At 67.2% G+C, this 57,671-nt stretch carries 50 protein-coding genes (1 of these 50 running past the window's edge); 35 read left to right on the forward strand and 15 right to left on the reverse strand.

The window, feature by feature from the left end; all coding sequences use genetic code 11:
* Nucleotides 1-470: 470 nt before the first annotated feature.
* From ACFWUP_RS09040 to ACFWUP_RS09060, 5 genes are all read left to right on the forward strand, one after another.
* A complete protein-coding gene (locus tag ACFWUP_RS09040; RefSeq protein WP_379232349.1) occupies nt 471-1,706 on the forward strand; it encodes an AI-2E family transporter in 1,236 nt (411 codons plus the stop codon).
* Nucleotides 1,687-2,865: a MacS family sensor histidine kinase gene (macS, locus tag ACFWUP_RS09045; protein ID WP_379232351.1), complete on the forward strand. Its 1,179-nt coding sequence runs from the start codon at nt 1,687-1,689 to the stop codon at nt 2,863-2,865. The genes ACFWUP_RS09040 and macS overlap by 20 nt, the downstream gene beginning before the upstream one ends.
* A gap of 16 nt (nt 2,866-2,881) precedes the next feature.
* Complete coding sequence (locus ACFWUP_RS09050; RefSeq protein ID WP_379232353.1) at nt 2,882-3,532, forward strand: response regulator; 651 nt, start codon at nt 2,882-2,884, stop codon at nt 3,530-3,532.
* 167 nt (nt 3,533-3,699) lie between these two features.
* Complete coding sequence (locus tag ACFWUP_RS09055; RefSeq protein WP_379232355.1) at nt 3,700-4,368, forward strand: DUF1707 domain-containing protein; 669 nt, start codon at nt 3,700-3,702, stop codon at nt 4,366-4,368.
* A gap of 1,055 nt (nt 4,369-5,423) precedes the next feature.
* A complete protein-coding gene (locus ACFWUP_RS09060; protein WP_379232866.1) occupies nt 5,424-7,346 on the forward strand; it encodes a DUF2339 domain-containing protein in 1,923 nt (640 codons plus the stop codon).
* 56 nt (nt 7,347-7,402) lie between these two features.
* Here the strand turns inward: ACFWUP_RS09060 and ACFWUP_RS09065 are convergent, their stop codons facing one another.
* From ACFWUP_RS09065 to trmB, 3 genes are read right to left on the reverse strand one after another with little or no spacing between them, the layout of a single operon-like run.
* Entirely contained in the window at nt 7,403-11,512 is a 4,110-nt protein-coding gene (locus ACFWUP_RS09065; protein ID WP_379232356.1) for an MMPL family transporter, read from the reverse strand.
* Entirely contained in the window at nt 11,513-12,229 is a 717-nt protein-coding gene (locus tag ACFWUP_RS09070; RefSeq protein ID WP_379232358.1) for an NYN domain-containing protein, read from the reverse strand.
* On the reverse strand, nt 12,226-13,029 hold the full coding sequence (gene trmB, locus ACFWUP_RS09075; RefSeq protein ID WP_379232360.1) for a tRNA (guanosine(46)-N7)-methyltransferase TrmB: 804 nt from the start codon (nt 13,027-13,029) through the stop codon (nt 12,226-12,228). Before trmB ends, ACFWUP_RS09070 begins: the two co-directional genes overlap by 4 nt.
* Nucleotides 13,030-13,163: 134 nt before the next feature.
* Here trmB and ACFWUP_RS09080 point away from each other — a divergent pair, with 134 nt between their 5' ends.
* The 4 genes from ACFWUP_RS09080 to ACFWUP_RS09095 all read left to right on the forward strand — a co-directional run bounded on the left by ACFWUP_RS09080 (nt 13,164) and on the right by ACFWUP_RS09095 (nt 18,307).
* Complete coding sequence (locus ACFWUP_RS09080) at nt 13,164-14,273, forward strand: hypothetical protein (RefSeq protein ID WP_379232362.1); 1,110 nt, start codon at nt 13,164-13,166, stop codon at nt 14,271-14,273.
* Between the two features lie 94 nt (nt 14,274-14,367).
* Nucleotides 14,368-15,807 (forward strand): hypothetical protein, encoded by a 1,440-nt coding sequence (locus ACFWUP_RS09085; RefSeq protein ID WP_379232364.1) that lies wholly within the window; start codon nt 14,368-14,370, stop codon nt 15,805-15,807.
* Nucleotides 15,808-16,046: 239 nt separating this feature from the next.
* The gene (locus ACFWUP_RS09090; RefSeq protein ID WP_379232366.1) at nt 16,047-17,876 is read left to right on the forward strand and encodes a phosphoenolpyruvate carboxykinase (GTP); all 1,830 of its coding nucleotides are present in this window, start codon (nt 16,047-16,049) and stop codon (nt 17,874-17,876) included.
* Nucleotides 17,877-18,133: 257 nt separating this feature from the next.
* Nucleotides 18,134-18,307, forward strand: coding sequence for a hypothetical protein (locus ACFWUP_RS09095; protein ID WP_379232368.1), 174 nt, complete (start codon nt 18,134-18,136; stop codon nt 18,305-18,307).
* A gap of 110 nt (nt 18,308-18,417) precedes the next feature.
* Here ACFWUP_RS09095 and ACFWUP_RS09100 read toward each other — a convergent pair whose 3' ends face one another.
* A complete protein-coding gene (locus ACFWUP_RS09100; RefSeq protein WP_379232370.1) occupies nt 18,418-19,863 on the reverse strand; it encodes an aldehyde dehydrogenase in 1,446 nt (481 codons plus the stop codon).
* Between the two features lie 241 nt (nt 19,864-20,104).
* Between ACFWUP_RS09100 and ACFWUP_RS09105 the strand changes: the two genes are divergently transcribed.
* Nucleotides 20,105-20,371, forward strand: coding sequence for a hypothetical protein (locus ACFWUP_RS09105; RefSeq protein ID WP_379232372.1), 267 nt, complete (start codon nt 20,105-20,107; stop codon nt 20,369-20,371).
* Here the strand turns inward: ACFWUP_RS09105 and ACFWUP_RS09110 are convergent, their stop codons facing one another.
* Nucleotides 20,372-21,172: a class I SAM-dependent methyltransferase gene (locus tag ACFWUP_RS09110; RefSeq protein WP_379232373.1), complete on the reverse strand. Its 801-nt coding sequence runs from the start codon at nt 21,170-21,172 to the stop codon at nt 20,372-20,374.
* 173 nt (nt 21,173-21,345) lie between these two features.
* Here ACFWUP_RS09110 and ACFWUP_RS09115 point away from each other — a divergent pair, with 173 nt between their 5' ends.
* Nucleotides 21,346-22,512 carry a glycosyltransferase family 4 protein gene (locus ACFWUP_RS09115; RefSeq protein WP_379232375.1) on the forward strand — a complete coding sequence of 389 codons (1,167 nt, stop codon included), beginning with the start codon at nt 21,346-21,348 and terminating at the stop codon, nt 22,510-22,512.
* A gap of 165 nt (nt 22,513-22,677) precedes the next feature.
* On the opposite strand, the gene ACFWUP_RS09120 is transcribed toward ACFWUP_RS09115, so the two are convergent.
* Both ACFWUP_RS09120 and ACFWUP_RS09125 read right to left on the reverse strand, forming a co-directional pair.
* The gene (locus ACFWUP_RS09120; RefSeq protein ID WP_379232376.1) at nt 22,678-23,559 is read right to left on the reverse strand and encodes a hypothetical protein; all 882 of its coding nucleotides are present in this window, start codon (nt 23,557-23,559) and stop codon (nt 22,678-22,680) included.
* A 51-nt stretch (nt 23,560-23,610) separates the two neighbouring features.
* Nucleotides 23,611-25,491 (reverse strand): hypothetical protein, encoded by a 1,881-nt coding sequence (locus ACFWUP_RS09125; protein ID WP_379232378.1) that lies wholly within the window; start codon nt 25,489-25,491, stop codon nt 23,611-23,613.
* 291 nt (nt 25,492-25,782) lie between these two features.
* Between ACFWUP_RS09125 and ACFWUP_RS09130 the strand changes: the two genes are divergently transcribed.
* Nucleotides 25,783-27,090, forward strand: coding sequence for a polysaccharide biosynthesis protein (locus ACFWUP_RS09130; protein ID WP_379232380.1), 1,308 nt, complete (start codon nt 25,783-25,785; stop codon nt 27,088-27,090).
* A 74-nt stretch (nt 27,091-27,164) separates the two neighbouring features.
* Here the strand turns inward: ACFWUP_RS09130 and ACFWUP_RS09135 are convergent, their stop codons facing one another.
* Nucleotides 27,165-28,355, reverse strand: a complete 1,191-nt coding sequence (locus ACFWUP_RS09135; protein WP_379232382.1) for a DUF3068 domain-containing protein — start codon at nt 28,353-28,355, stop codon at nt 27,165-27,167.
* A 118-nt stretch (nt 28,356-28,473) separates the two neighbouring features.
* Between ACFWUP_RS09135 and ACFWUP_RS09140 the strand changes: the two genes are divergently transcribed.
* Nucleotides 28,474-29,664, forward strand: coding sequence for an acyltransferase family protein (locus ACFWUP_RS09140; RefSeq protein ID WP_379232384.1), 1,191 nt, complete (start codon nt 28,474-28,476; stop codon nt 29,662-29,664).
* A gap of 129 nt (nt 29,665-29,793) precedes the next feature.
* Here the strand turns inward: ACFWUP_RS09140 and ACFWUP_RS09145 are convergent, their stop codons facing one another.
* From ACFWUP_RS09145 to ACFWUP_RS09160, 4 genes are all read right to left on the reverse strand, one after another.
* The gene (locus tag ACFWUP_RS09145) at nt 29,794-34,182 is read right to left on the reverse strand and encodes an alpha-(1->3)-arabinofuranosyltransferase family protein (RefSeq protein WP_379232868.1); all 4,389 of its coding nucleotides are present in this window, start codon (nt 34,180-34,182) and stop codon (nt 29,794-29,796) included.
* The gene (locus ACFWUP_RS09150) at nt 34,163-34,333 is read right to left on the reverse strand and encodes a DUF2613 domain-containing protein (protein WP_022566695.1); all 171 of its coding nucleotides are present in this window, start codon (nt 34,331-34,333) and stop codon (nt 34,163-34,165) included. Before ACFWUP_RS09150 ends, ACFWUP_RS09145 begins: the two co-directional genes overlap by 20 nt.
* A 66-nt stretch (nt 34,334-34,399) precedes the next feature.
* Entirely contained in the window at nt 34,400-35,662 is a 1,263-nt protein-coding gene (locus ACFWUP_RS09155) for an isochorismate synthase MenF (protein ID WP_379232385.1), read from the reverse strand.
* 64 nt (nt 35,663-35,726) lie between these two features.
* On the reverse strand, nt 35,727-36,194 hold the full coding sequence (locus ACFWUP_RS09160; RefSeq protein ID WP_379232387.1) for a universal stress protein: 468 nt from the start codon (nt 36,192-36,194) through the stop codon (nt 35,727-35,729).
* 115 nt (nt 36,195-36,309) lie between these two features.
* Here ACFWUP_RS09160 and ACFWUP_RS09165 point away from each other — a divergent pair, with 115 nt between their 5' ends.
* The 3 genes from ACFWUP_RS09165 to ACFWUP_RS09175 all read left to right on the forward strand — a co-directional run bounded on the left by ACFWUP_RS09165 (nt 36,310) and on the right by ACFWUP_RS09175 (nt 39,575).
* Nucleotides 36,310-37,488, forward strand: coding sequence for a glycoside hydrolase family 3 N-terminal domain-containing protein (locus ACFWUP_RS09165; protein WP_379232389.1), 1,179 nt, complete (start codon nt 36,310-36,312; stop codon nt 37,486-37,488).
* Between the two features lie 86 nt (nt 37,489-37,574).
* On the forward strand, nt 37,575-38,174 hold the full coding sequence (locus ACFWUP_RS09170; protein ID WP_379232391.1) for a TetR/AcrR family transcriptional regulator: 600 nt from the start codon (nt 37,575-37,577) through the stop codon (nt 38,172-38,174).
* 117 nt (nt 38,175-38,291) lie between these two features.
* Nucleotides 38,292-39,575, forward strand: a complete 1,284-nt coding sequence (locus ACFWUP_RS09175; protein WP_379232393.1) for a DUF5685 family protein — start codon at nt 38,292-38,294, stop codon at nt 39,573-39,575.
* Nucleotides 39,576-39,636: 61 nt separating this feature from the next.
* Here the strand turns inward: ACFWUP_RS09175 and ACFWUP_RS09180 are convergent, their stop codons facing one another.
* Complete coding sequence (locus ACFWUP_RS09180) at nt 39,637-41,493, reverse strand: VanW family protein (protein WP_379232395.1); 1,857 nt, start codon at nt 41,491-41,493, stop codon at nt 39,637-39,639.
* 302 nt (nt 41,494-41,795) lie between these two features.
* Between ACFWUP_RS09180 and gnd the strand changes: the two genes are divergently transcribed.
* Nucleotides 41,796-42,827: a phosphogluconate dehydrogenase (NAD(+)-dependent, decarboxylating) gene (gene gnd / locus ACFWUP_RS09185; protein WP_379232397.1), complete on the forward strand. Its 1,032-nt coding sequence runs from the start codon at nt 41,796-41,798 to the stop codon at nt 42,825-42,827.
* 134 nt (nt 42,828-42,961) lie between these two features.
* Here the strand turns inward: gnd and ACFWUP_RS09190 are convergent, their stop codons facing one another.
* Nucleotides 42,962-44,284: an acetyl-CoA C-acetyltransferase gene (locus ACFWUP_RS09190; protein WP_379232399.1), complete on the reverse strand. Its 1,323-nt coding sequence runs from the start codon at nt 44,282-44,284 to the stop codon at nt 42,962-42,964.
* A gap of 206 nt (nt 44,285-44,490) precedes the next feature.
* Between ACFWUP_RS09190 and ACFWUP_RS09195 the strand changes: the two genes are divergently transcribed.
* The 4 genes from ACFWUP_RS09195 to ACFWUP_RS09210 all read left to right on the forward strand — a co-directional run bounded on the left by ACFWUP_RS09195 (nt 44,491) and on the right by ACFWUP_RS09210 (nt 49,173).
* Entirely contained in the window at nt 44,491-45,846 is a 1,356-nt protein-coding gene (locus tag ACFWUP_RS09195; RefSeq protein WP_379232401.1) for a 3-oxoacyl-ACP reductase, read from the forward strand.
* A complete protein-coding gene (locus ACFWUP_RS09200; RefSeq protein WP_379232403.1) occupies nt 45,846-46,715 on the forward strand; it encodes a MaoC family dehydratase in 870 nt (289 codons plus the stop codon). Before ACFWUP_RS09195 ends, ACFWUP_RS09200 begins: the two co-directional genes overlap by 1 nt.
* Nucleotides 46,716-46,824: 109 nt before the next feature.
* Nucleotides 46,825-48,360: a hypothetical protein gene (locus ACFWUP_RS09205; protein WP_379232405.1), complete on the forward strand. Its 1,536-nt coding sequence runs from the start codon at nt 46,825-46,827 to the stop codon at nt 48,358-48,360.
* Between the two features lie 438 nt (nt 48,361-48,798).
* Nucleotides 48,799-49,173, forward strand: coding sequence for a hypothetical protein (locus tag ACFWUP_RS09210; protein ID WP_379232407.1), 375 nt, complete (start codon nt 48,799-48,801; stop codon nt 49,171-49,173).
* 139 nt (nt 49,174-49,312) lie between these two features.
* Here ACFWUP_RS09210 and ACFWUP_RS09215 read toward each other — a convergent pair whose 3' ends face one another.
* Nucleotides 49,313-49,723: a helix-turn-helix domain-containing protein gene (locus ACFWUP_RS09215; protein ID WP_379232408.1), complete on the reverse strand. Its 411-nt coding sequence runs from the start codon at nt 49,721-49,723 to the stop codon at nt 49,313-49,315.
* A 294-nt stretch (nt 49,724-50,017) separates the two neighbouring features.
* Here ACFWUP_RS09215 and ACFWUP_RS09220 point away from each other — a divergent pair, with 294 nt between their 5' ends.
* From ACFWUP_RS09220 to ACFWUP_RS09285, 14 genes are all read left to right on the forward strand, one after another.
* Nucleotides 50,018-50,767 (forward strand): hypothetical protein, encoded by a 750-nt coding sequence (locus tag ACFWUP_RS09220; RefSeq protein WP_379232410.1) that lies wholly within the window; start codon nt 50,018-50,020, stop codon nt 50,765-50,767.
* A gap of 369 nt (nt 50,768-51,136) precedes the next feature.
* Nucleotides 51,137-51,352, forward strand: coding sequence for a hypothetical protein (locus ACFWUP_RS09225; RefSeq protein ID WP_379232412.1), 216 nt, complete (start codon nt 51,137-51,139; stop codon nt 51,350-51,352).
* A gap of 8 nt (nt 51,353-51,360) precedes the next feature.
* Nucleotides 51,361-51,927: a hypothetical protein gene (locus ACFWUP_RS09230; RefSeq protein ID WP_379232413.1), complete on the forward strand. Its 567-nt coding sequence runs from the start codon at nt 51,361-51,363 to the stop codon at nt 51,925-51,927.
* 261 nt (nt 51,928-52,188) lie between these two features.
* Entirely contained in the window at nt 52,189-52,956 is a 768-nt protein-coding gene (locus ACFWUP_RS09235; protein ID WP_379232415.1) for an alpha/beta fold hydrolase, read from the forward strand.
* Nucleotides 52,957-52,988: 32 nt separating this feature from the next.
* Nucleotides 52,989-53,219, forward strand: a complete 231-nt coding sequence (locus ACFWUP_RS09240) for a hypothetical protein (protein WP_379232417.1) — start codon at nt 52,989-52,991, stop codon at nt 53,217-53,219.
* Nucleotides 53,197-53,493 carry a hypothetical protein gene (locus ACFWUP_RS09245; RefSeq protein WP_379232419.1) on the forward strand — a complete coding sequence of 99 codons (297 nt, stop codon included), beginning with the start codon at nt 53,197-53,199 and terminating at the stop codon, nt 53,491-53,493. The genes ACFWUP_RS09240 and ACFWUP_RS09245 overlap by 23 nt, the downstream gene beginning before the upstream one ends.
* A 222-nt stretch (nt 53,494-53,715) precedes the next feature.
* Nucleotides 53,716-54,486: an N-acetylmuramoyl-L-alanine amidase gene (locus tag ACFWUP_RS09250; RefSeq protein WP_379232421.1), complete on the forward strand. Its 771-nt coding sequence runs from the start codon at nt 53,716-53,718 to the stop codon at nt 54,484-54,486.
* Nucleotides 54,487-54,620: 134 nt separating this feature from the next.
* Complete coding sequence (locus ACFWUP_RS09255) at nt 54,621-54,749, forward strand: hypothetical protein (RefSeq protein ID WP_379232423.1); 129 nt, start codon at nt 54,621-54,623, stop codon at nt 54,747-54,749.
* Nucleotides 54,746-55,186, forward strand: a complete 441-nt coding sequence (locus ACFWUP_RS09260) for a hypothetical protein (protein ID WP_379232424.1) — start codon at nt 54,746-54,748, stop codon at nt 55,184-55,186. Before ACFWUP_RS09255 ends, ACFWUP_RS09260 begins: the two co-directional genes overlap by 4 nt.
* A gap of 35 nt (nt 55,187-55,221) precedes the next feature.
* Nucleotides 55,222-56,163, forward strand: coding sequence for a hypothetical protein (locus ACFWUP_RS09265; RefSeq protein ID WP_379232426.1), 942 nt, complete (start codon nt 55,222-55,224; stop codon nt 56,161-56,163).
* A gap of 95 nt (nt 56,164-56,258) precedes the next feature.
* Complete coding sequence (locus ACFWUP_RS09270) at nt 56,259-56,417, forward strand: hypothetical protein (protein ID WP_379232427.1); 159 nt, start codon at nt 56,259-56,261, stop codon at nt 56,415-56,417.
* Nucleotides 56,418-56,452: 35 nt separating this feature from the next.
* A complete protein-coding gene (locus tag ACFWUP_RS09275) occupies nt 56,453-56,797 on the forward strand; it encodes a hypothetical protein (protein ID WP_379232429.1) in 345 nt (114 codons plus the stop codon).
* A gap of 161 nt (nt 56,798-56,958) precedes the next feature.
* Nucleotides 56,959-57,255 (forward strand): hypothetical protein, encoded by a 297-nt coding sequence (locus ACFWUP_RS09280; RefSeq protein WP_379232431.1) that lies wholly within the window; start codon nt 56,959-56,961, stop codon nt 57,253-57,255.
* A gap of 33 nt (nt 57,256-57,288) precedes the next feature.
* On the forward strand, nt 57,289-57,671 hold the 5' portion of the coding sequence (locus tag ACFWUP_RS09285) for a DUF6301 family protein (protein ID WP_379232433.1). The gene runs 544 nt beyond the window's last position; the window shows 383 of its 927 coding nt (coding positions 1-383); it begins with the start codon at nt 57,289-57,291; the stop codon falls past the right edge of the window.

The following is a 57,671-nucleotide window of genomic DNA, read 5'->3' on the forward strand; positions in this document are numbered from 1 at the left end:
AGGAACTTATCGGCGAAGGCCGCTGGCATATTCGCCCGGTAACCGACTGGGCGATGATCGTTGTGGACGCAGAGGGCCCGATCGAGTTGGCTCGAGACTGGGTGTCGGTGCTGCCCCATGGTTGGGGCACGGATCGTTGGACAGCAACCGGGTTCCCCGGCTCTGCGTCCAACGGCCGGGCTCTGTCCAGTAACCCAGTCCCGAGGACCAGCCGAGGAATACCCGGCGTCCTGTGCATCGCCTTCCAACGAAGGCGGAAATTCCATACCTCATACTGAGCTGGCCGTACCGGGGTTCGTCCCCAGTTCGTCAAGGTGCACCCGTGCCCATCGCGGTACGGGGTACGCTCCGCCCTCGCCACCGCGACCACCCGGGATTCAAACCCGCTGTGTAGGTACTCCGGTTGTCATCGCTTCCAGAGGCGCCGACACGACAACCAATCTAGCGTTCGGACCGATAGGCTCCTTCGAGTGACCGACCAGAAGGTAGATTCTCCGACCGCATCGACGCTGTGGCGTTCGGATGCCGAGGCAGTCCATCCGCTGGTCCGCAAAGCCGCGGCGTGGAGTTGGCGGCTGCTGATCATCTTCGGCGCGCTGCTCGCGGTGGGGATGCTCGTCCAGAAATTCGCGACAGTGGTGATCCCCCTCGCCATCGCGTTGCTCGCCGCCGCGTTGCTCGCGCCGCTGGTCGATTGGATGCAGCGGGTGGGTATTCCGCGCTCGCTCGGGGTGTTCGTGGCGCTGCTCGGTTCGATCGGACTGCTCGCGGGGGTGTTGACCTTCGTCGTCGAACAGTTCGTCGACGGTGTGCCGGGGCTGTCCAACGAGGTCACCAACAGCGTGCACAAGGTGCAGGACTGGTTGATCAACGGTCCGCCGCACCTGAGCGACCAGCAGATCCGCAGCGCGGGCGACACCATCGTGCGCACCATCCAGGACAACCGTGAGAGCCTGACCAGCGGCGCGCTCACCACCGCCACCGCCATCGGCCACATTCTCACCGGCGCGTTCCTGATCCTGTTCATTCTCATCTTCTTCCTCTACGGCGGGGATCAGATCTGGAACTTCGTCACCCGGATCATCCCCACCGCGCACCGCGAAAAGGTCCGCACCGCTGGTGAATTGGGCTTCGGGACGCTGGTCGGGTTCGTGCGCGCGACCGTGGTGGTGGCCGCGGTCGACGCGATCGGCATAGGGGCCGGGCTGGCGATTCTGCATGTGCCACTTGCCTTGCCGTTGGCTTCGCTGGTGTTCATCAGCGCGTTCATCCCGATCATCGGCGCGTTCTTCGCCGGGTTCGTGGCGGTGTTCATCGCTCTGGTCACCAAGGGTTTGGTGACGGCGCTGATCGTGCTCGGCATCATCGTCGCGGTGATGCAGCTGGAAGGTCATGTGCTGCAACCACTTCTGCTCGGCCGGGCCGTGAGCATCCATCCGCTTGCCGTGGTGCTGGCCATCACCGCCGGGTTGGTCGTCGGCGGGATCGCGGGGGCGCTGCTCGCGGTGCCGTTGATCGCGGTGGGCAACACCGCGATTCGGTATCTGCTCTCTGACAGTCCGGCGGAAGCCTTCGGTGAGCTGGTCGGTGCCGACGAACGAAAACTCTTCACCGCCGAGCCCGACAAACCCGAGCCGCCCGGCCGCTTCGACGTGGCGAAGCGGCTGCGCAAGGAAGAGTCCGGCGATGCGGACCCACACAGCTGAGTTGAGCTCGACCGACGCCGCCACCGCGCCGCTGTGGCGGGCGGCGCAGGCGTTTCGGCTGGTCACGTTGCTGTATGCGATCGGGCAGCAGATCGCATCGGTGCAGTATTACGAGCATCCACGACTGAGCTGGATGCTGATCGCGGTGATGGCGATCTGGTCGGGTAGTTCGGCGCTGTTGTTGTCGCAGTGGTACTTCCCCGAGGCGACCGGCAAGATTCGCGGCTGGGTGGTGTTCGGCGACCAGGTGGTGACGATCGCGCTGATCGCCTCGACTCGCCTTGTCGCGGACTACGATTGGTATCACGGGCATCAGACGTTGCCGACGACGCTGTGGATCGCGAACTCGGTGATCTCGATGGCGGTTCTGCGCGGGCCGGTCGCGGGAGTTGTCGCTGGACTGGTCATGGCGGCCGTTGTGGTGACGGTGCGGGATCAGTGGGGGCAGGACGTATGGGGCGATGCGACTGCGCCCGTGCTTGTTTCGGTGGGGTTGGCGCTCGGATTGGCGGCCAATACCGCTCGGCGGGCGCAGGGGCAGCTGGAACGGGCCTTGCGGATCACGGCGGCCGCGCAGGAGCGGGAGCGGCTGGCGCGCGAAGTGCACGACGGGGTGCTGCAGGTGCTCGCCTTCATCAAGCGGCGCGGGGGTGAGATCGGTGGGCCCGCAACCGAACTGGCGCAGCGGGCGGGGGAACAGGAGGTGGCGTTGCGGGTGCTGTTGTCCGAGCAGGCGGAACTGCCCGACTCCGGGTCGGGGGAAGTGGATCTGCGGCCGCTACTGACCGCACAGGCGACGACGACGGTGTCGGTGGCTACACCGGGCGATCCGGTGCTGGTCGGGCAGGTGTCGGCGCACGAGATCGCCGCTGCGGTGACCACCGCGCTGTCCAACGTTTCGTTGCACGCCGGACCCGCCGCGAAAGCGTATGTGCTGCTGGAAGATACCGATGGCGGGCTCGTGGTGAGTGTGCGCGACGACGGGGTCGGTATCGCCGCGGGACGACTGGAAGCAGCCGAAGCCGAAGGGCGGATGGGGGTTTCGCGGTCGATCGTCGGGCGGATCGAAGCGCTCGGGGGCACCGCTGAATTGCTGACCGAGGGCGAGGACCTCGGGACCGAATGGGAATTCCGGATTCCGCGCCGGTCGGCGCACTGAGAAGAGGAGCAGGGCGATGCCGGACATTACGGTGATGGTGGTCGACGACCATCCGATGTGGCGCGAAGGTGTTTCCCGCGATCTGGCCGAAGCCGGGTTCGAGGTGCTCGCCACCGCCGACGGCGTCGGGACAGCCGCCCGTCGGGCCGCGGCCGTGCAGCCGGCGGTGGTGTTGATGGACATGCAGCTCACCGATGGCAACGGGGCCGCGGCCACCGCCGAAGTGCTACGGGTTTCGCCGCACAGCCGGGTGCTGGTGCTGTCGGCGTCGGCCGAGCGTGACGATGTGCTCGATGCGATCAAGGCCGGGGCCAGCGGGTATCTGGTGAAGAGTGCTTCGGCGGCGGAGTTGATCGACGCGGTGCGGGCCACCGCCGCAGGTCAGCCGGTGTTCACGCCCGGGTTGGCCGGGCTGGTGCTCGGGGAGTACCGGCGGATGGCGACTGCGCCGGTGGCCGCCGACCAGCCGCATCGGCCCTCGCTGACCGAGCGGGAGACCGAGGTCTTGCGGATGGTGGCCAAGGGGCTGTCGGCCAAGCAGATCGCCACGCGGTTGAGTCTTTCGCATCGGACCGTGGAGAACCATGTGCAGGCGACGCTGCGTAAGTTGCAGCTGGCGAATCGGGTCGAACTCACGCGGTATGCCATCGAGCAAGGGCTCGAGTAGTGGTTCTCGGCGCGCCTCCGCCGATGGACTGACCGGAGGGCGCGACGAAGGAGTGCCCGGAGGGAGGGAAGAGGTGGAGTCAAGCGCCGAGAACCCGCGGCGCCAGCCGCAAAAGATACGGGTTTGCCCTGATGTGTTTCGGGGTGGGCGTGGTTACCCTCGATTGCATGGGCGGTCCTGATTCCCTTTTCGTACCCGGTGCCGCGGCGGCTGGTCCCGTCGGTGACCGTGAGCTGCGTGTGTCCGATGCCGAGCGTGAGCATGTCGGGCAATTGCTGCAACGGGCCGTTGGGCTCGGGATGTTGTCGCTCGGGGAGTTCACCGAGCGGATGGATACGGCGCTGGCGGCCAAGACCCGGGGTGAGTTGAACGCGGTGCTCGTCGACCTGCCCGGAATGCGGGTGGCGGGGACGCCGCAACCTGCGGCTATGCCGCGGCCTCGGCATGTTCCGGTGCCTGGTGGGTCGAATCCGAGTGCTATTCGTAGTCGGTTGTCCGGGGTGCATCGGCGGGGGCCATGGCGGGTGCCTCCGGTGTTGCATCTCAACAACCTGATGTCCGGGGTGACTTTGGACTTCACCGAGGCGGTGATGCAGACGCAGATCGTGGAGATTCAGGTCGATGATTACTGCACGAGTTTGACGTTGCTGGTTCCGGCGGCTGCGACTGTTGATTTGAACGGGCTGGATTTGGTGGGGTCTTCGGCTGATAACAAGGTTCGGACTGGGCCGCCGATCGGGCCGTTGCACCTTGTGGTGCACGGGCGGGTTCGGTTCGGGTCGGTGACGGCTAAGTATCCGTTGATGGTTCAGTGGAAGCGGTTTTTGGGGTCTTAGGGGTCGGGGTTTACTGGGTTTCTTGCGGTTTACCGGGCCCGGGGCAGGTGTACCTTTTGCTGTATTTTTGGAGCGCTGGCGCGCTCGAGCGGGGCCCTCCGGTGCCCCGATCTTCCCTCCCTGCGGGTACTCCTTCGTCGCACCCTCCGGTCAGTCCAGATCGGGGCGGGCCCCTTTGGTAGAGACTTCCTGGGGATTACCCGGCCCAGGTTGTGGACACATCGGTCTTTACACATCCACGCCTACCCGACCCAGGATGTAGACATCGATGGTCGCTACGCATCCACCCGACCCAGGATGTGGACATCGGTGGTGAGGGTCGGCCAGCTCAGGATGTGCGCATCGGTGGTGAGCTGGCAGGGTCGCCCGGCTCAGGGTGTGCGCATCGGTCGTGAGCTGGCAGGATTGCCTGGCCCAGGATGACTGCCCGGACCAGGTTGTGGACGTGGCGTGATCGGGTTCCGGGTTGGGTTTGCGTAGGAACGGGGTGGGGGCGGGGGGTTTCTACTCATGTATGTCGGGGCGTGGGGGGCGACTATGGAGTTATGAGTACTGCCATTGATCCCGCGCTCGTTGCGCGGCTCTCCGGAGAGTTCACCGCGCTCGGTGCGCACATGGGTCAGTTGGGGGGTGATCTGGATGTGCTGGCCGGGCAGTTGCGGGCGGAAGCGGCGTTGAGGAACGAGGGCGCGGTGGCTGCGCCGCCGGGGTCGGCTGGTGATCGGACCGGCTCGGAATCGCTCGAAGAGCCGTCGGTGCCGGGGCAGGGTGCTGGTGCGGTGGAGCAGTCCCCACTTCGCGGCGGGGAGGTTGGCGACCACACGCACGCGGGGCCTGGTGTCGGGCCGTCCGGTCCTGGCGTTCCAGGGGGTGGGGAATGGCCTATGCGTGCAGGGCGTCCTGGTCCGGGTTTCGGGCCCGCCTATTCCGGTCCGGCCGGGGGCGGTCCTTCTTATGGCGCCGTGCCGGCTGCGGGTGGCGCTCCCTATGGGCAGGCTGGGTGGCAGGTTGGTGCTGGGCTCGGCGCGCAGCCTGGTGCTGCGGGGTACGGGCCGATGGGGAGGCCCGGGCAGGTAGGGCCGGGGCAGGGTCGACCGGGTGGGCCGGGGTGGGGATACGGGCCTCCTCCTGGCGGGCGGCCGCCGATGCCGATGCCGGTGCCGCCGCCGATGCGTGGGCCGGGGCGGGTTGCTCGGACTCCGTGGTGGCAGCGGGAAGGGGTGATTTCTCGGGTGTTGGCGGTGGCCGGCGTGGGGGTGACTCTGGTCGGGGTGTTGATGCTTTTGGTGTTGGCCGCGCAGGCTGGGTTCTTCGGGCCGGTGGCCAGAGTTGTTGCCGGGGGCGCGCTTTCGGTGGTTCTGGTCGGGCTCGGGTGGCGGGTGTTCGGGCGGCCCGGTGGTCGTGTCGGTGGAATTGCGTTGGTGGCCACGGGTATTGCTGGGCTTTACCTGGATGTTGTTGCGGTGACCGGGTATTACAAGTGGGTGCCTGGTGGGGTGGGGCTTGCGGTGGCGCTCGTGGTGGCGTTGGTGGGGGTGGGGATCGCGATGCGGTGGCAGTCGCAGCCGTTGGCGGTGGGTGTGGTGTTGGGGGCCGCGGTGTTGTCGCCCGCGTTGACCACCGAGTTGATGTTGCTCGGGTTCCTGGTGGTCTTGCAGGCGGCGGGGGTGCCGGTGCAGATGCGCAGGGACTGGCCGGTGCTGCATATGGCGCGCACCTTGCCCGTGGTGCTCGCGGTGTTGGGAATGGCGGCGTTCAGCGGGCTCGAAGGGGCGATCTCCGGAGCGGAAGTGGCGCAGCGGCGAGGACTGCTGGTCGCTGCGATCGCGTGCGCGGTGGTCGGGCTGGTCGGTGCGTTGCTCGCGGTGCGGCGCAGGCCCTCTGACATCACCGCCAGTATCACCATCGCGCTCACCGCCCTCCCGGTGCTCGGCACCGCAGTCCTGTTCGACCAGGCTGTGAGTGCGTCGGTCACGGTGTTGCTCGCCGTAATCCTCCTCGGCCTCGCGACCACCGCTCTGATCCCCGCCCGCGCCACGGCCGGTCCGCCGGACGCTTCTGGCTCGGCGAACGCTGTGGCTCCTAGCGCTGTGGCTTCGCAGTCCGCTGGTTCGGTTCCCGGCCCTCCGAACGCGGAGTCGGCCAGCTGGGTGAATCCTGCGGCGGTGCGCGCGGTACCTCCCGGCCCCGTGGATGCGAGTGCCGGGCTCGTCGGACCATTGCGGATTGCGCGGCACACGGCGTTGGTGGCTGGGTTGACCGGTGCGGTGGCGTTGTTGCAGACGTGCACCGTGGCGACCGGCGGTCACCCGCGGCTGCTGCCGACCACACTGTTCGCGGTCGGCCTCGCGTTCCTCGCCGTCGCTGCCGCCAGTCGCGTTCGGGTGGTCGGTGGGCTCGGCATCGCGTTCGCGCTGCTGGGCGGGCTGGTGATGCTGGCGATCGCGACACCGGAAACACTTGCCCTGCAACGACTCGCGGAGCGCGAACTCGACATCGCGACAGCAGTGGCGGCGATCGTCGGGTTGGGTGCGGCGGCGATGGTGGCGTGGACGGTGCCACGGTTGCCGAAATGCGACGACCCGGCGCTCGTCACCGGAGTGTGGATCGCGGTGAGCATCGCCGGGCTCTACTACGTACTGGTCGCGGCGGTATCGCTAGGCGTATCCCTCGGCGGCGCAGACGGTTTCATCGTCGGCCACAGCCTGGCGACCATCGTCTGGATGGTGGCCGCGACCGCCTCACTGTTCTACGGCCTGCGCCGACTCGCCAGCTCCCCCGCGGTCGCGAAAGTCTGCCTGGTCTCCGGCCTACTGGTAGCCGCAGCGGCCCTGGCGAAACTGTTCTTGTTCGACCTGGCCACCCTCTCCGGCTTGATCCGCGTCACAGCCTTCCTCGCAGTAGGAATCCTGTTGCTGCTCACCGGAACCCGCTACGCCCGCGCCTTCGCCGAAGCCGCACCGCGCCAGGGCTCCTGAACGAACTCGGGGCTGGACCTGTTACAGGTCCCGCCCCGAGTGTTCCGAGATTGAAGTCAGTCGTCCTCGCGCCGACGCAGCAGTTCGTTCACGCTGACAGTCCGACCCTCGCCACCATGATGACGCCCCTCGTCGGCGGGCGTACCGCGACGAGACGACCGCAGCTGAGCCATCCAGTTCTCGATCTCGTTGCGGGTATCCGCCTGCGGTTCACCGGATTCCGGCGCGGTGGAACCGGATTCCGGAGTGGAACCGGACTCTGCCGGTTCGGCGGGCGGCGCGGCAGGGCTCGGGACGGCGGTGAAGCCGGACGGAGCCTGCCACTGGCCGGGGGAGTCGTCGGGCTGGTCGACTGTCTCCTCGACCTCGTCGGCACTGTCCTCCGAGGAGGGGGTGACCGGCGAGAACCGTGGCCCGTTGCCCTGGTCAGGCGTACTGAACCCACGCGGCGTGCCGGGGCTCGTCATGCCGTTGTTCCACGGCGTGCTCGGCTGCGGCTCGACGGGTACAGAGGTGCCGAAAACGCCCTGCGCCGGGATCCGCGTATCGGGCTCCGTCGCCGCGCGCGCCGCGGTGCTCGGGTACGACTCCGCCGCGCGATCTGTGTAGGTCGAGTGGGATTCGGTCACGCGGTCCGGCGTGGCCGAATGGGGCTCAGTCGCACGATCCGGCTCGACCGAGCGCGACTCGGCGCGGTGCGCGCCCGGCGTGACCGAGAGGTCGGGATCCGGTGACTCGGAGCCTTGCGAGCTCGAATCCGGTTCGCGCACTGCGGGATCAGCCTGGTCCGGCGCATGACTCGGTTCGGGCCGTTGGCTCGAATCGGGAGCGGGGGTGCCGGGCCGGATGGGCCGGAGGTTCGAGGCGGTCACGGGGCTGAATCCGCTGAAGGTTCCGCCCGGCGGGGTCTCGGTAGGTGCCGACGGCATCTCACGAGGTGCCAGTGGAGTCTCGCGCGGTGTCGGCGGGGTGTTGACGATCCGCGGCGGTTGCGGCGGGACGACCCCGCGCGGCGGCGGAGTAGCCGTGCTCGGCCTCGGCGGCGGGACGATGCTCGGCCGCGAATCCGCAGTGGGCGTGGCGAATCCGGTGTCGTTGCCGGTCTCGGTCGGCGTCGACACCCGAGGAACCGACGGAGTCTCGCCGATCACGCCGGGGGTGTACCCCGACGGCGGCTGCACGCGCGCGGAGCCACGTACCGGACCGCCGGTGACGATGCCGGGCAGATCGAGGCTCGGTCCGCTGTCGACCGGATCGGGATGGGAAATCGAAGGGGCGCTGGGAGTTTCGGCGTCGCCGACATCGGGGCCGGTGGTACCGACGCGGGGATCGTGACCGAAGCTCGGTCCCGTGACACCGGTATCGCCCGGCACCTGGAAGTCGGCGCTGCCGAACGGTGAGCTGCTGCTCGGCGAATCGACCGCGTCGTTCGTGTGTCCGGGCCCGTTGGTGGGGCGAGCCGCGCCACCGGGTCCGGTTTCGGGATCGCCGAGGTCGGCCAGGGGAACGGGCGGGGTGCCGAAACTCGGACCCGAATAGCCACGGTTCTCGTCGGAGGTCGAATCACCTTGTCCCTGATCGGGATTCGGGGTGTACGGCTTCACGATCGGGAGAACCTGGGTCGGTTCGCCGGACACGAACTTCGGCAGGTCGAGATCGGCGTCCGCTTGCTTCGCGGCATCCTCGGCCGCGGGCTCGGCGGGCGTACCCAGCTTCACCACCGGCAATTCCCGGGTCGGCTCACCCGAGGACAGCATCGAGGCGCGGGGGCGCGTCGGATCGGGCGACATCGGCAGGCGCGGGCGCGCGGGCTCGGCCGACTCGGTGTCGGTGATCTTGTCGATGCGCTGGGTGGGGGCATCGGCTTCGATCTCGGCGACCGTGCGCGGCCTGCGGGGCGTGCGGGCCAGCTTGGAGTCGGGGACCGCCTTCATCTGCATGGTCGGCGGGTCGGTGATCGGGGTGGTCTTCACCAGGTCGACCACGCCACCGTGCTGGGGGCGTTCGTCGTCGAGAATCGGTTCGCCGAGGCCGATCTTCTCCTGGATCCGCTTCATCCACTTCGGCGCCCACCAGCAGTCGTCGCCGAGCAGCTTCATGATCGCGGGGACCAGCAGCATGCGCAGGATGGTGGCGTCGATGATCAGCGCCGCGATCATGCCGTAGGCGATGTACTGCATCATCACCATGTCGGAGAACGCGAACGCGCCGGTCACCACCAGCAGAATCAGCGCGGCGGCGGTGATGATCCGCCCGGTTTGGGCGGTGCCGATCCGCACGGCTTCGGTGGTCGACGCACCTTGGGCGCGCGCTTCCACCATGCGAGACAGCAGGAAGACCTCATAGTCGGTCGACAAGCCGTAGATGATCGCGATGATCAGCATCAAGACGGGCGCGCTGATGGGCTGTGGTGTGAAGTTCAGCAGGCCGGCGCCGTGACCGTCGACGAAAATCCAGGTGAGGATGCCGAGGGTCGCGCCGAGACCGAGCGCGCTCATCAATGCGGCCTTGATCGGCAACACCAACGAACCGAACGTCAGGAACATCAGGATGGTGGTGGTGACCAGGACGAGCAGGATCATCCACGGCATCAGGCTCATCAGCGTGTCGATGCTGTCGGCCATCAGTGTGGGCTGGCCGGTGACGTACATCGTGACGCCGTCGGGTATTTCGATCGAGCGCAGGTAGTCGATCGTCGGCTCGGCGTTGTTGGTGGGATCGACCATGGGCGCCGACGTGCGGTAAACCTCGGGGTTGGTCGGCGACTTGCTCGGGACCTCGAACGGGCTGACCAGCCCGGGAGCCTGATTGGCTTCCTTCCAGACCTTGCCGATCGCGTTGGTGTTGTCGGAGACGAAGACCAGCTGGATCGGGTCGGTCTTCTTCTGTGGGAAGACCTCGTAGAAGTGCTCGAGCGCGGAACGAGCGGGGTCGTCGGGCGGGAGGTACTTCTCGTTGATGCCACCGAACGTCAGATCCTTGACCGGGATGATCAGCAGCAGCAGGCCGATGGTGATCGGGATGGCGATCTTGAGCGGGTGCTTCATGACCCAGCGGGTCAGGTTGCCCCAGAAGCCGTTCTCGACCTGTTCCGCGGTCTTGGTCTTGCGGAACCGCTTGAGCCCGAGCATGTCCACGCGCGGGCCGAGGATGGCCAGCATCGCGGGCAGAATCGTGACGGCGGTCAGCGCCGCCAGGCCGACTGCCGCGATGGTGCCGTACGCGACCGAACGCAGGAAGCCCTGCGGGAAGATCAGAATGCCCCCGACGCTGGCGACGATCATCGTCGCGGAGAACACCACTGTTCGCCCAGCGGTCATGACCGACCGCCGGACGGCGGCTCTGGTGCTGTAACCCTCGGCCAGCTCCTCGCGGAAACGGCTGACGATGAACAGCCCGTAGTCGATCGCCAGGCCGAGACCGATCATCGAGACGACACCGGTGACGAAGAAGTTGACCTCGGTGAAATTGGTCAGCGCCATCACGATGCCGGTGGCGCCGAGGATGGTCAGACCACCGATGATCAGCGGCAACGCGGCCGCGACGATGCCACCGAAGATGAAGAACAGCAGGATCGCCACTGCTGGGAAGGCGATCACTTCCATCCGCTTGGAGTCGTGGTCGAGGGTGTCGGTCAGGGTCACCGCGATGGCCTGCAGGCCCGAGACCTCGACGTCGACGCCGGGGATGTAGAAGACATCCGCCACGGCGCGGTAGTTGGCCATCATGACGGTGTCGTTGTCACCGGCGATGGCGATCGAGGCGAACGCGTGCTTTTTGTCCTTCGACCCGAATATCGACGGCGCGGCAGCCGAGTCGCCCACCTTCCAGTAGGTGCCGTTGAGCTTGCCGATCTGATCGGGATGGTCGGCGACGACGTTGGTCAGGCTGTCGACGACCTTCTTCGAGAACTCCGGGTCATCGATCGTTTTGCCCTCTGGGGCGTTGTACATGACGATCACGTCGGACAGGTGGTCGCGCCCGTAGGACCGGTCGGCCAGCTGCGCGCCGATCACCGACTCCGAGTTCGGATCGAACCACCCACTCTGCGACAGCCGAGGCCCGAGCCCCATGCCGTACGCACCCAACGCCAACATCGCCCCACCGACCACAATGATGACGGCGAAGCGGAACCGATAGACCAGATCGCCCCAGCGGGTGAACACTTAAGCGACTCCTTGACCAGGGCGAGACGTGAGTAGCGCCGACAGCGGCCGGAACGGCTGCAGCCAAGCGCCCTCGTCGGGCAGCGACTCGAGACTCACCCGCGGCAGCGGTTCCCGGAATACACCAGGGATGTCCTCGAGGTCGACGAACCCGAGGGTATCCGAAGTGACCGCCCAACTCGCGTGCTCACGGAATCCGAGCACCTGAGCTGGGATTCCCTTGGCCGCGATGGCTTCGAGGGGTTCACGGAAGGCTTGGCCGTCGGCCGAGGCGACCATGATCCCGGCTAAACCGCCCTCGCGCTGGCGGGTGGCGATGTGGGCGAGCATGTCGGCGTCGACATCGGAGTCTTCGTCGATTTTGGGCTTGGCGAACACCGCGAAACCGACGTTGCGCAGCGCTTCCACCCAGGGGCGGACCACGTCGGCGGTGCCGGGCGCGATATTGGTGAAGACGGTGGCCTCGGCCTCGATGCGCCCCTTGGAGGCGACCGAGATCTCGGCGGTGCGGGCCAGCAGCCAGCGGCCGAGGGCGTCGAAACGGGGGCGATAGGCGGCGGTGGGACGTCCTCCGAGGATGGCACCGAGCCCCATGTCGAGGTTCGGCGCGTCCCACACCAACAGGACACGTCGAACATCGGAACCGCTCAACGCCTCGGAACCGGAGCCTGCCTGGGCGGGCACCGGCATCTCGGGGGCGATCTCACTCACGCTCATCTGTCGATCTTCCCCCATATGAACTCGTTGATGGCGCTACCGGCACGCAGGCCTTTGCCTTCGAACTTGGTGACGGGCCGTTCGAAACCGATCGGCGCGGTGGTGCGGTTGGCGGCGCTGTCGCCGCCGGTGGTGTCGTTCAGGCCGGTGAACAGCGGTTCCTTGGAGCCTACTTCGAGAATATGCTCCGCGTAATCCGCGTGGTCGGTAGCCACGTGCAGCACACCGCCGGGCTTGAGTCTGCTGGCGATCAGCGCGAAAGTCGGCGCCTGCAGCAGCCTGCGTTTGTGGTGGCGGGCCTTGGGCCACGGGTCGGGGAAGAACACGCGAACGCCGATCAGCGATTCCGGGGCAACCATGTTCTCGAGTACGTCGACGGCGTCGCCGCGCAGCAATCGGATGTTGTCGATCTCGTCGCGTTCGATCTGCTGCACCAGCTGGGCCAGACCCGGCTGATACACCTCGATGCCGATGAGGTTCAGGTGCGGTTCGGCCTTGGCCATGGCGGCCGTCGCGGTGCCGGTGCCGGTGCCGATCTCGATCACCAGCGGTGCTTCGCGCCCGAACCAGGCGTCGGCGTCGACCGGATCGTTGGACACATTGCGCCCGATCACCGGCCATGTCTTGTCCCATGAGGCCTGCTGATTCGACGTCAGCGCGCCGCGGCGGGTGCGGAAACTCGTCACGCGCGGGTACAGCCGGGAGCCGGTCAGCGATCGCCTGCCGGCGTCGTCAGGCATCTCCGACAGCTTGTGGCTGGTCGGCTCGGCGTGGTTGGCGGCGTCGTTCACGTCGTCCATTGTCCAGCATGCGCCGAGCTACGCCACAAGCGAGTTCGTCGGCAGCCGATCCGGCCGCCTCGCGCGGCGGGTTCGCCGAGCCCCCGCCCGGCGCGGATCTGACAGAATGCCCTCCTGAAAAGGGGGTGTGCAGAATGTCGACAGCCACCGAATTCGCACAGACACGGCCCGCGGACCAGCTCGACGAGCTGATTTCGCGCCTCGGTGCAGGTCGGGGCGGTGATCCGGCGATCGCGCGACAGCTCGCCGATGCGGCCGCGCGGCGTCGTCGTCCGCTGCACATCCAGATCACCGGGCGTGCGCTCAGCGGGCGGACCACCGTGCTGGCGGCGCTGGCGTTGTTGTCGGCGCAGGAGACTTCGCCGGTGGATCAGCCCGAGTCGCCGGATCCGGTTCTCGACGGTGATCTGGTCATCTATGTGCTGGCAGGTGCGCCGCAGGCCGCCGACTACCGGCTGCTCGACACCGTGCCGAAGGGGCGCGGTCTGGTTGTCCTCAACAAGGCCGACGCCGTGGGCGCGCGCTGGGGCGAGGCGGTGGCCGCGGCGCAGCGGATCGCGCAGGAACTCGGGGTGCCGGTCGTGCCGATCGTCGCCTCGGTGGCCGCGCGGACCAGGGCGGGAGCAGTGAGCGCCGCCGATCTGAGCGACCTGCGCAGGCTCGCGGTCGGTCCCGATGTGCCCTCGGTGCTTGCGGCGGATCTGTTCATCGGCAGCGGTTCCGACCAGGACGCGCGCAGGCGGCTGATCGCCAACTGGGATCTCTACGGCGTTGACTGCGCGCTGTCGGCTCTGCGTGCCGATCCTGATCTGCCCGCGTCGGCGATCATCCAGATCCTGCACTCCGCCAGCGGCATCGATCCGCTGCACAAGCTCGTCCATCGCAGGTATGAGCAGGTCGAAGCGGTGCGCGGCGGCGAACTGCTCGACGAGCTGGTCCGGCTGGCCGCCCGCGCGGTCCCCGGCGACGGCGGGCGCGCCCGCGAAATGATCGAGCACTATCTGGCCGGTGACGAGGCGCTCTGGGCTGGACTTCGCGCGGGACTGGCCTGTCCGCAGGTCTCGCACCTGGCCGCCGGCTACCCGTCACCCTCGCCCGCCGACGCCGACGAAGCGCTCGCCCGCGCGACTCGCTGGCGTGCGGTGGTGTCCAGTGACATGCCGCCCGCTGCTCGCCGAGCTGCCCTTCGCGTCCACAACGGCTATGTCAGAGCCTGGGAGCGGATGTCAAGTGCCGGACTCTGACGTTCCCGATCGAGGTTCGGCCGTCGGCGCGCGAGCGACCGGCGATCCGAGCACGTCGGCGGATCAGGTCCCTGCCGTTGAGGAGCGGAGGGCCGTGTCGGACGATGCGAGTGCGCTCGACCCAGCGGTAGACGCGGTGATCGAACGGTGGAATCCGCAGGGCGCCGCGCTCTTGCGGGCGATGGCCGGTGCCGGGCAGGGCTCGAGCGTCGACTTCTACGCCCCCGACGACGCCAACACCACCCTGCTTCGCACCGAACTCGCCCGCTTCGAACCCCGCATCGACCTGGCCGAACCCGCCCCCGGCAACGAGCCCGCTGCGGCGCTGATCCTCTTCGACGCGGGCAGTGTCCTCGGTTCCGACATGTTCGCGCTGATCGATCGCCTGCGCGCCGCCGACCAGCGAATCCTGCTCGCCATGAACGGCTTTCACGCTTACCAGGACTGGCGCGTGACCCGCGATCGCAACCTCGAACTGCTCGCCGCCCGCGGCATCACCGACCTCGACATCGTCGCTGTGTCGGCCCGCATGTCCGCCGCGGCCCGCGCCGCCGACGACTCGACCCTGCTCGACCGCTCCGGCGTGGCCGGACTGCACGCGATCCTCGCCGCGGCCACCGCGCACGGCCCGGCCGACGGTGCCGAGCGCCGCGCCGCTGTGCGCACCCGGGTGCTCGCCGACACCAGGGCGCGCATCGACGAACAGATCACCGCCCTGCGTGCCGGCACCGACACCGCGCGCATCAGAGAGGAACGCATCGGCCTCGTCGCCGAGCGCGACGGTGGCCGCCAAACCGGGCTGGCCGCCGTGCGCAGCCAGGTCCAGCTCGCCCGCGTCGATCTCACCACCGAACTCGGCTCGATGGTGCGCGCCCTGCACACCCGCTCCCGCGCCGAACTCGACCGCTGCGACCGTGCCGAACTGCGCGAATACCCCCAGCGACTGCAGCAGGCGGCCGGTGAACTCTCGCTCTCGGTCGACGCCGTCATCGACGAGCGAGTCATCGAAGCCGCCCGCCGGATCGGCACCGCCGCACCGACCACCCGTCGTCACGAACCGGCGCCGCGGGTGGGTCCGGATCCGGACAAAAGGCACCGTGGTGTCGAAGATCACCTCATGATCGCGCTCGGCGCGTCGGCCGGTGTCGGCCTCGGCCGGTTGATCGTGGCGCCGCTGTCGCTGGTGCCGACCCTCGATGTGGCGAGCGTCCCGGTGACGCTGCTGCTCGGCGCGGGCGCGGCCGCCTGGGTCGTGCGCGCCCGCGGTCAGCTCGCCGAACGCAACCACATGTCGCAGTGGGTCTCCGAGGCGCTGGTGAACATCAAAGCCCAGCTCGAGCAGCGTGTCGCGGGGGTGCTGGTCGACATCGAGGCCGAGCTGGCCGAGCACGTGGTCCGCGAATCGACCGCCCGCGCGATCGCCGTCGACCGGCGGGTGACCGAGCTCGACGCGCTCGCGCGCAGGCTGGTCGCGGAGCGTCCCGCACAGCTGACCGCGTGCGAGCGTGACATCGCCACCCTCGATCAACTGTGAGCACGGGATTGACCGATATACCTGTGGGTATCCGTAAGGGAGCCCGATGCCGTATCAGTGGTCATGTCGCGTTAACCTGGAGGCAGGAACCTGGGCGTCCGCTCTTGCCAGTCGATGCGCGGCCATCGTCCGTGTACGGCCTTCAGCCGTCTCTCGGGGTTGTGCGACGGTTGGTCTGAAGCGGGCGTCCTACCCGCCCATGGTGGCGATCGATGACCGCCCATCTCAGGAGAGTTTTCATGACCTCAGCGACCATTCCTGGTCTTCGTGGATCCGACGGCAAGGCGCCGACCGAGCACAGTGAACTGCTCGCCTGGGTACAGGAAGTCGCAGAGCTCACTCAGCCCGATCGCGTTGTCTGGGCCGACGGCTCCGACGCGGAATGGGATCGCCTGACCACTCAGCTGGTCGAGGCGGGCACGTTCAAGCAGCTCAACGAGGAGAAGAAGCCGAACTCCTTCCTAGCGCTGTCCGATCCCTCCGATGTGGCGCGCGTCGAATCGCGCACCTACATCTGCTCCAAGACCGAGGCCGACGCCGGTCCGACCAACAACTGGGTCGACCCCGCGCAGATGCGCGCCACCATGACCGAGCTGTACCGCGGCTCGATGAAGGGCCGCACCATGTACGTGGTGCCGTTCTGCATGGGCCCGCTCGGCGCCGAGGACCCCAAGCTGGGCGTGGAGCTCACCGACTCCGAGTACGTGGTCGTCTCGATGCGCGTGATGACCCGCATGGGCGCCGCCGCGCTGGAGAAGCTGGGCACCGATCGCCCGTTCGTGAAGGCGCTGCACTCCGTCGGCGCGCCGCTGGCCGAGGGCCAGGCCGACGTGCCGTGGCCGTGCAGCGACACCAAGTACATCACCCACTTCCCCGAGGATCGTGAGATCTGGTCCTTCGGTTCGGGTTACGGCGGCAACGCGCTGCTGGGCAAGAAGTGCTACTCGCTGCGTATCGCCTCGGCGATGGCCCACGACGAGGGCTGGCTGGCCGAGCACATGCTGATCCTGAAGCTGATCTCGCCCGAGAACAAGAACTACTACATCGCCGCCGCATTCCCGTCGGCCTGTGGCAAGACCAACCTGGCGATGATCCAGCCGACCATCCCCGGCTGGCGCGCGGAGACCCTGGGCGACGACATCGCCTGGATGCGTTTCGGCAAGGACGGACAGCTGTACGCGGTGAACCCGGAGTTCGGTTTCTTCGGCGTCGCGCCCGGCACCAACCACAGCTCCAACCCCAACGCGATGGCCACCATCGACGCGGGCAACACCGTCTACACCAACGTCGCCAACACCGACGACAACGATGTGTGGTGGGAGGGCCTCGAAGGCGACCCCCAGCACCTCATCGACTGGAAGGGCAACGACTGGACCCCCGAGTCCGGCACGCCCGCCGCGCACCCGAACTCGCGCTACTGCACCCCGATGTCGCAGTGCCCGACCCTGGCCCCCGAATGGGACGACCCGCAGGGCGTGCCGATCTCGGCCATCCTGTTCGGCGGTCGCCGCAAGACCACCGTCCCGCTGGTGACCGAGTCGTTCGGCTGGGAGCACGGCGTGTTCATGGGCGCCACCATGGGCTCGGAGCAGACCGCCGCCGCCGAGGGCACCGTCGGCACCATCCGCCGCGACCCGATGGCGATGCTGCCGTTCCTGGGCTACCACGTGGGCGACTACCTCAACCACTGGATCGACCTCGGCAAGAACGCCGACTCGACCAAGCTGCCGAAGATCTTCTACGTCAACTGGTTCCGTCGCGGCGACGACGGCCGCTTCCTGTGGCCCGGATTCGGTGAGAACTCCCGCGTGCTGGAGTGGATCGTCGGCCGCATCGAGGGCACCTCGAACGCGTCCGCCACCGCCGTCGGCCACGTCCCCACCGCCGCCGATCTCGACCTGGACGGCCTCGACGTGAACGCCGCCGACGTCGACGAGGCGCTGTCGGTGAACGCCGACGAGTGGCGCAAGGAGATCCCGTCGATCGAGGAATGGTTCGAGTTCGTCGGCGACAAGCTGCCCTCGGGCGTGCGTGACGAGTTCGAGGCCCTCAAGGAGCGCCTGGGCTGATCGCCCCTTTCAACACTGAACCGCCCGTACCGTTTCGGTACGGGCGGTTTCGTTCTGTGCGTCGGACGATTTCCGCGAACTCTTTATGGGTATATCTATCGAAGTCAGAGAGTCGCTGGAACGTACAGCGGAACTGTCGCCTATATTCCTCTCGAGCTGAACCCCTGCGAGACTCCTGCACCGCCACGCGGTCAACGTTCTCCCCGCGGCGGCGGGGATGATCCCGACGAGATCGACGCTGAGAGGTGGTTCGACGCATGACCGATCTGGTGACCGGATTCGAGTCCGACACCTATTCGAGCACGCCCCTGCAGCGGGTGGCGGGCAAGCTGGAGCGGGTTCTGCCGCCGGGCTGGCGGGTCGAGGTCGTCGACCTGCCCGCCCGGGGTGAGGTGGCCGCGCAGCCGGTGCTGCGGGTACATATGCCTTAGCCGGTCCAGCAGAATGATGTGCACGCGTCAGTGCGGGTGCACGCGTAGGACTGCTATTCGGTCCAGCAGAATGATGTGCACGCATCAGTGCGGGTGCACGCGTAGGACTGCTATTCGGTCCAGCCCATGGGCATCAGGACTGATTTCTGTTCGCAGAAGGCGTCGAGTCCTTCCGGGCCGTTTTCGCGGCCGATGCCCGAGTTCTTGTAGCCGCCGAACGGTGCGGTCGGGTCGAAGGCGTACCAGTTGATCGCGAAGGTGCCGGTGCGGATTCGGGCCGCGACCTCGACGCCGTGTTCGATGTCGGTGGTCCACACCGAACCGGCGAGGCCGTAGTCGGAGTCGTTGGCGATCGCGATGGCCTCGTCCTCGGTCTCGTACGGGATCACCGAGAGCACCGGGCCGAAGATCTCCTCCTGGGCGATGGTGCTCGCATTGTCGACGTCGGCGAAGATCGTCGGCTCGACGAACCAGCCGCGCTCCACGCCGGCGGGCCTGCCGCCGCCGAGCACCAGTCGCGCGCCCTCGGCCTTGCCCTTGGCGATGTAGCTTTCCACGCGGTCGCGCTGCTTTTCGCTGATCAGCGGCCCGAGTTGGGTCGCGGGATCGGTCGGGTCGCCGGTCTGCATGGTCTTCACGTGCGCGACCAACGCCTCGACGATCTCGTCATAGCGACTGCGCGGCGCGAGAATTCGCGTCTGCGCGACACAGCCCTGTCCGCTGTTCATCAGCCCGGAGAACGCGAGCACGGGAATGCACGCGGCCAGGTCGACATCGGGTAGCACGATCGCGGCCGACTTGCCGCCGAGCTCCAGCGATACGGTCTTGAGCTGCCCACCGGCCAGCGCGGCCAGCTTCCTGCCGACGGGAGTGCTGCCGGTGAAGGTCACCTTGTCGACGCAGGGGTGGCCCGCGAGGTACTCACTGGCCTCGGCCTCGGCGGGCAGCACCGAGAGCACACCGCTGGGTAGGCCTGCCTCGGTGAAGATGTCGGCGAGGATGTTCGCGGTCAACGGCGTCAGCGGTGACGGCTTGAGCACCACGGTGCAGCCGGCCAGCAACGCGGGCCCGAGCTTGTTCGCGGCCAGGAACAACGGGACATTCCAGGCAGTGATCGCCGCGACGACGCCACGGGGTTCCCGTGATACACGCGAAGTTCCGAACAGGCCGACTCGAGTCTCGTTCCAGGCGAAGGTTTTCGCGAGTTCGGCGAGTGCGTCCAAGGCTGCGACGGCGGGAATCTGGTTGAGTGTCAAGGCCGCTAACGTCGGCGCGCCCATCTCCGCGGTGAGCGCGTCGAGCAATTCCGGCGAACGCTGCTCGATCAGCCGGGCGACCTTGGTGAGTACCTCGGCTCGTTCCAATGGGGGCGTGGATGGCCACGGCCCGCTGTCGAACGCGTCGCGCGCCGCGGCCACCGCCGCGTCGACATCGGCATTCGTTACCGCGGGCACGCTGCCGACGGTCTCCTCCGTTGCCGGGGAGATCACCGAAATGCGGTCACTACCGGCCGGGGTGGTCCACTTACCGCCGATGAACAGACTGTCGTAGTGCATGAGAACACGTTACAGTTTTGCGGTCGAATTGTCTGCAACCTGTTCTAATTCGCTGTGCCGCAACGACTGTGAAGATTGCGAATTCCGACCTAGCGGTTCGCTATTCGGGGAAACGCACTATTGCGTTCCGGTGATGAAAAGGGGATGCTTTAGCTACTGATCAGCTCGCTCGATTCATCGGACATTAACAGCGAATTGGGGAGACCGACTCATGGCTGTGCAAGTGATCGGCCGATCGTTGATGACCAGCGACCAGACCGACCATCAAGCGAAAAGTGTGGGCAGTGGCGGATGGGTTGTCTCATTCCTGCCGGGCCGCACACTCACGATCGAACAGGCGACTGCCGCCATCCAGGCCGCTGAGGCCGTTGCGATGGTCGGCGCGCTTGCCGATCAGGTCGGCCTGACCACGCTGGAGACCGTAGGCCTGGCGATTCAGGAATCGCCGTGGGACCGGGTGTTACCCGAGCCGATTCGGAGGTCGCGGCGCTTGAGCTGGCTGGCCTGATCAGGCTTTGGTCGCCACCACAACCAGGTTGCTGACCAATAGCTCCCGGATCATCGGAACTCGGACGAGCCACCAGGCCCAACGCGGGTGGTAGCGCGGAAAAATGGTCCGCACGTCGGCTGAAGTCGTTGCCGCCCAGCGCAATCCATCGGCCGCCGTCACCGCGAACAATGATCGGCCGAACCTGTTCTTTGGTTCGTGGCCCTTCTTGCGCCGGTACCGACGGGCCGCGAATTCGCCGCCGAGGTAATGCCACAGGCCGGTCTCGTGACCACCGAAAGGCCCGTGCCACACCGTGTACGAGTACACGATGAGGCCGCCGGGCTTGGTCACCCGCACCATCTCGTCCGCCATCAGCCACGGCTGCGGCACGTGCTCGGCGACGTTGGAGGAAAAGCAGACGTCGAAGGCGTTGTCGCGGAACGGCAATGCCATCCCCGACCCGCGCACCGAACCCGACACCCGCAGCCCCGCCGCGTGCATCTCCGACGGGTCGGGCTCGACGGAGACGTAGCGTGCGCCGACCGAGGTGAACTCGTCGGCGAAGTAGCCGGGGCCGCCGCCGACGTCGAGGACCACGGTGCCGGTGAGGTCGCGGCCGGTGATGTCGGCGTAGAAGTCGCTGATCAGCTCGGCGCTGTCGGTGGCGATGCCGCCGTAGAAGCGGGCCGGGTCGGTCTGCTCGAAGCGGAAGCTGGTGAGCAGGCGCAGGGAGCGACGCAGGGTGGCGCGGCGCGCGAACCGGGATCGGTCGCGGCGCGCGACGGGCTGCTCGGTTCTCGGCGGGGTGGCGGTCGACACGGGGCGAGTTTATGGCCATCCCTACCTGAGCCAACACCCGGACAGCGGTCCTTCGGTGGTGGATTTCTCAATCTGGGACGACGCGGTGTCAGTTTCGGGTTGTTGCGTGGAGCACACCGGCTAGTGTGGGGGCCGACGTTTGTCAGCCACCGAACCGAATGTGAGAAGCGACCGTGCGTGAAGTCCTCCTACTCTGCTGGCGTGACACCGGGCACCCGCAGGGCGGGGGCAGCGAGCGGTACCTGGAACAGGTCGGGGCGCAGCTGGCGGCGCGGGGGATCAAGGTCACCCTGCGGACGGCCGGGTATCCCGGTGCGCCCAAACGTGAGCGGATCGACGGAATCGACATCAGTCGCGCGGGTGGGCGATTCACCGTGTATCCCAGGGCGCTGGCCGCCATCGTGGCTGGTCGGATGGGGTTCGGACCGTTGAAGGGCCTGCGCCCGGACGTGGTGATCGACACGCAGAACGGCATTCCCTTCTTCGCCACCGCCACGGGCGTGCCCTCGGTGGTGCTGGTGCATCACGGGCATCGCGAGCAGTGGCCGGTGGCAGGTCGCCTCGTCGGGCGGATCGGCTGGTGGATCGAATCCACGTTGTCCCCGCGCGTGCACCGCGACAACCAGTACCTCACCGTCTCGCTGCCCTCGGCCGAGGAACTGTCGGTGCTCGGGGTGGACCGTGAGCGCATCGCCGTGGTCCGCAACGGCGCCGAGCCGGTGCCCGCCGAGGTCGTCCCCGGCGCCGACACCACCCGCGCCACCCACCCGCGCATCGCGGTCCTGTCGCGCCTGGTCCCGCACAAGCAGATCGAAGACGCCCTCACCGCCGTCGCGCACCTGCGCGAACGCTTCCCCGATGTGCACCTCGACGTCATCGGCGACGGCTGGTGGGCCCCCAACCTGCGCGACTGCGCCGCCGCCCTCGGCATCGCCGACGCCGTCACCTTCCACGGCCACGTCGACGAGCGCCGCAAACACGAAATCCTCTCGACCGCCTGGGTCCACGTGATGCCCTCACGCAAGGAAGGTTGGGGCCTGGCCGTCATCGAAGCCGCCCAACACGGCGTCCCCACCATCGGCTACCGCAGCTCCCGAGGCCTCACCGACTCCATCGTCGACGGCGTCACCGGCCTCCTGGTAGACGACGCCCCCGCCCTCGCCTCAGCCGCCGCCGACCTCCTCGCCGACCCCGACACCCGCGCGGTCATGGGCGAAAAAGCCAGGGCCCGCGCAGGCGAGTTCTCCTGGGAACAGACCGGCGCAGGCGTCTACGAAGTGCTCGCCGCCGCCGCGCAAGGCCGTCCCATCAGCGGCCTGGTCTCGCCGACCAGGGTCTAGCCGACGTCGCTGAACAATTCATCGATAACGCTTACATCGAGCGATTTGTCGAGCCAACCCCGAAGCTGAACGATGTCCTCGCACAAGTTGATCTCCATGCGTGCCGCTGGTGGAACCGCGATGCCGCGGCAATGGAGAACACGTAGAACTCCGTACGCCCCACGGTCAGGCGCTGAAAAGATCGTCGGCAGTCTGTGCGTCGAACGCGCGATCGAACCACACGTCGAGTTCGTCGACGTCGTGGCACGAGGAGATCTTGGCTCGAGCGGCAGCGGGGAGCTCGATGCCGCGGCGCTGCAGAATGCGCAGAATATCCTGGGTGCGGCCCTCCATTCGGCCCTCTTCGTGGGCTTCGCGGCGCATCCGCTGCGACGTTTCGGAGCGGAAGAACGAAAGGTCTACCGACATCAACTTCCTCCAGATGTGAGCGCCTCGGGTGCGGCCGAGGCCTAGTTCGACGAGTTCGGAGTAGATCTGTGCGTCGTCCCGGTCGCCTGCAAGGTGCAGGGCACCCGATAGTGCTTCCAGTATCGCACCGATCTCAGGACTTGTGGCATGCGTTATTGCTGATAGAGCAGTCAAGGGAAGGTCGGCGAGCGCCGCTTCGACGGTGGTGATGACGGGAACGTTGTGGGGACCGAGAACGAGGGGGCGCAGTATTACGCACGGCCAGGTCGCATGACCGATATTGTGCGGTCCCTCGGCCCACTCGGCGGTTGCCCGGGTGCGGCAAACGACGACCAGGACGACGGGAAGCTTGTATTTCGCATGCAGGTAGGCCAGGTAGTAGGCCCATGCTCTAGGCCGGGATGCCTCCTTCTTGCTCTGAGCCTCTACGACGAGCAGGAAGGTGGATTCTGCGGTGACGATTCGCAGGATCGTGTCCGCTCGGCGCTCTATCGGCTCTATCTCGGTGAGATCTACCGACAGATGCTCGACCTCGAGAGGATCGGAAAAGGGGAGGTCGAGCGTGTGGAAGATGCGGGCGAAGGGGCCCGGATCGTGCCGGAAGATCCGGTGCATCGCCTCATGCTGTGAGCTGACCATAGCGCCCGACTATAGGTCACTAATGGGAATGCGGTTCTATTTACCGGAGCGTCACGCGACACTCGAACGACTTGCCGGGCGACACTCCGGGGAGGGGCGTAGGGCTGCGGTGATGAGGGCTGCGAGGAGGAGGGTGGCCCAGAGGAGGTGGGCTGCGGTGGAGATTCGGCGTTGGGTGGGGGTGGCGGTGTCCAGGGGAGCGGGGTTGGGGATTCGGTAGAGGGAGAGGTCGGGGTCCTGGTAGGTGAGTTCGGCTGTGGTGAGGGTTTTTTCGGAGGTGCCGAGGGGGCCGGGGGTGGTGCGTTCTATGAGGATCCAGCCGACGCCGAGGGTTGCGAGGTCGGTGGCGGGGGCGCCTTGGAGGAGGGCTTGTTCTACCGTGCGGGCTCGGTTGCCTTCGCCGGTTACCGCGTAGCCGCGGACTCGGAGTTCGCCGGTTTGGAGGACGTCGTTGGGGAGGATGCGGGGGGCTGGGTCGAGGACGGGAGGTGTTCCGCTGTAAGGGAATCGGCGGAACATGCCTGCGGGGAGTACGGCTACGTCGCCGGGGGCGTCGATGCGGTCGACGACCTGTTGCCAGCCTGCGGGGTAGTGCACGGGGCGCATTTCGCCGCCGACTCCCCAGGCGAGATCGGCTAGCGGGAGGGTGAGCAGGGTGATGAAAAATGCTGCGGTAACACGTGTTCCGGAGGGCACGGATCGGCTCGCGGCCTCCTCGTCCGAGGTCAGTCGGCGTGCCGTCGCTGTGACGGTTCGGCAGGCGGCCGCCGCGCACAAGGCGTAGGCGGGCATCGCCAAGGCCACATACTTCTGGGTATCGCGCAGCAACCCGGCTCCGGGGACGTTGACTACCAGCCACTCGCCGGCGGCCAAACCCCAACTGGTCGCGCCGAGGGCGGGCAGCACGATCGCCACCACCGCGATCACCAGCAGCGTCCGACCATTGCGACCGGTCGCCCACACCGCTCGCACCCCGAAGGCGACGATGCCGAGCAGCAGCAGCGTGCCGACCAGCGCGAGTGGTGTTGTGCGACTTGCTGGTACGGCTTCGCTGTTCCAGATCCCGCCCAGTCCGGCCAGGCTGCCGAGCGTGCCGAGCCACGGTTCGGCGCGTGCGGCGAAGGCCGAGACGCCCGCTGGGTCGGACGGTTCGGCGCCTGAACCGAGTGCGGTCGCGGTCAGCCAGGGTGCGCAGGTCGCGATCCACGCGACGGTGGCGGGGAGGAAGGCTCGTCGTCCGATCAATGCGAGTCCGATGACGGCGGCCAGCAACGAGCCGGTCGGGGTCAATCCGGCAGCGGCGAAACTGGCGATCAGCGCGGCCCAACCGCCGAGAGAGCCGCCTCGGCTGCCGAATCCGGAGGTGCTGCCGATCGGCGAAATGCGCCTCGAATCTTCTGCGCTGTCGATGGACCCGGTCGCGCGCCCGCTTTCGGCGGAACTGGCATGCGTGGTCGATCCCGCACCGCCACTGTTTGTTCGGATGCGTGCGGCGGCAAGTGCGGTCCAGGGGAGGGCGGCGTAACCGGCGAGCAGGCTCCAGTGTCCTTGCAGAAGTCGTTCCGCGACAAAGGGATTCCAGAGGGCAAGGGTCGCGGCGACCAACTGCGCGCCGGTGGACGCGGCGACGAAGCGTCGTGCGAGCATCGCGGCGCCGTAACCGGCCGACCACAACGCGACGATCAGGATCGCCTTCACGAGAATTCCGCCGTCGACGACCGGGGAGAGGGCGGCGAGCAGGGCGTCCTGCGGTACGGCGCGCGGTGCGGCGGCGCCGAGGCCGAGTGCTGAATCGGTGAGGTACGAGCGCGGGGTGCTCACGGCGTCGCGTAGCAGCAGGTAGCCGGATCCGGCCAGCGGGCCGACGATGATCGCCGTGAGGAGGGCGCAGTATCCGGCCACCAAGGCCCTTGTCCGCCCACTACTCGTCACGCCAGTGGACCTTACGTTCCATCGCGGCCGGGGTCGAACAGTTCCCGGCCCGGCGTAATCACCCACTTCGAGCCCGTTCAGTCAGAAAACTGATTCAAAACGCGCGAAGTGGGCGATTACGCCGGGTGGTCGCCGTGCTGTTCGGGACGAATCCACTCGAGGTGAGTCCGCACGGACTCACATTTTCGGGGTTGGCGTGATGGCGAACACAGTGGGGTGCGACGATGAGGCGTGTCCTCGGTCCGTCGCCCCCCTGTTGTCGCTGATCTGACGTGGGTGACGGCTGGCGCGATGACCGCCAACGTCGCCGGTTACCTGCTGCAGTTGTTGGCGGGGCGCTGGTTGGGGGTCGCGGGGTTCAGTGAGTTCGCGAGTCTGCTCGCGGTGCAGTTGTTGTGCGCGGTGCCCGCGCTGGCCATGCAGAACGTGGTGGCGCGTGAGGTGGTGCGCGGCGCTGGAGCGGCGGCGGTGCGGGCGATGCAGTGGCGGGTCGCCGCGTTGGTGGCCGTGGTCGCGGTGGTGTTGATTCCGGTGGTGTCGGCGGTGCTCGATGTGGGGGTGTGGGCCGCGGCTGCCGCGCTCGGTGCGGCGCCCGCGTTGGTGGTGCTGTCCGGTGAGCAGGGAATTCTGCAGGGCGGCAATCAGTTCCGCGCGCTCGCGGCGGTTCTCGCGATGGCGGGGACTGCCCGGGTAGCTCCCGCGCTGTTGGCGCTGGCGCTCGGCGGCGGTGCGGCCGGTGCGCTGTGGGCAGGGGCGGCGGGCATTGTCGGTGCGGCGATTGTCGCAGGCAGGATCGCGCGATCGACCGTCGCGCAGCCGATCGAGGGTGCCCCGAGCCCGAGCCCGAGCCCGAGCCCGAGCCCGAGCCCGAGTCGTGGCGCCGCCGCGGACGGCCATGAGTTCACGGCGGGTCCGAGTCGTGGTGCCGCTTCGGGCGCCCGTGAGTCCGCGGCGGGGTCGAATCGCGGCGCTGCCACGGACGACCGCGAATCGAGTACCAAGTCGGTGGGGGTGCTGCCGGTGTTGCGGGCGGTGCAGGTGCAGGCGGCGCTGATGGCGCTGTCGTCGGTCGACCTGATCATTGTGCGGATCGTCCTCGACGAGGTCGATGCGAGCCGCTATTCGCTGGGCACCATCGCCACCAAGATCGCGTTCTGGTTGCCGCAAGCCGTCGGGGTGGTGCTGTATCCGCGGATGGCTCAGCCGTCGCATTCGGCCCGTGCGATCCGCGATGCGCTCGCAGTGCTGTCGATGATCGGCGTCGTCGCGGTGCTCGGTGCCGCGCTGGCCGCGCCGTTGGCCCCGCTCTTCGCGGGCGAGGACTATGCCCCGATCCAGTCCATGCTGTGGCTGTTCGCCCTGCACGGCGCGATCCTGGCGGTCCTGCAGGGTGCGCTTCTCTCGGCGATCGCCGTCGAACGCACCGCCCTGGCCGCCGTCACCTGGATCGGCCTGGCCATCGAGATCACCCTGATGCTCACCTTCGCCCGCACGATCGGCGCCCTGATCGGCACAGCGGTCTCCGTCGCCGCCGTCACGACAACCATCGTCGCCGTCACAGTCCTGCACACCGCCCGCAACCCGCGCCCCGCCGGCTAGACGGCCCGGGCCCGGTTCTACCTGCTCCCAAAACAAAACAGCCCCGGCCGAAGACCGGGGCTGTTGAGAAGCGTCTACTGACGTTTGTCGATGTCGATCTGCTCAGTCGGAGCGTCGTAATCCCCACGCGGGAACTGTGTGGTCGGCGCGTCGTCACCGTCCCACCGGGTAGCCGCGGTGTCATCCGGTGCGGCCGCACGTGCGGGCGTCGGACGCGAGCCACGCGGACTCGCGTGAGCCGGAGTGCCACCCCCGCGCAACCCGAAGAACAACCCGGCCAGCAGCGCCAGCACACCCAGCACGCCGAACACGATCGGCACCACGCGTCCGAACAGCGACAGCTTGTCGGTGTTCTCCTTGGCGATGGCGATCTGCGATTCGACCGTCGCCTCGTCGAACACCAGGTGCGACTTCAGTGCGGTGACCTCGGGCTTGTCGCCGGAGCGCGCGTAGAACAGGTGGATCGACTCGCCACCCTTGATGACGGTGCCGGTCTGCGGCTCGACCCACAGGTCGCGCACGTTGGTGTAGTAGCGGGTCATGGTGACGGGCGCGTCGCCACCCTCGACACCCCACTTCGCGGCGGGCAGCGTGAGCCGGTTGGTGGGCGACTGCTGCACGTCCCAGGTGCTGGTGACCGGCACGGTCATCTGGAACCGGTACACCTTCATGCTGTTGATCTCGGTCTCTTCGATGAAGTTCGCGTCGAAGGACTTGCGCACGTTGATGTCGAAGTACGGGTAGGTCTTCTTCTCGGTGCCGATCGGGAAGCGGTAGCCGATGCCGGTGTGCTGCACCGGTTCCATGACGCTGCCCTCTTTGTTCACGGTCACCGCGATCGACCCGTTGGGGTCGGCTTCGACCGGCATGCCGGTGGTGCGCGAGATGGTGACGCGGTCGATGGCGGCGGTGAGCAGGCCGGTGTCGCCCTGCACGTCGGTGCGGCGCAGCGTGGTGCCTGCCTGCAGCGTCATCTCGTCGGCGTCGGAGGGCTCCTCCACGGTGACGAAACGCTGGGAGACCAGCGGCACATCCTTGTTCACCACGGCGGCACCGTCACCGGAGGTCAGCGACTTGGAGTCCAGGACGAGACTTTCCTCGCCGGGCTGGTTCTGCGCGATCGTGGTGATCTCGAGGTCGAGTGGAGTCTTGGCGACTTTGCTCACCGTGTAGGTGGGGATCATCAGCGCGGCGACGAGTAACGCCGCACCGAGACCCACGAGCACGCAGGCGACCGTTCTTCTGGTACCGGCACTCAGTGCCATGCAAACTCTCCTCGTCGTTCGAACACGGATGGCCCGGTGGTCTGCACACTAACAGCCTCGACGCCGAAGGCTGCCGTGCTGTGCCGCCGAAATCGCCGACACGGCAGACTGGACCACGATGACGACCGCCACCGCCCCCGTTTCGCCCCCGCGCTCCTTCATTCCCGCCCTCGAAGGAATGCGCGGAATGGCGGCGCTCGGGGTGCTGGTCACCCACGTCGCGTTCCAGACCGGGGCCAGTGGGACGCCGGTCATCGGGCCGATCCTGGAACGGTTCGATATGGCGGTCGCGATCTTCTTCGCGCTGTCGGGTTTCCTGCTGTGGCGTCCGCACGCGGCGGCCGCACATGGGCTCGGTCGCGCGCCGACGACCACCCGCTACCTGCTGCACCGGGTGGCCAGGGTGGTGCCCGCGTACTGGGTGGTCGTGGTGTTCGTGCTGCTGTTGCTGCCCGGTGCGGCGCATTCGGCGAATCTGCGGGTGTGGTTGTCGAATCTGGGTTTGCAGCAGGTTTTCGTGCCGTTGACCTTGACCGATGGGCTCACGCAGATGTGGAGCCTGTCGGTGGAGATGGCGTTCTACGTGGTGTTGCCGCTGTTGGCGTGGCTGGTCGTGCGGCTGCGCGGGCCCGCGGCGCGGTGGCGGGTGCCGGTGCTGTGCGGGCTGATCGCGGTGAGTCTGACCTGGAATCTGTGGCCGATCCCGACGCCCGACGCGATCCACGCCGACAACTGGTTGCCCGCCTATCTGCCGTGGTTCGCGGCGGGCACGGTGCTCGCGGAGCTGATCCACCTGGTGCGACCGGAGGTGCGCTGGGCGCGCGTGCTGTCGAACAAACCGCTGATGTGGGCGCTGGCGTTGGCGGCGCTGTTGCTCTCGGCGACCGAATTCGGCGGCCCCGCCGGGCTCGAGCGCGCGCATCCGTGGCAGTACGCGATGAAGATGGTGCTCGGCATGATCATCGGGTTCGGCTTGCTCGCCCCGCTGGTGATCCGTCGGCCTGGTACGGCCAACCGCTGGCTGGAATCGAGGACCGCCGCGATTCTCGGCCGCTGGTCCTACGGTGTTTTCCTGTGGCATCTGGTGGTGCTCACGGTGGTGTTCCCGGTGTTCGGCATCGTCCCGTTCAACGGCAACTTCCTCTACGTGCTCGTTCTGACCACCGCGCTGACCCTTCCGCTGGCTGCCGCGAGCTTCGCGCTGGTCGAGGAACCGTGCCGCCGGTGGGCCGCACGTTGGGATCGGCGGGTTTCCGCCGCACGGGTCGAACGCGAGACGGAACCGGTCGAGAGCTCGCCGACGCGCTGAGTCGAAGTCCCCGCGTTGGCCCGATGGCGTTGAGCTGCGCCTGTAGCGCCGCGCCAGCCCCAAGGTGCCGCGCCCGGTGGTGGCGCGCTGGGCCGAAGGCACTGTGCGGGGTGCTGCGTGCGACGGCGGTCAGTGGCGGCGTGGGAGGGCCGCTACGCCGACGGCGATGACTGCGATGACGGCGGGTGCCTGGGCCCAGAGTGAGCCGCCCATGTACTCGCTGCCGGAGCGCCAGGTTCCGGTGGACAGGGCCGCGGTCGAGATCAGGGTCCCGAGGCCGGCGAGCCAGGGCATGGTGCGGGCCGTCGTTGCGGGACGGAAATGGCTGCAGCCCAGCGCGATCAGTGTGAACGCCGCGCCGAAGGGTCCGGCGATGACGGCGATCACGCCGGTCAGGCCGACCGCCGCGACCCACCGGACACCCCATGTGCCGGGTGCGGGTCCGATGTCCGGGAGTGGGCGTCGTCGGGGAATCGCCAGCAGCACAAGGGGAATCAGTAGCAGCAGTCCGCCGAAGATCGCCAGGCGGTACCAGCGGTCGGCCGGGAAGGACACGGTGATCTCGCCGCTGGTTCCCGGCGGTACGAGCCAACCCTGCTGCCAACCGTCGACGACGAGCGGCGAGAGTTCCTGCCCGTCGGCGGTGTGCGCCTGCCAGCCGACATTGGTGCTCAGCGGTAGAACCAGCAATTGCGTGCCAGGCGCGGGCTTTCCGGGATCGGCGGGGGATTCGCCCGGCGCCGGCCCGGTGTGTTCGGCGGGGTTTTCGGGTGTGGATGGAATGGTTTCGGCGGGCAGGACGGGTGCGCCGGGGTAGGGGTCGGTGCGGGGGAGGCGGATGCGGTCGACGGTGAACAGTTCGGTGGGGGCCACGGTGAGGTCGGGGTGGCCGGGGAGGAGTTCGATGTCGGCCGCGTCCTCGGGGCACGGGCGTGCGGAAACCGGTGCGCCGGAGCGCAGTTCGTCGGCGGTGGCGGTGATCGTGGTGTGGACGGCGCGACCGCCGATGGCGATCACCGGGCCCGCTTCGCAGCCGATGGTGACGAGTCGGTCGCCGGGGGCCGGTGCGGGGTAGTCGGGGCCGAGGACGTCGACTTCGGCCAGTCCCGCCGGTTGGGTGAGGACGAAGCCGAGTGCGGTGCGGTCGAGGACCTCGTTCCAGGTCTGGATGCTGATCTCTATACGGTCGGTTTCGGTGGGGTGCAGCGAGATTCGAGCGGGTTCGCCGTGTTCGCGTTCGGGTAGTTCGCGGATCTGCGGGCCGTTGCCCATGTTCACCGCGACGGAGGTGGCGGTCGCGGGCAGCCCACCGAGTGCGGTAGTGATGTCGAGTCCGGTCACCAGCGTGGGTTGCGGAAGTTCCAGTACCAGTGTGGGTTTGCCGCCACCGGGCTTGCGGACGGTGGATTCGGGGGCGGTCCAGGTGGTTCTCGGGTCGCCGTCGGTGGCGGCGAAGGCGGAACCGCGCAGGTCGGCGACGTCGGCTTTGCCGCGTGCCACGGGCCGGGTGTAGTCGGTGAGCAGGGCCTCCAGTGCGGGTCCGGAGCGGGTGCGCACGGTGAGGTCGGCGCCGACGGTGAGCGGTTCCGGCACCGAAAGGGTGCGTCCGAAGATGCCGGGTTCTTCGGCGGGCAGTCCGAGGCCCTTGCTGCAGTGCACGCGCAGTGGTCCGTCGAAACAGCTACTGCGACCGGGGAATTCCTGTCCGAGGTCCCATCCGCTGACAATCGTTCCCGGGGCGGGATCGGGCAGCACCACCCGGTGGCGGATGTCGACGCGCTCCGGCGCTTCCCGGTTGGTGTAGTCGTCGAGGGTGAGTTCGCTGATCCCGAATTGCCCGCCGCGAGTGCCGGTTTCGGTGCGGGCGGCGCTGATCATCACCCAGTCGGACTTGCCCGCGGGCAGCGCGACCGACACGGGCTCACCGGGTTCGGTGATCCGCGCCGACACCGTCCCGCGCGAAGTGCGGACCTCCACCCACTTCACCGGGTCGCCGAGCGCCGCGCCTGTGGTGGTGAAGCGGAGCGAGCCGCTGGCGATCGGCTTGTCCAGATCGAGTCGAATCCATTGTCCGAGAGCGTATTCGGAACCATTGCTGATCCACGCGGTGCTCGGATCGCCGTCGACGGCGGCCGCGGTCGAGTTGCCGGGCGCCGCGCCGCCGATCTGGGTGGCGTCGGCGGCGGAGCTGGACGCGGTCACTTTCGCGCCGGACCATTCGCCCTGCACGAGTTCGGCGCCGTCGACGGGGTAGTCGGGGACCAGGTTGTGGGTGCGTCGCGCGTCGTCGGCGGCGCGGACCGCGGAGCTGTGGTTGTCGACCCGGCCGAAGTCGGACTCTCGATCCATGGGGGTATCGGTCAGCAGGGTGGGTCGCGGCGGCAGTCCGGCGCGGCGCGCGTCTGCTTCGAGAAGTATTGGTGCCGTCGGGTTCTCGCCGTCGCGGCGCACGCGTTCGAGAACTTCGGGGCCGCCTTGGACGACGGGTACCGAATCCAGTGGGGTGGTGTAGGCGCCGGGGAATCCGGGTGGTGCGCCCGTGCCGCTGCGCACTTTGACGGGTGTGCCGGGCGGTGGCACATCGACCCGGTAGATCTCGACGGCCGGATAGGAAGGCTGCAGATCGTTGTCGACCACGAGGCCTTCGTCCGCTGCCCGGGGTCCGATGTCGGCACCGAACGAGGTGACCTTTGTCAGTCCCGGTGACCCCTCGATCGCGCGGTGCGCCAGCATCGGCCGCGTCGACCGTGAGGTTTCGGGGTCCAAGTCGTTGCGCAACACCAGGATTCCGATGCCCTGGTCGGCCAGGGTGGCGGCGAGGCCAGTGGAGGGCCTGCCGTCGGCGATCAGCCGCTGCACCGAATCCATCGCGCGAATCGTGCCCGGCGGATTCAGCGGGACCGAATCACGTACGGCCCATGGGGTTTTCGCCAGTGCCTGCAGTGGTTCGTCGCGGGTGAGTCCCCAGATCTGGCTGCCGAACGGTGCGCCGGGCACAACGAGCGCGCGGGTGTCGGCGGCGTTGGCGGCGAGCCAGTCGGCGGTGTCGGTCCAGTAGGCGGGCACTCGGTCGTAGGCGCCGCGCGGGGCGAGGCGGCCGGTCCACGCCAGGGAGGTCGCGAGGGTGAGCGCGGCCAGCACCAGTGCGGCGATCGCGACGAGCCGATCACGCTCGGGGTGGGCAAAAGAGCTGCGCCACACCGGCATCGGCACCGAAGCCGGCAGCGCGACGCGGCCGAGCAGGTGCGCCAGTCCCACCACCAGCGGCAGCCGGATCAGCGGTTCGAGTTTGTGCACATTGCGCAGTGGCGCACCGCCGGAGTCGAGGAAGATCCGCACTGATTCGGCGAACGGCCCACCGAGCGTGCCGACGTATCCCGCACAGATCCCCGCGAGTCCCACGCACAGGATCAGCGCGAACCTGCCCCGATACGGCATCGTCGATCGCGCGAGTCCGGCCATCCCCGCCGCCGCGAGCAGGCCGGTCGCCAGCACCGCAGCGGGCTGGGTCACCAGCACCGCGCCTGCGATGCGTTCCGGCGAGACGAACGGCGTCCAGCTGTCGGTCCCGCGCAGCACCTCGCTCAGCGACGCCCACTGCGTCGTCACCCCCGACGACTCGATGAAATCGAGGAACGGCGGACTCACCTTCCCGAGCAGCAGCAGCGGCACCACCCACCAGAAAGTGGCAAGGACCAGCAACGGAATCCACGCCCGCGTGAACCGCCACCACTGCCGATTCGGCCGATAGGAAGCCCACCACAGCGCCGCGGGCAGGAACGCCGCCACGGTCGCGACCGCGTTCACCGACCCCATCAACGCGAGCGCCAGCGCACTTCCAGCAGGCGAGAGTGGGCCGCCTCGAAACGCGACCCGGCTCTTCGCGGCGCTCGGCTGATCCGCGACTGCGCTCTCGGACGCCCGATCCTCAGCGGGATCACCCGACTCTGTCGCGCGCCGCGCTTTCAGGGCGACACCGAGTGCCGCCGGTGCGAGCAGTACCCACGGCGCCAGCATCATCGGCAACGTTTCCGAGGAGATGGACCCCAGGGTTGTCAGCACTCGCGGCGACAACGCGAACGCGATGCCCGCGATCACCCGCGACCCGCGTGACCCGATCCCGAGCGTTTCGCACAGCTTGACGATGCCCCAGAACCCGGCGAGCAGCAGCAACGCCCACCAGATGCGCTGGGTGACCCAGGCGGGCAGTTGCAGGATGTGGCCTGCGGAGAAGAAGGCGCCGTGGGGGAAGAAGTAGCCGTAGGCCTGGTTCTGGACCTGGCCCATCGTGGCCTGGCTGTTCCACAGGTGCGACGCTCGCGCGAGGAAGCCGAGGGGGTTCTGGGCGAGGTCGTATTTGGTGTCGGCGACGGTGAGGCCGGGCGCCTGCGCGAAGGTCAGTACGAAGGCGGCTACTACCGAGCCGACGAGCCAGCGCCAACCCAGTGGCGCCTTGTCCGGTTGCCCCGATGCGGGGCGCGACGCGCGGGCGTCGGCGTCAGCGGCTGCCGTATTCAGGAGCGTTGAGCAGCGAGGAGTCTTTGTCACCGCTGCGGTCGATCGAAGGTGCCGTGTTCTGCTGCACCGCTGCCGTGATCGCGAAGACGGCGATCGCGCTCAGCAGGGCGCCGCCGACCGCGCTGGCAACAGCCGGAACAGCAAACTTCATCGCGCACTCCAATACGTCGACGTCGGGGCCTGTCTCCGGTCAACCTAGCAGGTGTACCGGCCTCGGTCAGTCGTTGGGCAGCGCGCAACGCAGGGCGCCGAGCAGGGTGCGGAGTTTGGCCGTCGTTTCGGCCAGTTCGGCCTGCGGATCCGACGCCGCCACGATCCCGCCGCCCGCGCTAGCCCGTAGGACGCGTCGATCGGCCGACAGTTCGCCGCCGCGAATCGCGACGACCCATTCGCCGTCGCCGTCCGCGTCGCACCAGCCCACCGCGCCGCCGTAGAACCCGCGCCACGGTTCCTCGGTGGTGATGGCGTCGAGCGCGGCGGCGAACGGGGTGCCGTTGACGGCAGGGGTGGGGTGCAGCAGCAGTGCCAGGTCGAGGGCGGTGGTCGAGGGGTCGCGCAGCACGCCGTGGATGGGGGTGGCCAGGTGCCAGACCTGTTCGGTGCTGAGGAGTTCCGGCGCGTCGGGGATGTGCAGTTCCGTGCAAACCGGGCTCAGCTGTTGGCGGATCCAGTCGATGACGAAGGCGTGTTCTTCGTGATTCTTGGTGCTGGACAACAGTTCTCGTGCCTGGGCGGCGTCCTGCGCCGGATCGGCGAGGCGGGGGAGGGTGCCCGCGAGTGGATGCAGGCTGACGCGATCGCCGTGCCGGGCGACCAGAACTTCGGGCGTCGCGCCGATCAGCGTTTCGCCGGTTCGGCCCGCCGCCGACAGGTCGACCGCGTACACCGAGGCATTCGGATGCCTGGTCAGCAGGTGCGCCGCCAGCACCTCGGGGTCCAGCGGCGCGTCGGCCTCGAGCACCATCGACCGTGCGGCTACCACCTTGCGCAGTTCGTTGGCCGGGTCACCGAGTTGCTCGACGAGCTTCGTCACCCGCGCCACATGCTCTGCTGCGCTTGGTATTTCGGCCGACACGCGCACACCGGGCAAGTCGGGAAGCGCTGCGGGCCGCCACGGTCCCGCCGTGTGCAGCGCCATCGCGGGCTGCCAGAGTGCCGCCGGCTCGCGGGGATCGAAGGGGAGTGCTCCGACGATCAATCGCTGTGCGGCGCTGGAAGATTCGATGACGCGGCCGTCAGTGTCGCCATCGGCAGGTTCGCCCGGAACCACCCAGCGCTCTTGCGGCGAGTCGCCAGGTGCCGCCGAGTCGTTGTCCAGGTTCGAAGAGATCGGGGCTGTTGTCTGGTCGGCCCGCGCCGGGCCGGGCGAACTCCGCCACCCGCGCAGCGCCTCGACGGCCTCGCGCGGGTCCGAATAGACCTCGCGCACGCCCGACGTGCGCAACACCGCGTCGGGTCGGGCGAGCAGGAATTCGTTCATGGTGCTTCGACCATAACGCCGTCGTGGGCCCGCCGATCCGCGAGAGCGACGGAACTCTCAGCCGCTACTGATCCGGCGGCACCAGGAACACCGGCCGGTGCCCGTGCTTGAGCACGGCTTCGGCCACGCTGCTGTGCAACAGCGCCCGCAACCCCGTGGAACCGCGCGTACCAGCCACGATGATGTCCACGTCGAGCTCATCGGCACAGTCGACGATGGCGTTCCAGATGGTGGTGGTGCATTCGGCGGTGCGCGGTTCGGCGTCGATTCCGGCGAGTTTCGCCAGGTGTACGCCCTCGGCGTTGATCTTGCGGGCGTCGGTGTAGGCGATGTCCTCCATCTCCTCGTCGGGCACCCAGTCCGGCTGCATCACCCCGGCGAGCCCGGAGATGCGCGCGGCCTGGCGCACCATCGGTTCCCAGGCGGTGAGCAGGATCGCGCGTTCGGCGGTCAGGAACCGCCCGGCATAGGAGATGGCGCGTTTGGCGTGTTCGGAACCGTCGTAGGCGATGAGCATCCGATCGCATGCCATGACGACCTCCTGCGCTGGTCGGAGCGGCTTTTCCTCAAGATTACCCCGGTCTGCGGTGTATCAATCCGAACTCCGATGGTGGGGTTCGCGCGGGCAGCGGGCTACCGTGGAGCGCATGCGGAAATCGCCTGTGGTTGTGTTCGCAGTCCTCGCCGCCGTCACCACCGCCTGTTCGGGAGGTTCGTCGACCGAGACGACGCCCGCGGCGAGTAGCGCGACGGTTCCGTCCTCGGCCGCCCCCGGCGAATCGGGTGCGCCACCGTCGGCAACGCCGGTCCAGAACAATTGCGGCGCAGACTATCTCGCGAAACTCTCGCAGCGCGAGAAGCTGGCCCAGCTGCTGACCGTCGGCATCACCGGTTCGGCCGACGCGTCGAATGTGGTGAGTTCGGAGCAGGTCGGCGGCATCTTCGTCGGCAGCTGGACCGATCCGAGCCTGCTGGACAAGTCCGCGCTCGACGCGGTGAAAGCCCAGGCCAAAGTGCCGCTGATGGTGACGATCGATGAAGAGGGCGGGCGTGTCTCGCGCGCGAAGAACGTGATCGGGCCCGCGCCGTCGGCCCGCGACATCGCGCAGACCCAGTCGCCGGAGGAGTATTACCAGTTCACGCTGACCAGGTCGAAGGCGCTCAAAGATGTCGGTATCACCGTCGATTTCGCGCCGGATACCGATGTGAGCAGCCAGCCGGCCGACAGCGTGATCGGCGATCGTTCCTACAGCGACGACCCGAAGGTGGTCACCGAGTACGCGGGCGCCTACATCCGCGCGTCCAACGAGGTGGGTCTCGGCTCGGTCATCAAGCACTTCCCCGGCCACGGCTCCGGCTCCGGCGATTCGCACACCGGCGCCGTGACCACCCCGCCGCTGGACCAGATGCAGAACACCGACCTGGTGCCGTTCCGCGATCTGGTGAACTCCGGCGCGGCGGTGATGGTCGGCCACCTCGACGTCCCCGGTCTGACCGAGCCCGACGTGCCCGCCAGTATCAGCCCGGCCGTGATGACGCTGCTGCGCGAGGGCAAGGGCTACGGCGCCGCGCCGTTCAACGGCCCGATCTTCACCGACGATCTCAGCGGCATGGCCGCCATCACCGCCCGCATGTCCATCGAAGATGCGGTCGAGGCCACCCTCGTCGCCGGTGCCGACAATGCCCTGTGGATCAGCTCCGATGCGGTGCCGCAGGTGCTCGACCGTTTGGAACAGTCGGTGGCTAGTGGCAAACTGCCCGCCGACCGGGTCGACACTTCCGTACTGCGGATGGCGCGCTACAAGGGCGTAGCGCTGGGCTGCTGATCGCTCCCGGCGACTGTGCGGCAAATGAGCGCAGGTGAACTTACCTTGGAGTAAGATAGGTGGTTCACCCTGCGGTAGGAGAGTGGATGGCAGGCGGGACCAAGCGACTTCCCCGGGCGGTTCGCGAGCAACAGATGCTCGATGCCGCGGTCGAAGTGTTCGCGCGCAAAGGCTTCCACGACACGTCGATGGATGCCATCGCCGCCGAGGCGAAGATCTCCAAACCCATGCTCTACCTGTACTACGGCTCCAAAGACGAGCTTTTCCGCGCCTGCATCCAGCGTGAGGGTCTACGTTTCATCGAGGCCGTGGCACCCGCGGGTAACCCGCAGCTGACCCCACACGAACAGGTCCGCGTCGCGCTCGAGGGCTTCCTCGATTTCGTCGACCGCAACCGGCAGTCCTGGCAGGTTCTCTACCGGCAGGCGATCGGTCAGCAAACCTTTGCCTCCGAAATCGACAACGCCCGTGAACGCGTCATCGAACTCACCGCGAAACTGCTGGAATCCAGCGCCAAGAACGCCGACCCCGGCACCAATTTCGAGGTCGTCGCGGCGGCGGTGATCGGTGCGGGCGAGGCCATCGCCGACCGGGTCGCCAGCGGGCGGATCGAGGTGGCCGAGGCGGTGGATCTGCTCGACGATCTCGCCTGGCGCGGCCTGGCCGGCCGGAAAAAGGCCGAGTAGCGGTTGCGCTCGTCTCGTCTGGCTGCGAAGGTGCAAGGTCAGGCGTTCGCCAGCGCCTTTCGCTCCGGCCCTGTGCGCCTGAGCGCGGCAGGCGTTTTCAAGACAGACGGGGTATCAGTGTTCGGTGTGTTGAAGCCGTGTGCGCACGGTGCGGCGAAATATGGCATTGATCCGGGGCAGTGGCAGGCGCATATGTGTGGGCTGTGCTTGGGTCTGCGGGACGGGCACGGTCAGCTGGCCCGTGCGGCGACCAACACAGACGCGATCGTGCTCAGTGTGCTCACCGAGGCGCAGGCGGGGGCCGGTGCGCGCACGACTGCCGGCCCGTGTCCGCTGCGTGGGATGAAGCGCGCTTCGGTGGTCGCGGCGAACGCGCCGGGCGTGCAGCTGGCCGCCACGGCGTCACTGTTGTTGGGGGCGGCCAAGATCGGCGATCATGTCGAGGACGGTGACGCCTCCGCCCTCGCCCGCAGGCCGATGCGCAAGGTATCGAGCACCTGGGCGGCCCGTGCGCAACAGCAGGCCACACAGATCGGCCTCGATGTGGCACCGCTGCTCGCGGCGATCGCGACACAGGGTGCCGTGGAAGCGCGTGCGAGGGCTGCCGCAGCGCAGTCGTCGACCGAACGGCGAGCAGTCTCGGCCGCTGTGAGTGCGTCCGATCCGGCACCCCGGACTGCGGTAGATGCGTCAGCGGCACAGCAGGATTCGACGCCGCCGATGGTCGAGGTGATCACTCTCGACGATCTCACCGGCCCGACCCAGCTGTGCGCGGCGACCCTGTTCGGTCATACCGCCGTGCTGGCCGGCCGACCGGAAAACGTTGTGGCCCTGCAGGAGATCGGGCGCCACGTCGGTCGTATCGCCCATTTGGCCGACGCCATCGAAGACCTCGAACGCGACCGTGCCCGCGGTCGTTTCAACCCGCTCGAAGCCACCGGTACGGATATGCCCCGTGCCTATGATCTGCTGCGCGAGAGTGAATCTCGCATCCGCCAGGCTGCGTCCGAGGCGGAACTCGATCAGATTCCCACCGTGCGCTGGGCGCTGCTCGATCCGCTGGCGAGCCTGCTGCGGCGTCTGGGGCAGGGGCTCGGGATCGCGGTCGGGCACGTCTGCCGCACTTCCGTGACGGCACAACAGCATTCGCCGTACGAGTTCCCGTCTCCGCCCGGGCAGCGCCGGAACCGCCCGGGGCCGTTCAAGGCGAGTGGCCTCGTCCTCGGCGTCTACTGCACCGGCATGGCGTGCTGTATCGACCACACCAGCCCGTGCACCGGCGAGGAAAAGGACGCCTGGGCGAAGCGCTGTGACTGCAGCGGCTGCTGTGATTGCGGTGAATGCTGCAGTAGCTGCTGCGGCGAGGACTGCGGGTGCTGCGGTTGCGACTGCAGCTGCTGATGAAAAAGGCTCGCGCGGTGGCGAATACGCCGGCTCGCGCGAGCCTTCTATCGCTGAACCCCTACTCGCACTTCACGATCGGGATCGGGTCGTACTTCACGGTCCGGGTGTGCCGTGACACCTGCGCGCCGGTCTTGGCGTCGGTGATCACCCTGGTGTCGGAGATGGTGAAGCCGGGTGCTCCCTCGGAGGCGATGCAGTCCTTACCCTTGGGCAGGACCACCTCGTTGGGTTCGGTCGGCTTCGACTTCTCGCCCGTAATCGATTCCACGTTCACGGTTTTGGTGCCCCACAGCCGCACGGTGATGTCGGATCCGGTGGCCACGGCCTGGATGTAGACACCGGTCGAGGCGGTGTTGCGGAACGCCAGGTCGATCGCACCGTCGAACACGGTGGCCTCGCGTGCGGCCGGGTAGCGCGAGATGTAATAGCTGTGCTCGGTGTGTCCGCCGTCTTCCATCCCGGCGAAGTAGGCCGCGTTGTAGAGCGTGGTGGCGAACTGGCTGATGCCGCCGCCGACCGCGGTACTCGGCCTGCCCTTGTCGATAATGCCGGACTCCACGTAGCCTTCCGCGGCCGTGCGCGGACCGGTGAACTCGTTGAGCGAGAATGTATCTCCCGGCTTCACCACCGCCCCGTTCACCTTGGCGGCGACGGTGCGGATGTTCACCCCGGAGGGTCCGCTGAAGCCGCCGGTGGTGAATTCGCCGATTTTCTCGTTGATCCCGAGCGTGTTGGCGGCCTCGGTGGTGAGCTTGGGCTCGATCCGCTGGTACACCACCGGGCTGGTGCGCGGACCCGGCTGCGTGAGCAGGGCGGGCAGCTTCTCCAGCGTCTTCGGCCAGTCGACCTTCTCGCCGACCACGGCCGGGACCACGGTCGGCTTACCGGCACCCACCGTGAAGGTGGCGTCCTTGGGTTCCACCTCGGACGTCACCAATTGCGGTGCGAGCAAGGCGATTACGGCGTCGTTGTCGATCTGGGGCGCGAGGCCGCCGTTGCCGTCGGGCACGAACGCGAGTACATCGGCGATCTGATCGGTCGACAGTGTGGCCTGAATGTCTTTGCCGGACACCGCGATCGGTGAGGCGACAGCCGGCGTCGCGATGTCGCGCAGCGCCGCCTGCACGGCATCGTTACGCACCGCGACGGGCGCGGCCACCACGGGCAGATCCAGTTGGCTGCTCGCGGCCCACCGGTCGGTGATGGTGGCGCGGGCGGACTCGGTGTCGAGCACCCGGCCCGGTACCGGTGCGACGGCGACGGGCTTACCGTTCTCGAACCGGACCGTGCCTTCGACGGTGGGGTTGTCGTGGGCGCGGAAGGTCGTGAGCTGCGCGTCGAGGGCGGCGGTGTCAACCGTGCTGGACACCGGCACCTCGCGGGTGCCGAACAGCGAGAGCAGGCGGCTCACCGGGTTGAGCGGCTGGCTGCCGACGGCTTCCCAGGTGCGGTCGTAGTCGATCGCGAGACCGGCCTCGGCGGGCACCATGCTCGACTGCACGTCACCGATCCGCACGGGCAGCGGTCGTTCGGCCTTGGGACCGAGCTCGGAATGCAGCAGGGCGTCGGCCTCGGCCTGTTCCATCCCGCCGATGTCGATACCGGCGACGACGACGCCACGCGCCACCTCACCCGAGCTCAGCGCTAAATCGGCCAGGTAGGCGGCGGTGCCGATGGCCAGCACGGCGCCGACCGCGATCCCGATCCGCTTGACCAGCTGCTGGTTGGCAGGCGGGGGCGGCGGCTGCGGAGCCGGGCCGGGGGTGGGCGACCAGCGGTCGCGGGTCACAGTGCTGAGGGGCTGGGTCAGGGCGGTGGTGTCCGGATCGAAAGTGCGATTTGACTCGAGCAGCTTGCGTAATCCGACCTCGCCCCTTCGGTCGGCCGGTTGTCCGGCGGTCGACTCGCTGGGCACGGAGGTCCTTCCGTTAGGTTGGCCCCGAATGTTTGCGGGGTCCGGCCCGAGGGTAACGCGCATCGGCGCGCTCGGCAGCTCGGCGACCGGCGTGAAATAACACAAAGGCTCCGCGTAGTTGCCGGGTCGGGGGTCTGGCAACTACACGGAGCCGATCTGTTTATCGTGGCTCCGACCGGGGCGTTACAACCCATTCGGAAGAATTTCGGCGCGTGGGGTGACGCCGCCCTGCGGTGCCGCGCGACCTCGCGAGACAATCAGGGTGAGACTCGACACCCACGACCGGACAACGAGGAGAACTGATGCAGCTGGGAATGATCGGCCTCGGCCGGATGGGCGCCAATATCGTGCGCCGCATCGTGCGCGACGGGCACACCGCCGTCGGCTACGAACGCCACCCAGGGCCGATCCCCGAGCTGGAAGCCGAGCTCGGTGACAAGTTCAGCGGCACGACCGACCTGGCCGAGTTCATCGGCAAGCTCGAGGTGCCCCGCGTGGTGTGGGTGATGATCCCCGCGGGCGCCACCGGCAAGGTGATCGAGGAGGTCGCCGAGCTGCTCGAGCCGGGCGACATCATCATCGACGGTGGCAACAGCCGCTACCACGAGGACCTCGAGCGCGCGAAGGCCTTGGAGCCCAAGGGTATTCACTACCTCGACATCGGCACCTCGGGCGGCGTGTTCGGTCTGCAGCGCGGCTACTGCCTGATGATCGGCGGCAACCAGGCCCAGGTCGACTACCTCGAGCCGCTGCTGGCGACCATCGCCCCCGGTTACGAGTCGGCCCCGCGCACCCCCGGCCGCACCGGTGAGCCGTCGCAGGCGGAGAAGGGTTACCTGCTGTGCGGTCCGCACGGCGCGGGCCACTTCGTGAAGATGGTGCACAACGGCATCGAGTACGGCGCGATGGGCGCTTACGCGGAGGGTCTGAACATCCTGAAGCACGCGAACGCGGGCTCGGAGTACCTGCACGGTGAGCACTCGGCGGAGGAGACGCCGATGGAGCACCCCGAGTACTACATGTACGACCTGGACATCCCCGCCATCACCGAGGTGTGGCGTCGCGGCTCGGTCGTGGCCTCCTGGCTGCTGGACCTGACCGCATCCGCCCTGGTCGCCGACCCGGACCTGGACTCTTTCAGCGGCCGCGTCTCCGACTCCGGCGAAGGCCGCTGGACCATCGATGCCGCCATCGACACCGCCGTGCCCGTCCCCGTCCTGTCCGCCGCGCTCTACCAGCGCTTCTCCTCGCGCGGCCAGGCCCTGTACGCCGACAAGATGCTCTCGGCCATGCGCAAGGCGTTCGGCGGCCACAACGAGCTGCCTCAGAAGTAGAAACAACCGGCGAAATCACGCAATCGGCCTCGCTGGAATCAGTTTTCTGACTTTCCGTCGACGAAGTGCGTGAAAATGCCGACGGCGGGCGATCTCCTCGGAGACCGCCCGCCGTCGTTTTCGATCAGCAGTGATTAACGCTCGATGATCGCCACCACACCCTGGCCACCGGCAGCGCAGATGGAGATCAGCGCGCGGCCGGATCCCTTCTCCGCCAGCATCTTCGCGGTCGAGGCGACGATGCGCCCGCCGGTCGCGGCGAACGGGTGGCCCGCGGCGAGCGAGGAGCCGTTGACGTTGAGCTTGCTGCGGTCGATCGAGCCCAGCGCGCCGTCGAGGCCCAGGCGCTCCTTGCAGTAGGCGTCGGACTCCCACGCGGCCAGGGTGGCCAGCACCACGGAGGCGAAGGCCTCGTGGATCTCGTAGTAGTCGAAGTCCTGCAGGGTCAGGCCGTTGCGGGCCAGCAGACGCGCGACCGCGTAGGTGGGCGCCATCAGCAGGCCGTCGGGGCCGTGGATGTAATCGACCGCGGCGACCTCGGAGTCCACCAGGTGCGCGAGCACCGGCAGCTTGTGCTCGGCGGCCCACTCGTCGGTGGACAGCAGCACCGCCGACGCGCCGTCGGTGAGCGGGGTGGAGTTACCCGCGGTCATAGTCGCGTCACCGGCCTTGACACCGAAGACCGGCTTCAGGGTCGACAGCTTCTCCACGGTCGAGCCGGGACGCAGGTTGTCGTCGCGGGTCAGGCCCAGGAACGGGGTGACCAGGTCGTCGAAGAAGCCACGGTCGTAGGCGGCCGCCATGTTCTTGTGCGAGAGGTAGGCCAGCTCGTCCTGCGCCTCGCGGGCGACACCGAATTCCTTGGCGGTGATGGCGGCGTGCTCACCCATCGACAGCCCGGTGCGAGGCTCGGCATTCTTCGGGATCTCGATGCCGAGCATCGAGGGCCGCAGCTGGCCGACCAGCTTGAGCTTGTCCTTGTTGGTGCGGGCGCGGTTGGCGGTGAGCATCCACTCGCGCATGTCCTCGCTCACGCCGATCGGCGCGTCGGAGGTGGTGTCGGCGCCGCCGCCGATGCCGGACTCGATGCGCCCGAGCGCGATCGCGTCACCGACGGTGACGATCGACTGCAGGCCGGTGCCACAGGCGAGCTGCAGGTCGTGGGCCGGGGTGTAGGGCGAGAGCTTGGAGCCGAGCACGCTCTCACGGATCAGGCTGTGCTCGCCGACCTTCTTGAGCACGGCGCCACCGACGACCATGCCCAGGCGCTCGCCCTGCAGGCCGAACCGGCTGACCAGCCCGTCGAGGGCGGCGGTGAACATGTCCTGGTTGGAGGCCTTGGCGTAGGCCTTGTCGGAGCGCGCGAACGGGATGCGGTTGCCGCCAACGATGGCAACCGGGCGCTGGGTCTTGGCGGCCGTGGCCGGGGTCTTCGCCGAGCGGGCTTTGCTGGTCACTCGAGTTCTCCATGGTCTCGTCGGTTCCGGATAACGCGTGCCGGTGGAATCTGCCCCCATGCGGTCACGGCGTCGTATCGGTTTACATTAAACTTACTCCGGAGTAAGTTCGTTGTCGACACCGTACCCGCAAGTGTGCGCTCACACGGGGGACACTGGGCGGAGCACGGTCACACAACTCGTCGAGCACAGAGAAGGTAGGAACAGTGGCAGCCAAGAGCAAGGGTGCACCGAACCTCTACGGATCTTTCATCCACTCCGCCCCCGGCGCGTTCCTCGCGAGCAAACTGGGCCTCCCGCAGCCGGCCGAACTGCGCCGTTATAAGGCGGGCGAGCCCGCGCTGCCCGGCCCGGTGCTGCTCGGCGGCAAGGGCCGCCTTGCCGAGCCGGTCCGCGCGCTGCTGTCGGACTACACCGTCGCGGATTCGATCGAATCGGGTACCAAGTACGGCGCGCTGGTCTTCGATGCCACCGGCATCGACTCCATCGACAAGCTCGCGCAGCTGTTCGAGTTCTTCCAGCCCGCCATGCGCAGCCTCGCGCCGTCGGGTCGCGTCGTCGTCCTCGGCACCACCCCTGAGCTGGTCGGCTCGGTCGACGAGCAGATCGCCCAGCGCGCGCTCGAGGGCTTCACCCGCTCGATCGCCAAGGAGCTGCTGCGCGGCGCCACCGGCCAGCTGGTCTACGTGCACCCCGAATCCGGTGCTGCCGCAACGGGTCTCGAGTCGACCCTGCGCTTCCTGCTCTCGGCCAAGTCGGCCTTCGTCGACGGCCAGGTCATCCGCGTCGGCGCCGCCGATTCCGTCGCCCCCGCCTCGTGGGACAAGCCCCTCGCCGGCAAGGTCGCTGTCGTGACCGGCGCCGCGCGCGGTATCGGCGCCACCATCGCCGAGGTGTTCGCCCGTGACGGCGCCACCGTGATCGTCGCCGACATCCCCGCCGCCGGTGAGGCCCTGTCCGAGACCGCGAACAAGATCGGCGCCACCGCACTGGCCCTCGACGTCACCTCTCCCGATGCCGCCGAGCGCCTCGCCGACTTCGCCACCGAGCGTTTCGGCGGCATCGACATCGTCGTCCACAACGCCGGTATCACCCGCGACAAGCTCCTGGCCAACATGGACGAGGGCCGCTGGAACTCGGTGATCAACGTCAATCTCGCTGCCCCGCACCGCATCACCTCCGGCCTCGTCGCCAAGGGCGTGCTCAAGGAAGGCGGCCGCGTGATCGACGTGTCCTCCATCGCCGGCATCGCCGGCAACCGCGGCCAGACCAACTACGGCGCCTCCAAGGCCGGCGTCATCGGCATGGTCGACGCCGAAGCGCCGCTGCTGGCCGAGAAGGGCATCACCATCAACGCGGTGGCCCCCGGCTTCATCGAGACCGCGATGACCGCCGCCATCCCCGTCGGCACCCGTGAGGCCGGTCGCCTGATGAGCTCGCTGCTGCAGGGTGGCCAGACCGTCGACGTCGCCGAGACCATCGCCTACTTCGCCAGCCCGGCGTCGAACGCGGTGAGCGGCAACGTGGTTCGCGTCTGCGGTCAGAGCCTGATCGGCGCCTGATGACTCAGACGATCACCCTCGCCGAGGTCCCGAAGAACGGCGCGTTGTACGCGAAGGCGGCGCTGGGCGCCATCCCGTTGCCCGCCGCGCTATCGGGTCGCAAGCCGACCCTGCCCGACCGTCGCGTCGTCGTCGACGGCGTGCGGGTCGACCCCGACCATCTGGCCGCCTACTGCCACGCCACGGGCCTGCGTTTCAGCGACACCCTGCCGTTGACGTACCCCTTCATCCTCGCCTTCCCGCTGATGATGGAACTCGTTGTCGCACGGGACTTCCCGTTCAGTGCGGTCGGTGCGGTGCATTTCGAGAACGTCATCGAACGCACCCGCGAGATCTCGGTCGCCGAGCCCCTCGACTTCTCGGCCCACATCGAGAACCTCCGTGAACACCCGAAAGGGCTTCTGGTGGACGCGATCACGGAGATCCACGTCGGGCGCGAACTCGTCTGGCGTCAGGTCACCACGTTCCTGCACCAGCAGCGCACGTCGCTGTCGGGTGGCCCCAAATCGGCACCACCCGCCGACGAGGTCCCCCCGCCCCCGCTGCGCGTGCAGCGCGTCGATCAGAAGATGATCAACCGCTACGCCGCCGCCTCGGGCGACCGCAACCCGATCCACGTGTCCGGAATCGGCGCCAAGGCAATGGGTTTCCCGCAGACCATCGCCCACGGCATGTGGTCGGCCGCCGCGATCCTCGGCACCATCGAGGGCCGCGTTCCCGAAAAGGCCACCTACGCGGTGAAATTCGGCAAGCCGATCTTCTTGCCGTCGTCGGTGAACATCTACGCCGACCAGGTCGGCTCGGGTTGGGATCTGTCCATCCTGCACCCCAAAAAGGGCTACCCCCACCTCACCGCCACCTTGCGCTGAGTCCACCGGCCGGGCCGCACACTCCAGGGGGGTGTGCGGCCCTTTCGGTGTGCACGGTCGGCACTAAGATCGCTGGCTATAGGCCTTGTTCTGACTATCGCGGTGTGGTGTGACGAAAACTGATCAGCTGATTGTCGATCCGGTGGTACCGGTCGAAGAAGTACGCTCCACGTCGCAGCCGAGGGGTTTCGCTGTTTTCCTCGTGGCCTGGCTGGCCTATGCCACGGCGTTGATCGCCAGCAGTCGTGACCTGTTCACCCGGGTGGTGTTCGAGGAGGGCGACGCGGCGACCGTGTCGATCCAAGTGCTTGCCGCGAAGGATTTCGAGCTCCTCGTCGGCAATTATTCCAGGGTGGGTTTTCATCATCCCGGGCCCGGACTCATCTATGTGCAAGCATTCGGTGAGTGGCTTTTCTACGACGTGTCGAGTCTGGTGCCGTCACCGTGGAACGGTCAGGCGATCGCCATTCTGCTGTTCAATGCCGCGATAATGGCCCTGGTGCTGAGCATTCTCCACAGCTGGTATCCGTCGTGGCCGCTCATCGCCGGGCTCGGCGGCGCGAGTTTGTTGTTCGTGACGGTGTATCCCGAGCTGCTCAGCCAGCTCTGGTTTCCGTACGTGTATTTCGCACCGTTCCTGTTGTTTCTGGTCGCGGTGTCCTCGGCACTGGCCGGGCGCACCGAACATCTCTGGATCGTGGCGCTGGCCGGCGGGTTCCTGATCCACGGCCACGCCGAATTCCTGTTCTTCGTGACATTGCTCGGCGGCGCGACGCTCTACCTCGTCCGCCGCTGGGAACTGCCTGTCGCCGTGCGGGATTGGTGGCGATTCGGCGCGGTCGTCGTCCTGTTCGCCTTCCCGATCCGGCTGAACACCATGCTGAATTACCCCGGCGAACTCCCGAAGTACCTCGTCTACGGCGGCGGACACGGAATTCATATGCCGTGGACCGCGGCGTCCTACACCGTGCAGTTCTGGGGGCCCAACCGCATCCTCGCCCTCATCATTTTCATCGCCCTGTTCGCGCTGGTCGCAGTGGTGGCGCGTGGACAGAAGTTCCTGCAACGCGGCTTGGCCGTCTGCGCGGTGACGGTGCCGTTGATGTTCATCTACGCGATGATCGGCATCGATCAGATCAACGAGGCCTACATCGGCTATTTCTCCTACGCCCTCCCGCTGTTCATGTTCTTCCTCCTCCTGATCGGCCTCACCCAGCGAGCCGACCAGCTGAAATACGCCGGTATCGGCCTGCTCGTCGCCGGAATCGCGGTCGTCGCGACCACCCACTCCCTGGCCAACCGACGCCCCGAAATGGTCGGCATCCCCGCCACCCTCGACGCGATGGCCGCCATCGCCGGCGACCGTCCGATCGTCCTGGAGCGCCGCCCCCACGAAGCGTGGGCCGAGGTGGTCCCCCTCGTCCTGAGCGGTGCCCGCGCAGGCCTGCGCGTCTGCGCCGACGACGCCAGCCACATGACCCTGCTGGTCACCACCGAATTCGTCTGCACCCCAGAAGAATTGGCCACCGGCGCACACTTCGCCGTCGTGCGAGAAGAGAACGCCGGTGCGCCAGGCGGAACGGTCATCGGCGAGGTCGGCCCGCTGCACGGCCGACCACCGAGCTGGGTGACAGCGGTCGGCTGACCGTTGGTGACTTGTCAGCAAGCTTTTTCGCAATCGATGTTTCGACTCACAATGCCGTATTCGGTTGTCCGCCAATCGAATACGGGCGGTACCTGTTACAGGTTTCGATGGTGAGATCTATCATGGTCTAAGCCGAACGTTAACTGGGTATCCAGTTAGGTTCGACACAAGCGAGTTGGCTGTTTGCTGCAGTGCACCTGCGTGCAGTGCGTGCGATAGGTCGATCGTCCAGCAGAAATGATCTTGGTCGGATCGCACCTCTCGGTTTCGAACCTCGAAAGAACTCGCGACACCTTTCGCGCTGCGAGCAATCGCCCGGCAACCTACCTGTGAGCGCCCCGAAAGTTTCGGGCTATGGACACTTGGGTGACACGTGTTAGAAATTTTTAGTCGGCAACAACGTCGGCAATCATGGTTAATACCAAGGGGTTTCACTTCATGAAGAAGATTCGTACGCTCAGCTTCGGCATCGTCCTCGCCGCCGGAATGGCCGTGTTCGGCACGGGCGTCGCTGCCGCCGAAGACGCGACCCCGCCTCCCGCCGCTACCCCCGAGGCCGGCGACGACGCCGCCACCGGTTCGGCCGACAGTCTCGCCGCAATCCTGAAGTCCCTGACCAGCGGTTCGGCAGCGGCCGAGGATCCGGCGGACCCCGAGACCGGCACCGACGTCGCTGACGTCGATCCCGAGCCCGAGACCGGCGACGACACCACCACCGGTTCGGCCGACAGCCTGGCCGAGATCCTGAAGGCGCTGACCAGCGGTTCGGCAGCGGCGGAGGAAGAGCCGGTCGAGACCACCCCGACTGCCTGACCTACCACCTGACGGCGAGTGTCCCGCTGCGAGCGGAACACTCGCCGTTTCGGCTATCACGTCCGGATATGTGACCTAACGCGCAACGAACGAATGCCCCACCGTGAGTGGGGCATTCGTTCGTTAGGGGCCTGAGCTGTCAGAGATTGCGTGCCGCACGAAATCCGTTGACGTACACGGCAATCTGACGAAGGTCCTGCTCGGACAGGCCCGCGAGATTGACGATCGATTCCGCATCGCCGACGCTGCCGCTCTCGACGCGTTCGAGCCCGGCCTGCTCGAGTAGCGGTGCCGGATCGACCCCGACCGCTTCAGCCATGGCTTGCAGGGTCTCGGCTGTGGTGCTCGCCGGGACCTTCGCGCCACGCTTGTACTGGACGCCACTCTCCACCTGCGTCCACAGGCTCGCGCTGATACGCGCTGCTTTTGCCGCGCGGTCCATCGTCATGTCGCGTGCCTTGCGAGCTTGTCGCAGCGTTGCACTGACCTCCGGGGGGACCACCGCACTCCGATGCCTCACCATGCAGCCAATGTAGCAGAGCGGGCACATCGATGCCTACAACGAGAAGCCAAGTTGCGCCTGTCTGGGTGCAGTTCGCGAGTAAAAAGCTACAACGTTTGTAGATCGGACCGGTTGGATCGAGGGGGCGTTGTGACCGAATCCAGCCGCTGACACCCAACTTGCCTTGCAACGATTGTTGTAGTTGCATGTGCGGGGTGCAGAGTTGCAATCATCGAAGCGAGTGGCTCGCGGCACTTTTCGCGCTGCCCTTCGAGGTCGTGACCCCACATTCGACTCGGCTGCGAACTCTCGTGGCCGCATTCAAGCTGAAGGAGCAAGTTGATGGGTGCAGGCGATGAGGTGACGGTGTCACCTCGCGTGCGGGAGGACACCTGTGGAGTGACTCAGCTGGATCTCGCGATCGACGATCAGCATCTGTACCTCGACCGCGAGGGAGCGCGGTCGCTGTTTCTGCTGTTGGGCAACATTCCGGAGATCGCAGAGGATCTCGCCGACGCCAGGACGAGGCAAACGCGTTTCGGCACCGCCGACGTTCGGGTGCACGGTGGGTCGACAGTTTCGAAGCTGCCGTTCAACCCCGCCGCCGCCCGCGTCGACGATCATCTTCACGCGGTTCTGGTCTCGTGGGTCCGGCTGGTATGCGAGCCGCGCGCGTTGGTCTACGACGGCACGCCTGGTATCGCTGGGATGGCGAGGTGGCTGCAACGAAACATCGTTGCAGTTGCAATGACAGAAGGTGTCGAAGCCGCACTGCCCGAGATTTCCGCCGCCGTGGACGCGGCCGTCATGGTCATCTGTCCACCGACGGAGAGTATGGCCGTCGATGCCGAACTGTTGGCCCGTGCGCAAGCGGTCCGGCTCAATGCGACAGGTATCCACACGCTCGCGACGCAATTGGGCGGCGCCTTCGTGACCCTGACCACGCGCCGCCTGCGCACCCTGCGGGCGGCGGGCCTGGTCGCGCCGGTGCCGGGCCCGTGGGCGCTCGATTGGCCCGAGCTCTTCGTCGTCGGTGAGGTCATGGCCGCCCATCTCGCGCTGCCGGCACGACAGCGCATGCGAAAAGCTTGACCTACATCGACCCGAACGGGGCGCCGACTGCCATGCGGTCGGCGCCCCGTTCCCGTTGCGGGCAGCTCTAAAACGCTTACGCCACTAGGTTTTCGGGGCCCGCCTGGCATGAACTGCACCGCGGCGCGGGCCGTTGACCAGCGGGTTCGGACAAACTTCTCGGCAACAGTTGACACTGCGCGAACCATCAGTCATCATTTTCTCAGCGGGCGGACGCATGCCCAAATCTGGTGTATCGCACCACATTTCACTTCCTTCCTTCCTCCGACTCGAGCCGATCTTGGTCGACTGACTCGGAGGTTTACCTTCCCATTAGGATGGGTAAGTGAGGCCCCAGCTTTGGGGGCGACTGTCGTGATCGTGGTTAGGGTGCCGGTGTCTGCTGAGTTCGAAGCATTTCCGTCCGATGACCCCGATGCCGAGATCGACAATGACCAGCCGGCGCAGTGGGCATACGAAGCAGCCAAGGCCCGCAACCAGCGTCCGCCCGCCTATCTCGACCCGGCAGACCTCCGCGTCGAGGATCTGCACACCGTCGCCGCCGTCGTCAGTAGATGGCGGTCCTTACGGCAACCGGTCGGCTGAGGGACACGATGGGTCCGCAAGATATTCCGTTCCAGCGCAACGCCTACAACGCCCAGGAGGAGGCGTTCAACCTCGGCATCAGGATCGAGTTCGTCAGAACGGTCGAGCTGGCCTGGTACTGGTCACCGCGCGACAACGCGATGATGATCTCGGTCGACCTGCCCCGCTATCTCGTGAACGAGGCGATCGCCCACTGCATCTGCCACGTCGAACTGGCGTCGACCGACAAGGGGACGGCCGCGATCAACGGGCTGGGGTGGCGTGGGCGGCTGGAGATGGACGTGCACACGATCGTCGCCGAACGCCTGATCAGCCTGTCGGCGCTGCACGACGCGATCTCGATCGCCAGCGAGGTCTCCGATGTCGCGGCGTGCCTGGGCGTGAGCGAGTTCATGCTGAGCTGGCGGTTGCAGAACCTGACGGAGCTCGAGATCGGCGAACTGCCCATTTTCGCACTGAACCGGCTCCAGTGGGGGCCGGGTCACGACCCTGACGCACCGTCGCAGTGTGGCTGGCCGGTCTCCGGCACCGGTGACGTGTTCAGCGAAACGAATATCGGAAAGCACCGGCGCTAGCCTCGCCTGACTTGGAACCCTCGGTCCCTTCGGACCGGGGGTTCTTGCATTGACGCACCCCGAACCCATGCGGTCGGCCCCCGGACGAACACTCCTCGATCCAGCGGGTTCAGAGCCCGCCGCATGCCCGCCCCTGACGCGCCCGTCTCCCGCAGCTCGCTGTGGTCGAAAGACGTTGTCGCAGCGCAGGGGCGAATCGGTCCCGCTCCGGACACCTGTTCGGAGCGGGACCTCCAACCCACGTCCCAGAGAGGTATGAACATGTCACTGTGGTCTCCGAAAGGAACGCCCCGCACCATCGATGTGCTGGTGGTCGGCGGCACCTGGAACCCCGGCGGCGACGGCGTCACCGATGCCTTCGTCGACGCGCTGAACAAGTCGATGTTCACCCCTCGCATGATCCCGTACCCCGCCGACTTCGGTACGTATGTCAGCTACGCCGAGAGCGTCGCCGAAGGCAAACGTGCCCTGCTGGCAGCCATCGATCGATCGCCGAATCCAGTTGTGCTGGCCGGTTATTCGCAAGGCGCCGCAGTAGCCGGTGACCTCGCGGCGGAGATCGCTCGCGGCGAGCATCCGGGACGAGAAGTGATCGCCTGCGCGCTGATCGCCGACCCGCTTCGACCAGCGGGCCAGTACCTCGGCGACACCGATCCCGGTGGCTACGGCGTGGTCGGACAGCGGCCGATCGACGGCATTCCTACCTACTGGGCCGCAGCACCCGGCGACCCCATCACCGCACTGCCCGCGGGTAATCCCTTGCGAACCATCGCGGATCTGAGCGCGTTCTTCAGCTTCGCCAGTGCGAACGCGGCGATCCGCTGGGCCCAGCGAATGCTCGACACGGCGACTCGAAATCAGTTGCAGCGCTGGTGGTCTCCGTCGAACTGGCGGCACTGGGCCGGAGCTGTGGCCTACGCCCGCGGCTACCTGTTCGACGGCAGGCACACCAGTGACTACGTCCGCTACGGCTACGCCCGCGCGCTGGCCCAGGCACTGAACCGCGATGTCGCCGAAGGGCACATCTGAGACCCGCGAAAACCTGTGGGAAGGAACACATTATGAGAATCAACAAGACGCCGGAACCAGCGCTGGTCCGGTCGGTGCTCGTCGCTGTCACGGGTGTCCTCGCGTACCTGCTCGGTCGCGAGATCGACGCCGCGTGGATCGAAACACTGCTCACCCTTTATGGATTGGCGACGCCCCTGATCGCGGGTGTCCTCATCAGGCCCACCGTGACCCCTGTGACCGGATCGGCGGGTGAACCGGATGGCCGCGTGGTTAAGCCCTGAATTCGTGCAGGCGACCGGCATGGCGCTGGCCACCGTCATCGGCGCGGTGACGGCGTGGCAGGCGCGTGAAGTCGTCAAATTGCGTGAGCGGGTGGTCGCGCTCGAGGAACAGGCCGCCGACGATCACCTCCGGTTCCGCGACGCGATCCGGCTGATCCGCGCTCTTCAACGCCACATCGACGAACTGCTCGGCTTCCTGCGCCTGCACGTCCCAGGCATGGAGCCCCCGGTGGCGGACTACAAGATCCCCGCCACCCTCCAAGAAGAAATCTGAGTCATTCCCCCGAACTGCATGCGGTCGGCCCCCGGAGAACACTCGACACGGTGCGGGATTCGAGCCCGCCGCATGCCGCGCTCCTGACGCGCCCGTCTCCCGCAGGTGGTCTGCGGTCGTAGACGTCGCCGCTGCGCCAGGAGTGAAGGTCCCGCCCTCGGCGCTTCCCCCTCGTCCGCGAGGGCGGGACCCCAAACCTTCACTCACACAAGGAGATCCTCAATGGCCTGGACAGGCGACCCCGTATGGCTGGCCGACGTGCTCCGTGATGCCGGCCTCGACGTCATCGAACACGCAGGCTGGAGGAGGCGAGGTCACGGCGACTTCCGTGACATCCGCGGCGTGCTCTGCCACCACACCGCGGGCGGCGGCAAGAACGACTGGCGCATCGTCCAGGACGGCCGCGCCGACCTCCCCGGCCCCCTCGCCCAGCTCGTCCTCGAACGCGACGGCACCTTCCGCGTGATCGCCGCAGGCGTCTGCTGGCACGCGGGCCGCGGCTCCTGGCCCGGCTGGCCCACCGACAACGCCAACTACCACGTAATCGGTATCGAAGCTGTGTCACGCGGTGACGGAAGTGATTGGACCCCAGTGCAACTCGACGCATACAAGCGCGGCTGCGCGGCCATCCTGGCCCGCATCGGCGCCGACGCCGAGGACTGCGTGGCCCATCGCGAGTACTCCCACGAAGGAAAAATCGACCCCGCCGGCATCGACATGGACGAGTTCCGTTGCGAGGTACAGGCATTCATCGACGGAAAGGACGCTCCGATGAGCGCAGCCGAAGTCAACCAGATCCAGGATTTCATCACCGCCTTCTGCGGCCCGATCGGCACCGACGTCAAGGACATCCGCGAGCAGCTGTGCGGTAGCCAGCAGCGCGACGCGGGCATGTTCGCCGGCTGGGAACAGCTCGACGGCATGACCGTGGTGGACGCGCTCGCCGACGTACTGGAGCGCCTGAAGGCCCTCGAATCCCCGCGAACCCTGTGAGCCTGACCGCCCACCCGTCGAGAGGAGGTGAACCCCAATGCTCCCCGTCCTTCTCGAGCTGCTCCAGCTGGCCATCGTGCTCGCACCAGTAGTCCTGCCCTTGCTCGGCCTCTGACCCAACCCCGGAGATCACCATGACGGATGTGACCACGATCACGGCTGCCGATACCGAGGCCGCGTCGACCGGGCCATCGGAACCGACGACGGGCGTACTGCACGCTCTCGTCGAAGTTGTTCACGCACAAGAGGACGGTGCCGCATGACCGGCCCATACGCCGGGGAGTTCCCGGACTTCGAGCAGTTCATGATCGGGCTGCTCACGACTATCGCACCGACCGTGAGCTTCCTGCCCGCGCAGGCGAGCCAAATCGTGTTGCCGATGATCTGGGTTCGCACCACGGGCGGCACGCTCGATGTCAATGCGATCACCTACCAGGCGAAGGTGCAGGCGGTCGTCTTCCACCACAGCAGGCAGCAGGCGCAGACCATGGCGATCCAGGTGCGCGATGCCTTCCTCGACGCTCCGGCCGCACGCCACAACGGCGTGCTGGTCGACAACGTGGAGGAAATCGCCGCTGCTGAACCACGTTTCAGCGCCCCGAATCTGCGCCGCAGCCGCGGCTCGAGCGAGTTCCCCGACCTCGACCCGCTGCACCAGATGGTCGAACTGGCCTTCGCCATCGACGCTCGCCGTCAGTAGACGGCACGACACCCTCACATGAATGGAGAAAAATCTTGCCTCCCATCTCGTCCACCCCGTTGACCACGCTGAAGGCTGCCCAGCGTCAGCTGCTGCTCAAGCCGCTGGACGCCGCGGTGTTCCTGGCCCCGTGGCCGAACTCGACCCCCGTTACCCCGGGCAGCATGACCGATGCCGCCGGTAACCTGCTGCCGCTGCCCGCGTCGTACCAGTCCGTCGGCCTGATCGACAAAAAGGCCGGCATCAACTTCGCCCGCGCCGTGACGGCTTCGCCGATCGAGGCATACGGCGAGATGCAGCCGGTCCGCGACGACATCACCAGCGACATCACCACCATCGAGTTCGAGCCGCAGCAGACCAACCTGCTGAACCTGGCCCTGACCAGCAACACCAACCTGGCCTCCACCCAGGCCGCCGCCAACGGCGAGGTCGGTTTCTGGCAGCCCGCGACCCCGCAGATCAACTACTACTCCGCGGTCGTGATCGGCAAGGACGGCTCCGACGCCAGCCCGATCTACATCTTCAAGATCATGCCGAAGGTCGCCGTCACCAAGTGGGGCGGCGAGCAGTGGGTCCCCACCAACCTGATGGGTGAGAAGCTGACCCTGACCGCGTTCAAGGACGACCACCTCGGTTACGCCGTCGCCCACGGCTTCGGTGGCACCGGCTGGCAGAAGGTGCTGTCCTCGACCGGCATCAAGTACACCGTCTCGGCGATCGCTCCCGCGCCGATCACCGTGACTCGCGGCTCCACCGCCTCCGCCCCGATCACGGTGACCGACCAGTTCGGCGGCATCCTGCCGAACGCCAACTGCGTGTTCACCCCGGCCGCGGGCTCGAACGTGACCGTCTCGGCGGCCGGTTTCGTGACCGCCGCCGCGAACGCCACCCTCGGCAACACCACCGTCGGTGTCGTCTACACCCCCACCGGTGGCACCGCGCTGGCTTCGGTCAACTGCGCCGTCACCGTTGTGTAGTCGGCGCCCATGAAACGTGGTCGCGTGCCGCGCTTCTCCGGTCGCGGCACGCGGCCACTTCCTGTCAGCTTCCGGAGAGAAAGCGGGGTTACCCCGTGTCCTTTATCCCCACCCAGTTCCCGGTCACGATGACCGACGGCACACACGAGTACCAGGTGTTCGACGCCTCGGCGTTCGGTGACGCCATGTTCGGTCTCGGCCACCGCGTCAAGGAAGACGTCAAGCAGGCCGTCGCGACCAAGCCCGCCAAGTAACTACGTTCCACCACAACGAAACCGGAGATCCCCTGATGGCAGCACCCCGCAAAACGTCGACGTCCACGAAGGTGGCCGGCGGTGACGAAGGCCGCTTCTACGAGATCCAGCGCGAGCTGGCAGCCAAGCGACGCGGCCCCTACCACCTGACCGCCGACATCGCGATCCAGCCACTGACCCGCCGTCAGGCACGTCAGCTGGCCGAGACCGACGACGAAGAAGACCAGCTGCGGATCCTGCTGGGCGATGTCTACGAGGCGGTCGACGACCTGTTCGCCGACCGCCCCATCGACGAATGGGTCGCCTTTCAGAACGATCTGTACGCCCACTTCTACGGCGAAGGTGCCATGGAGCTGCCGGGGGGATCCGAGGGCTCGTAGAGTTCTGGGACAAGTTCGGTGCCGCGCTCGAATACGACCTACTCGAGCGCGGCATCGACATCCGAGACTGCTTCGGGCCCATCGAGTTCCGCACCCGCGACTGGCGCACCATCTGGAGGTTCAAGGACCGCCTGCCGCGCGGGTCGCACTACAAGACGGCCTTGGCGTTGGACCGTGAACTAGCCGAATATTGGCTGGACATCGAGGATTCCGAAGAAGACCCCGATGCCGAAGAACCCCCAACTCCTGAGGGCTACACCCTCGACACCTACCTGCTGCTGTCGATCATCGACGGGCTGCAAGGGGTGCAGGCAGCTGTCATCGCGGCAGCCGGTGCAGACCCACCCGCGGTGAAACCAATGCCGCGCCCCCAAACCGCGCTAGACACCGTCCGCGAGGAACGCCGCCTAGCAGTCATGAACAGTATCGTCGACATCTTCAAACCCTCTGCTGGGTAGCCGATAACAAGTTGAAGGAAGTAGCATCTGAGCATGCACGCCGACATCGACGGCGCGATAAGAATCGCCCGCCTCGCAGCAGGTTTCGACTGGACCTGGACAAACGACAACCTCAAGCAGTTCTGTCGTATCGCCAACTGGCAGGAACCTGTCCTGGACGACTTCGGAGCAAAGATCCAAACTGACTTGAGTATTTCTTCACCGGGGGCGCTCGCCGTATCTGATGATAGGTTCTGTCGCTACTGGTTGCCTGATGGACAGTTTGTGTATATAACGGCAGGGTTGACCGATAACCCGGTCGACGACTCTCCTGAAACTCAGCGAGCTCTGATTGATGGATTTTCAGAAATCCATCGCCGTGTTCATTCAGAATTCGGAAAATCGTGGCGATTGCCTGGAAATCGTCCGAGAGTATT

The organism is Nocardia sp. NPDC058658 (assembly GCF_042716665.1).
GTDB lineage: Bacteria > Actinomycetota > Actinomycetes > Mycobacteriales > Mycobacteriaceae > Nocardia.

Excerpts from the sequence above, each read along its gene's own strand:
- macS (WP_379232351.1), top strand. The coding sequence starts at position 1,687 with ATGCGGACCCACACAGCTGAGTTGAGCTCGACCGACGCCGCCACCGCG.
- ACFWUP_RS09050 (WP_379232353.1), top strand. The coding sequence starts at position 2,882 with ATGCCGGACATTACGGTGATGGTGGTCGACGACCATCCGATGTGGCGC.
- ACFWUP_RS09055 (WP_379232355.1), top strand. The coding sequence starts at position 3,700 with ATGGGCGGTCCTGATTCCCTTTTCGTACCCGGTGCCGCGGCGGCTGGT.
- ACFWUP_RS09060 (WP_379232866.1), top strand. The coding sequence starts at position 5,424 with ATGGGGAGGCCCGGGCAGGTAGGGCCGGGGCAGGGTCGACCGGGTGGG.
- ACFWUP_RS09070 (WP_379232358.1), bottom strand. The coding sequence starts at position 12,229 with ATGAGCGTGAGTGAGATCGCCCCCGAGATGCCGGTGCCCGCCCAGGCA.
- trmB (WP_379232360.1), bottom strand. The coding sequence starts at position 13,029 with ATGGACGACGTGAACGACGCCGCCAACCACGCCGAGCCGACCAGCCAC.
- ACFWUP_RS09080 (WP_379232362.1), top strand. The coding sequence starts at position 13,164 with ATGTCGACAGCCACCGAATTCGCACAGACACGGCCCGCGGACCAGCTC.
- ACFWUP_RS09090 (WP_379232366.1), top strand. The coding sequence starts at position 16,047 with ATGACCTCAGCGACCATTCCTGGTCTTCGTGGATCCGACGGCAAGGCG.
- ACFWUP_RS09095 (WP_379232368.1), top strand. The coding sequence starts at position 18,134 with ATGACCGATCTGGTGACCGGATTCGAGTCCGACACCTATTCGAGCACG.
- ACFWUP_RS09100 (WP_379232370.1), bottom strand. The coding sequence starts at position 19,863 with ATGCACTACGACAGTCTGTTCATCGGCGGTAAGTGGACCACCCCGGCC.
- ACFWUP_RS09105 (WP_379232372.1), top strand. The coding sequence starts at position 20,105 with ATGACCAGCGACCAGACCGACCATCAAGCGAAAAGTGTGGGCAGTGGC.
- ACFWUP_RS09120 (WP_379232376.1), bottom strand. The coding sequence starts at position 23,559 with ATGGTCAGCTCACAGCATGAGGCGATGCACCGGATCTTCCGGCACGAT.
- ACFWUP_RS09130 (WP_379232380.1), top strand. The coding sequence starts at position 25,783 with ATGACCGCCAACGTCGCCGGTTACCTGCTGCAGTTGTTGGCGGGGCGC.
- ACFWUP_RS09135 (WP_379232382.1), bottom strand. The coding sequence starts at position 28,355 with ATGGCACTGAGTGCCGGTACCAGAAGAACGGTCGCCTGCGTGCTCGTG.
- ACFWUP_RS09140 (WP_379232384.1), top strand. The coding sequence starts at position 28,474 with ATGACGACCGCCACCGCCCCCGTTTCGCCCCCGCGCTCCTTCATTCCC.
- ACFWUP_RS09150 (WP_022566695.1), bottom strand. The coding sequence starts at position 34,333 with ATGAAGTTTGCTGTTCCGGCTGTTGCCAGCGCGGTCGGCGGCGCCCTG.
- ACFWUP_RS09155 (WP_379232385.1), bottom strand. The coding sequence starts at position 35,662 with ATGAACGAATTCCTGCTCGCCCGACCCGACGCGGTGTTGCGCACGTCG.
- ACFWUP_RS09160 (WP_379232387.1), bottom strand. The coding sequence starts at position 36,194 with ATGGCATGCGATCGGATGCTCATCGCCTACGACGGTTCCGAACACGCC.
- ACFWUP_RS09165 (WP_379232389.1), top strand. The coding sequence starts at position 36,310 with ATGCGGAAATCGCCTGTGGTTGTGTTCGCAGTCCTCGCCGCCGTCACC.
- ACFWUP_RS09170 (WP_379232391.1), top strand. The coding sequence starts at position 37,575 with ATGGCAGGCGGGACCAAGCGACTTCCCCGGGCGGTTCGCGAGCAACAG.
- gnd (WP_379232397.1), top strand. The coding sequence starts at position 41,796 with ATGCAGCTGGGAATGATCGGCCTCGGCCGGATGGGCGCCAATATCGTG.
- ACFWUP_RS09200 (WP_379232403.1), top strand. The coding sequence starts at position 45,846 with ATGACTCAGACGATCACCCTCGCCGAGGTCCCGAAGAACGGCGCGTTG.
- ACFWUP_RS09210 (WP_379232407.1), top strand. The coding sequence starts at position 48,799 with ATGAAGAAGATTCGTACGCTCAGCTTCGGCATCGTCCTCGCCGCCGGA.
- ACFWUP_RS09215 (WP_379232408.1), bottom strand. The coding sequence starts at position 49,723 with ATGTGCCCGCTCTGCTACATTGGCTGCATGGTGAGGCATCGGAGTGCG.
- ACFWUP_RS09220 (WP_379232410.1), top strand. The coding sequence starts at position 50,018 with ATGGGTGCAGGCGATGAGGTGACGGTGTCACCTCGCGTGCGGGAGGAC.
- ACFWUP_RS09230 (WP_379232413.1), top strand. The coding sequence starts at position 51,361 with ATGGGTCCGCAAGATATTCCGTTCCAGCGCAACGCCTACAACGCCCAG.
- ACFWUP_RS09235 (WP_379232415.1), top strand. The coding sequence starts at position 52,189 with ATGTCACTGTGGTCTCCGAAAGGAACGCCCCGCACCATCGATGTGCTG.
- ACFWUP_RS09240 (WP_379232417.1), top strand. The coding sequence starts at position 52,989 with ATGAGAATCAACAAGACGCCGGAACCAGCGCTGGTCCGGTCGGTGCTC.
- ACFWUP_RS09245 (WP_379232419.1), top strand. The coding sequence starts at position 53,197 with ATGGCCGCGTGGTTAAGCCCTGAATTCGTGCAGGCGACCGGCATGGCG.
- ACFWUP_RS09250 (WP_379232421.1), top strand. The coding sequence starts at position 53,716 with ATGGCCTGGACAGGCGACCCCGTATGGCTGGCCGACGTGCTCCGTGAT.
- ACFWUP_RS09255 (WP_379232423.1), top strand. The coding sequence starts at position 54,621 with ATGACGGATGTGACCACGATCACGGCTGCCGATACCGAGGCCGCGTCG.
- ACFWUP_RS09260 (WP_379232424.1), top strand. The coding sequence starts at position 54,746 with ATGACCGGCCCATACGCCGGGGAGTTCCCGGACTTCGAGCAGTTCATG.
- ACFWUP_RS09275 (WP_379232429.1), top strand. The coding sequence starts at position 56,453 with ATGGCAGCACCCCGCAAAACGTCGACGTCCACGAAGGTGGCCGGCGGT.